The organism is Colwellia chukchiensis (genome assembly GCF_002104455.1).
In the GTDB taxonomy this organism is placed as follows: domain Bacteria; phylum Pseudomonadota; class Gammaproteobacteria; order Enterobacterales; family Alteromonadaceae; genus Cognaticolwellia; species Cognaticolwellia chukchiensis.
On the sequence record NZ_NBOC01000023.1, the window covers coordinates 1 to 47,828 of the forward strand.

At 41.2% G+C, this 47,828-nt stretch carries 37 protein-coding genes and 1 pseudogene; 13 read left to right on the plus strand and 25 right to left on the minus strand.

Going from position 1 to position 47,828, the window contains the following annotated elements; all coding sequences use genetic code 11:
• Positions 1 to 101: 101 nt before the first annotated feature.
• The 12 genes from B6K83_RS16800 to cadR all read right to left on the minus strand — a co-directional run bounded on the left by B6K83_RS16800 (position 102) and on the right by cadR (position 13,595).
• Complete coding sequence (locus B6K83_RS16800; protein ID WP_269844024.1) at positions 102 to 821, minus strand: heparan-alpha-glucosaminide N-acetyltransferase; 720 nt, start codon at positions 819 to 821, stop codon at positions 102 to 104.
• On the minus strand, positions 812 to 1,687 hold the full coding sequence (locus B6K83_RS16805) for a copper resistance protein B (protein WP_008128029.1): 876 nt from the start codon (positions 1,685 to 1,687) through the stop codon (positions 812 to 814). The genes B6K83_RS16800 and B6K83_RS16805 overlap by 10 nt, the downstream gene beginning before the upstream one ends.
• Positions 1,684 to 3,558: a copper resistance system multicopper oxidase gene (locus B6K83_RS16810; RefSeq protein ID WP_085286026.1), complete on the minus strand. Its 1,875-nt coding sequence runs from the start codon at positions 3,556 to 3,558 to the stop codon at positions 1,684 to 1,686. The genes B6K83_RS16805 and B6K83_RS16810 overlap by 4 nt, the downstream gene beginning before the upstream one ends.
• Positions 3,559 to 3,585: 27 nt before the next feature.
• On the minus strand, positions 3,586 to 4,056 hold the full coding sequence (locus B6K83_RS16815) for a YybH family protein (RefSeq protein WP_085286027.1): 471 nt from the start codon (positions 4,054 to 4,056) through the stop codon (positions 3,586 to 3,588).
• Positions 4,057 to 4,071: 15 nt separating this feature from the next.
• Positions 4,072 to 4,959: a copper resistance D family protein gene (locus B6K83_RS16820; RefSeq protein ID WP_036934206.1), complete on the minus strand. Its 888-nt coding sequence runs from the start codon at positions 4,957 to 4,959 to the stop codon at positions 4,072 to 4,074.
• A gap of 20 nt (positions 4,960 to 4,979) precedes the next feature.
• Entirely contained in the window at positions 4,980 to 5,327 is a 348-nt protein-coding gene (locus tag B6K83_RS16825) for a copper resistance CopC family protein (RefSeq protein ID WP_085286028.1), read from the minus strand.
• A gap of 54 nt (positions 5,328 to 5,381) precedes the next feature.
• Positions 5,382 to 8,546, minus strand: coding sequence for an efflux RND transporter permease subunit (locus tag B6K83_RS16830; RefSeq protein WP_085286029.1), 3,165 nt, complete (start codon positions 8,544 to 8,546; stop codon positions 5,382 to 5,384).
• Positions 8,547 to 8,561: 15 nt separating this feature from the next.
• Positions 8,562 to 10,319 carry an efflux RND transporter periplasmic adaptor subunit gene (locus B6K83_RS16835; protein WP_085286030.1) on the minus strand — a complete coding sequence of 586 codons (1,758 nt, stop codon included), beginning with the start codon at positions 10,317 to 10,319 and terminating at the stop codon, positions 8,562 to 8,564.
• Complete coding sequence (locus B6K83_RS16840) at positions 10,319 to 11,746, minus strand: TolC family protein (RefSeq protein WP_085286031.1); 1,428 nt, start codon at positions 11,744 to 11,746, stop codon at positions 10,319 to 10,321. Before B6K83_RS16840 ends, B6K83_RS16835 begins: the two co-directional genes overlap by 1 nt.
• Positions 11,746 to 12,243: a DUF411 domain-containing protein gene (locus tag B6K83_RS16845; protein WP_085286032.1), complete on the minus strand. Its 498-nt coding sequence runs from the start codon at positions 12,241 to 12,243 to the stop codon at positions 11,746 to 11,748. The genes B6K83_RS16840 and B6K83_RS16845 overlap by 1 nt, the downstream gene beginning before the upstream one ends.
• Before the next feature lie 107 nt (positions 12,244 to 12,350).
• Positions 12,351 to 12,704: a hypothetical protein gene (locus B6K83_RS16850; protein ID WP_074988940.1), complete on the minus strand. Its 354-nt coding sequence runs from the start codon at positions 12,702 to 12,704 to the stop codon at positions 12,351 to 12,353.
• Positions 12,705 to 13,205: 501 nt separating this feature from the next.
• A complete protein-coding gene (gene cadR / locus B6K83_RS16855; protein WP_085286033.1) occupies positions 13,206 to 13,595 on the minus strand; it encodes a Cd(II)/Pb(II)-responsive transcriptional regulator in 390 nt (129 codons plus the stop codon).
• A 79-nt stretch (positions 13,596 to 13,674) separates the two neighbouring features.
• On the opposite strand from cadR, the gene B6K83_RS16860 reads away from it, so the two are divergent.
• The 7 genes from B6K83_RS16860 (at position 13,675) to B6K83_RS16890 (ending at position 22,318) form a co-directional block, all read left to right on the plus strand.
• Complete coding sequence (locus B6K83_RS16860; protein ID WP_085286034.1) at positions 13,675 to 14,334, plus strand: cation transporter; 660 nt, start codon at positions 13,675 to 13,677, stop codon at positions 14,332 to 14,334.
• Positions 14,335 to 14,344: 10 nt separating this feature from the next.
• Positions 14,345 to 15,070, plus strand: a complete 726-nt coding sequence (locus tag B6K83_RS16865) for a transglutaminase-like domain-containing protein (protein WP_085286035.1) — start codon at positions 14,345 to 14,347, stop codon at positions 15,068 to 15,070.
• Positions 15,063 to 15,953 (plus strand): cation diffusion facilitator family transporter, encoded by an 891-nt coding sequence (locus tag B6K83_RS16870; protein ID WP_085286036.1) that lies wholly within the window; start codon positions 15,063 to 15,065, stop codon positions 15,951 to 15,953. Before B6K83_RS16865 ends, B6K83_RS16870 begins: the two co-directional genes overlap by 8 nt.
• Positions 15,954 to 16,005: 52 nt before the next feature.
• Complete coding sequence (locus B6K83_RS16875) at positions 16,006 to 16,365, plus strand: hypothetical protein (RefSeq protein ID WP_233144082.1); 360 nt, start codon at positions 16,006 to 16,008, stop codon at positions 16,363 to 16,365.
• Between the two features lie 82 nt (positions 16,366 to 16,447).
• Positions 16,448 to 17,665, plus strand: a complete 1,218-nt coding sequence (locus tag B6K83_RS16880) for a TolC family protein (protein WP_085286038.1) — start codon at positions 16,448 to 16,450, stop codon at positions 17,663 to 17,665.
• Positions 17,666 to 17,720: 55 nt separating this feature from the next.
• A complete protein-coding gene (locus B6K83_RS16885) occupies positions 17,721 to 19,106 on the plus strand; it encodes an efflux RND transporter periplasmic adaptor subunit (RefSeq protein WP_233144083.1) in 1,386 nt (461 codons plus the stop codon).
• Positions 19,107 to 19,117: 11 nt separating this feature from the next.
• Positions 19,118 to 22,318 (plus strand): efflux RND transporter permease subunit, encoded by a 3,201-nt coding sequence (locus B6K83_RS16890; RefSeq protein ID WP_085286039.1) that lies wholly within the window; start codon positions 19,118 to 19,120, stop codon positions 22,316 to 22,318.
• A gap of 157 nt (positions 22,319 to 22,475) precedes the next feature.
• On the opposite strand, the gene B6K83_RS16895 is transcribed toward B6K83_RS16890, so the two are convergent.
• The 7 genes and pseudogenes from B6K83_RS16895 to B6K83_RS16925 form a co-directional block, all read right to left on the minus strand.
• On the minus strand, positions 22,476 to 22,823 hold the full coding sequence (locus tag B6K83_RS16895) for a hypothetical protein (RefSeq protein ID WP_085286040.1): 348 nt from the start codon (positions 22,821 to 22,823) through the stop codon (positions 22,476 to 22,478).
• A 14-nt stretch (positions 22,824 to 22,837) separates the two neighbouring features.
• Positions 22,838 to 23,155, minus strand: coding sequence for a hypothetical protein (locus B6K83_RS16900; RefSeq protein ID WP_085286041.1), 318 nt, complete (start codon positions 23,153 to 23,155; stop codon positions 22,838 to 22,840).
• A complete protein-coding gene (locus B6K83_RS16905) occupies positions 23,152 to 24,189 on the minus strand; it encodes a hypothetical protein (protein WP_085286042.1) in 1,038 nt (345 codons plus the stop codon). The genes B6K83_RS16900 and B6K83_RS16905 overlap by 4 nt, the downstream gene beginning before the upstream one ends.
• A 206-nt stretch (positions 24,190 to 24,395) precedes the next feature.
• Positions 24,396 to 24,758 carry a hypothetical protein gene (locus B6K83_RS16910; RefSeq protein WP_076920056.1) on the minus strand — a complete coding sequence of 121 codons (363 nt, stop codon included), beginning with the start codon at positions 24,756 to 24,758 and terminating at the stop codon, positions 24,396 to 24,398.
• Positions 24,759 to 24,952: 194 nt separating this feature from the next.
• Positions 24,953 to 26,335, minus strand: a complete 1,383-nt coding sequence (locus B6K83_RS16915) for a PhoH family protein (RefSeq protein ID WP_085286043.1) — start codon at positions 26,333 to 26,335, stop codon at positions 24,953 to 24,955.
• Positions 26,336 to 26,593: 258 nt separating this feature from the next.
• Positions 26,594 to 27,457 (minus strand): annotated as a pseudogene (locus tag B6K83_RS16920) (PIN domain-containing protein); the annotation flags it as partial.
• Positions 27,458 to 27,682: 225 nt separating this feature from the next.
• Positions 27,683 to 28,528, minus strand: coding sequence for a substrate-binding periplasmic protein (locus B6K83_RS16925; protein WP_085286045.1), 846 nt, complete (start codon positions 28,526 to 28,528; stop codon positions 27,683 to 27,685).
• Positions 28,529 to 28,733: 205 nt separating this feature from the next.
• Here B6K83_RS16925 and rapA point away from each other — a divergent pair, with 205 nt between their 5' ends.
• From rapA to B6K83_RS16940, 3 genes are all read left to right on the plus strand, one after another.
• Positions 28,734 to 31,646 carry an RNA polymerase-associated protein RapA gene (rapA, locus tag B6K83_RS16930; protein WP_085286046.1) on the plus strand — a complete coding sequence of 971 codons (2,913 nt, stop codon included), beginning with the start codon at positions 28,734 to 28,736 and terminating at the stop codon, positions 31,644 to 31,646.
• Between the two features lie 104 nt (positions 31,647 to 31,750).
• Positions 31,751 to 32,434: a pseudouridine synthase gene (locus B6K83_RS16935; RefSeq protein WP_085286047.1), complete on the plus strand. Its 684-nt coding sequence runs from the start codon at positions 31,751 to 31,753 to the stop codon at positions 32,432 to 32,434.
• 130 nt (positions 32,435 to 32,564) lie between these two features.
• Positions 32,565 to 33,527 carry a DUF3530 family protein gene (locus B6K83_RS16940; RefSeq protein WP_085286048.1) on the plus strand — a complete coding sequence of 321 codons (963 nt, stop codon included), beginning with the start codon at positions 32,565 to 32,567 and terminating at the stop codon, positions 33,525 to 33,527.
• Between the two features lie 10 nt (positions 33,528 to 33,537).
• Here the strand turns inward: B6K83_RS16940 and B6K83_RS16945 are convergent, their stop codons facing one another.
• From B6K83_RS16945 to B6K83_RS16960, 4 genes are all read right to left on the minus strand, one after another.
• Entirely contained in the window at positions 33,538 to 34,563 is a 1,026-nt protein-coding gene (locus tag B6K83_RS16945; protein WP_085286058.1) for a YCF48-related protein, read from the minus strand.
• A gap of 70 nt (positions 34,564 to 34,633) precedes the next feature.
• Positions 34,634 to 37,789: an efflux RND transporter permease subunit gene (locus B6K83_RS16950; RefSeq protein ID WP_085286049.1), complete on the minus strand. Its 3,156-nt coding sequence runs from the start codon at positions 37,787 to 37,789 to the stop codon at positions 34,634 to 34,636.
• Positions 37,786 to 39,057, minus strand: a complete 1,272-nt coding sequence (locus B6K83_RS16955) for an efflux RND transporter periplasmic adaptor subunit (RefSeq protein ID WP_085286050.1) — start codon at positions 39,055 to 39,057, stop codon at positions 37,786 to 37,788. The genes B6K83_RS16950 and B6K83_RS16955 overlap by 4 nt, the downstream gene beginning before the upstream one ends.
• Before the next feature lie 179 nt (positions 39,058 to 39,236).
• Positions 39,237 to 39,617 (minus strand): YacL family protein, encoded by a 381-nt coding sequence (locus tag B6K83_RS16960; RefSeq protein ID WP_085286051.1) that lies wholly within the window; start codon positions 39,615 to 39,617, stop codon positions 39,237 to 39,239.
• Positions 39,618 to 39,973: 356 nt separating this feature from the next.
• Here B6K83_RS16960 and B6K83_RS16965 point away from each other — a divergent pair, with 356 nt between their 5' ends.
• On the plus strand, positions 39,974 to 40,759 hold the full coding sequence (locus B6K83_RS16965; protein ID WP_085286052.1) for a hypothetical protein: 786 nt from the start codon (positions 39,974 to 39,976) through the stop codon (positions 40,757 to 40,759).
• A 194-nt stretch (positions 40,760 to 40,953) separates the two neighbouring features.
• On the opposite strand, the gene acnB is transcribed toward B6K83_RS16965, so the two are convergent.
• Positions 40,954 to 43,545, minus strand: a complete 2,592-nt coding sequence (gene acnB, locus B6K83_RS16970) for a bifunctional aconitate hydratase 2/2-methylisocitrate dehydratase (protein WP_085286053.1) — start codon at positions 43,543 to 43,545, stop codon at positions 40,954 to 40,956.
• A gap of 520 nt (positions 43,546 to 44,065) precedes the next feature.
• On the opposite strand from acnB, the gene B6K83_RS16975 reads away from it, so the two are divergent.
• Complete coding sequence (locus B6K83_RS16975; RefSeq protein ID WP_085286054.1) at positions 44,066 to 46,861, plus strand: bifunctional aconitate hydratase 2/2-methylisocitrate dehydratase; 2,796 nt, start codon at positions 44,066 to 44,068, stop codon at positions 46,859 to 46,861.
• A 112-nt stretch (positions 46,862 to 46,973) separates the two neighbouring features.
• Here B6K83_RS16975 and B6K83_RS16980 read toward each other — a convergent pair whose 3' ends face one another.
• Positions 46,974 to 47,315 (minus strand): hypothetical protein, encoded by a 342-nt coding sequence (locus B6K83_RS16980; RefSeq protein WP_085286055.1) that lies wholly within the window; start codon positions 47,313 to 47,315, stop codon positions 46,974 to 46,976.
• A gap of 417 nt (positions 47,316 to 47,732) precedes the next feature.
• Here B6K83_RS16980 and B6K83_RS18235 point away from each other — a divergent pair.
• The coding region (locus B6K83_RS18235) for a transposase (protein WP_143327785.1) at positions 47,733 to 47,828 on the plus strand (96 nt) is incomplete at its 3' end.

The following is a 47,828-nucleotide window of genomic DNA, read 5'->3' on the forward strand; positions in this document are numbered from 1 at the left end:
AATGGTTTAACTCCTTTCGACTATGTTGCTTATTGTCTTGAACAACTCAGTGATCAAAATGTTGATGTTGAAGCTCTGCTACCTTGGAATGTAAAGCTTAGCTAGGTGCTGATCACCGGACGCTTACAATTGATCCATTCGATAGCGCTAAAGCCAGCAAAAAGCAAAGGTTGGTGAAGTAAATAAATCAGTAAAGAGTGTTGACTAAGCAATGTCAAATAAGGGTTTATCGCATGTTGATTGGCGGGAGCCAGACGAAAGATTCGGAAATTTGCAGCCCAGATACCGAGCAAGGGCAAAGCCAACCAAGGAAAAAGAGTAACCAAGTCACTAGGATGTTTTGAAATATATTGTTCAATATAGCTAAAAGGCCAATTCCACGGTATTTCTATCGCTATGTATGCGCTAAAAATAAATAAAGATAGCAGCAAAGCAAGTTTAGGTTTCCCCACCAACCAAACTAATAGAAGTGTTGCAACTGCTATGAAGTGTAAAATACCAAAGTAAATCCAATGTTCTGGCAAGGTAAATAGTGAGGATAAAGTCACTAGTAACGCAGCACTAGATATCTTAACCGTTCGCCAAGCTAATTTCTTCGCTGATATACCACCTTGATAGGAATAAACCAGACTGGCACCAACAGAAAACAAGAACAAACTTACAATTATTGCTCTTAGCTCTTTCCAGAAAAAGCCGTTAGGTATGTCTGTTCTAATATAACCAAAATAGTTTAAATCCCAGACAAAATGAAAAGCTACCATCAATATAATTGCGGTAGCTCTCATTAAATCAATGTAGTTATTTCTTCGTATTAAAACCAAAATCTTAAACCGGCAACAAACTCAGTATCGTTGCTGCTCTGCTCGTTTAGCTTGGCGTAATCTGCTGTGCTACCAAATTTATTAGTCCACTCTACACCTACATAAGGTGCAAATTGGCGAGTAAATTCATAACGAACCCTAACGCCAATAGCAGTACTAGATAGCCCACTGCCTAGCTCATTTTGTTCATCGTCTTTACCATAAAATGTTATTTCAGCACGAGGCTGTATAATGAGCCTTTGTGTTAAAAGCAGCTCATATTCAGCTTCTGCTGTAAATGCTGTATTGCCGCTCTCACCTACATACGCTGTCATATCAAGCTCAAACCAATAAGGTGCTAAGCCTTGAATACCAAACGCTAACCATTGACGGTTTTTGCCTTCTTTATAATAATCGTAGCGAATACCGACTTGCGTATCCCAATAAGCCGAAATTGCATGACCCCATAAAATATCAGTTTGATTTTCTTCAAGCTTGCCATAACTAACATCGCCCTCGGTTTTTATCACTAATCGATTAAAGGTGGTGCCGTACCAAGCTTGTAAATCGAAAACAGCAGCATCGGCTTGTTCGTTATACTCAAGGCGATCACCTAAAATAGCGTAAAACTTATACTCATCTGCAAGGGTTAAGCGCTCGCCATCTGCTAAAGCATATGGCCCTTGCGTTAAGGTTGTGCCATTAGCATAAGCGTGTGGATCGCGAGCATTTTTAGGGGCATCGCCGCCTTGCGGCTGCATTTTATCGCCCGCCATATCGCCAGACATGTCGCCCATTTCAGTTTGAGCAAACACATTCAGGCTCAATAACGGTGCGCTAATTAATAGTGCACTAGTAAGTACTGTTGATAAGGTTAAATTTCTCATGATACAACCACCTCTCTAAACATACCTGCATCCATATGAAACAGTAAATGACAATGCCAAGCCCAACGACCAAGATCATGTGGCGTAGTTAAAAAGCTAATTCTTTGGGCGGGCTGTACCATTATGGTATGGCGGCGAACTAACACATCGCCTTGATCGTTCTCCAAGTCGCTCCACATACCATGTAAATGCATAGGGTGTGTCATCATGGTATCGTTTTGTAAAATAACTCGTACCCGCTGATTATGCTTCATATGCACAGGGGTACTTTTACCAAACTCTAAGCCATCAAAAGACCAGCTGTAGCGTTCCATGTTGCCGGTTAAATGCAGCTCAATTTCGGCTTCGGGTGCTTGGTGGTCAACTATGCCATCAAGAGAGCGTAAATCTGCAAGTGTTAAAACTCGACGGCCGTTATTGCGCAGCCCAATACCAGGATCGTCTAAGTTTGTGCGTGGCGTATCAACGCGCATATCAATTGAGGCGCCATATTCTGTTTTAGCGTGGCGAACTTTCTGACTTGGAACAGCCAGTGGGTTTTTACCCATATTATGCTTACTATGGTCCATTGCCATTGCACCGTGGTCCATTGTGCTATGATCCATTGCCATTGCACCGTGGTCCATTGTGCTATGATCCATTGCCCCCTGATCCATACTGGTTTTGTCCATGCTAGCGTGGCCCATAGCGCTGTGATCCATTCCAGGCATAGCAGAGTGATCCATATTGCCCATCATATCCCGCATTGCTAACCACTCAACTGGGTCAAGTGCAGGCACTGGCGCATCAATATTAGCAGCGACAGACAAAGTCCCTTTGGCATAACCTGAGCGGTCCATGCTTTGTGCAAAAATTGTGTATGCGTCATTTTTAGGCTCGACAAGCACATCGTAGGTTTCACCTGGACCAAAGCGAAACTCATCTACGGTAACGGGTTCAACATTTTGTCCATCTGCTTGTACCACAGTTAATTTTAACTCTGGGATACGTACATCAAAAAAGGTGTTACTTGAGCCATTAATAAATCTTAAACGTACTTTTTCGCCCGCTTTAAACAGCCCACGCCAATTAGCCATTGGCGCAGTACCATTCATTAAATAGGTCATTGCCGAAGCCGATAAATCAGCTAAATCGGTTGGACTCATTCGCATCTGGTTCCACATTTCACGTCGTTGAAGTGCATTAGCAACGCCGCTTGTTGCTATGTCATCAAAAAACTCAGGTACAGTGGGCTGATTAAAGTTAAACACATCCCCCTGAATTTTTAATTTACGGAATAACTCCATAGGATCATCATCAGTCCAATCAGACAATAGGATGACATGCTCATTGTCAGCACTAATAATATCCTTTTCTCTTGGCTCAATAATTAACGCCCCATACATACCGGTCATTTCTTGAAAGCCACTGTGTGAGTGATACCAATAAGTACCGCTTTGTTGTAACTTAAATTTATAAACAAAGGTTTCGCCAGGCATAATGCCTTTAAAGCTAATGCCCGGTACACCATCCATTTGATACGGAAGAATGATCCCATGCCAATGAATTGAACTCGGCACTGATAATTTATTAGTTACCCTGATAGTAACGTCATCACCTTCTCTGAGGCGCAAGGTAGGAGCTGGTATTGAGCCATTGATTGTTGTAGCCATTCTTACAACACCTGTGAAGTTTACGGGTGACTCATCTATCACTAAATCTATTACTTCTCCACTTAGTTCGGGCGCAGTACCTGTTGAAGTTCCAGCAATCAAAGATGAAGCTGCATGAAGAACACTTGGAAAAGCAGCTAATACACCGCCAGCAATTACACCTTGTACAAAGCGTCTACGTGGCGTAGAAACTTGATGTAATGGATTTTTAATTCTCATTTTGTACTCCGTTATTTAACCAATAAATTAATGTGACCAATGAATGTGCTTAATCTTCCATTCACCATTTTGTTTTTCCAGCACCATCGTTTCCATGCCTTGATAATCGCGCTCTTTACCTTTGTAAGTACCTTTAGTATGACTGCGCGAAGCAGATATAGCGGTATTTCCAAGAATCGTTACTTGATGTTCAAGTGTGTCGCTCTTCATCGCTGCTAAATACTTCATATCCGACAACATATGATGATGAGCATATTCATCAGCGCTCCTTTCAACGCGGCCTCCCTCGAAAATGGTGACATCATCCGCTAACTGCGCTCTAGCCTGTTTTTGATTGCCAGTTTCAAGTGCTTGATGAAATGCCAAAACAACTTTTGCGGCAGGGGTATCTATACCTTTAAACAAACCTTTGTCTTTGTTCTTATCACCATGAGCGTTTGCTGCGAAACTAAACGTCATTAATAAAACGAGTAATATATTTATTGTTTTCATTTTCATTCTCTCTTTTAGGTTTTAATTTGCAGGGCCAACAACACTAGTAAGCCCAGCCGTTACAGATAAAATGGCAAAAGCTACTACCATTTCTATCGAGATAGATTTAGATAAAGCCTCTCTGCCTTGACTATTTTTAAGTTGTGGAACGAGTATTAGTTTATGTTTAGCAGCAAGTGCCAAAATAGACACTACAAGGGCCAATTTAAACAACAGTGTTTGTCCGTAACTTGAGCTTATTAGTGCATCAAGACTTCCGACCAATTGAATCACGAGCCAGAGGCCTGCTACCAACAATAGGCTCACTGTAAAACTTGCTTGTTTGCCAAAGCTTTCCATCAGCAAATGAAGTTCTGCATAACTTAGCTGATGGCAAGCCTGTTTTAGTGGCAATAACGCCCCAAACCACCATGCCATAACGAGCACATGCAAAATAAGCAAGCCTTTTTCAATTGTGCCTAACTCAGAAATATGACCCAGTAACGTGAATGAGTATGCAAGGATTAATAAACTCAACATTAAAGCGCTTTGTTTTAAGTACGAGTTCACAGCGAGTTTGAACCTTAAAGCTAAAGCGATTATTGCGGTAACTAGCCCAAGCGCTCGAAGCAAAGCTCCAGTGCCGACAGAGGAGTCCCACATAATAGCCAACATATCAGCGTCTATCGCCCCCTGAATTCCCTCTTCTGCCATTGCACCAGTACTGGCAAAGAACCAAGTAATATTAGCGATCAAAGCCATAACTATATAAGTTCTTGTCCACGTTAAATTCGCTATTACAGCATTAGTATGAGATTCATTATTCTCAAATATTTGCCTGAAAAATGTATAACCAGCAATACAGGCAAAGCCGACGTAAAATACAATTTTAGACAGTACAATGACTGTATTCCAGATATACATTTCCATATCAATCACACCGCCTTATTTTAGTGAACCATAAAGCCGAAGCTATGTTTCATTTTATGACCATCGTTACCTAAGAAGGTCACATCAACGATATAGTTTGTAGGAGCTAACTTAGGTAGTTTCCATGTAAATTTGCTAGTAGCGGCTTTAGAAGGCTCGAATCCAAATTTAAACTCTTCGCCTTGTTTATTGGTCAACGAAACTTTTATAACCCGTACCTCTTTGGTGAACACCAAAGTTAACTCTTCTGGAGGGTTCATTAGCATTGCATTATCAGCAGGCACACTTTTTTCAAGATGCACATGCGCAAATACCGCACTACTAAAAACGACACTGATTACGGTTAAAAATTTAATTAATTTTTTCATATTTACCTCTATTTTAGTTTATTGAAATTGCTATTTATGGTTTTCTTAACTTCGCTAAGCATTACTTTTTAGCTCCGCCTTAGAAAGCTCCTTGTTAAAGGCATTTACTTCAGGCTTTTTAACGATTGAATAAATGGCTGGAAGCACAATTAGTGTTAACAAAACAGCACTTGTCATTCCGCCTACCATAGGTGCTGCAATACGACTCATTACCTCAGAGCCTGTACCTGTACCATATAAAATAGGCATTAAACCGATAATGATTGTGGCAACCGTCATCATAACAGGGCGCACTCGTAAGCCTGCACCGTGCAATAATGCATCTTGGTAAGCATCATCTGAAATAAGTTCTGCTCGCTCCTCGGCTTTTTCCTTCAGTTCAGCGAGTGCTTGATTGAGATAAACCAGCATTATCACACCTATCTCAACAGCAACACCAGCCAGCGCAATAAAGCCTACACCAACAGCTACAGAGAAGTTAAAGCCTTCTAAATACATCAGCCATAAGCCACCGATCATCGCCATTGGCAAGGTCACTATGATGATCGCAACCTCACTAAACGCTCTGAAATTCAAATAAAGCAAAATAACAATTATGGCGAGCGTCAATGGAACAACATAAGTTAGCTTGGCCTTCGCTCTTTCCATATATTCATATTGGCCAGCCCACGTAATTGAATATCCTGCTGGTAATATTAGGTTGTTGGCTAAGTGTTTTTTTGCACTTTCAACATAAGTACCAACATCAACGCCCTCTATATCAATGAATGTCCAGCCATTAATACGAGCATTTTCGCTTTTAATCCCCGGAGGACCTACTTCTACTTTTATTTCAGCTACGTCACCTAAAGCGATACGTTGCCCATTAGGAGTGACAACGGGTAATCGTGATAACTGTTCCGGAGAGTCTCGATAATCTTGTGGGTATCGCAAGTTGACAGGGTAACGCTCTTGCCCTTCAATAGTTTGAGTGACATTCATCCCTCCAATAGCAGTTGACACTACTTGCTGCACGTCATCGATATTTAATCCAAAACGGCTTGCCTTTTCACGCGAAATATCAACTTTAATATATCGTCCACCTGCAACTCGTTCAGAATAAACTGAAGCTGTCCCTGTCACCTCTGGTAACAATTGCTCTATTTGTTGCCCTATCTCTTGAATCGTATTTAAATCAGCTCCTGCTACTTTAATACCTACTGGCGTTTTAATACCTGTTGCCAACATATCAATACGAGTTTTGATTGGCATAACCCAAGCATTCGTCAAGCCCGGAAACTTAACCAACTTATCAAACTCAGCTTTTAGAGATTCTGTTGTAACTCCCTCACGCCACTCTTCTTGAGGCTTCAACTGAATGAAGGTCTCAATCATAGTTAAAGGCGCGGGATCAGTTGCAGTTTCAGCTCGTCCAACTTTACCGAAAACAGTTTCAACTTCTGGCACTGTTTTAATTAGCTTGTCTGTCTGCTGTAGAATTTCTCTTGCCTTACCAATAGAAATTCCCGGATAGGTGGTCGGCATATACATAAGATCGCCTTCGTCTAAAGGAGGTATAAATTCACTACCGATTTTATCGACAGGCCAAAAACCAACAATCGTCACTAATATTGCTGCTACTATTGTCGATTTAGGAAACTTCATAACTTGCTTTAAAACAGGCATGTAGATAGCAATTAGCAGTCTGTTTAAAGGGTTTTTCTTTTCTGAAACAATTTTTCCTCGAATAAAATACCCCATTAAAACAGGCACTAATGTTATCGCTAAGCCTGCTGATGCGGCCATTGCATATGTTTTTGTGTAAGCAAGAGGAGAGAACATTCTTCCTTCTTGCGCTTCCAAAATAAATACAGGCAAGAATGAGACTGTAATGATGAGCAAACTAAAAAATAGTGCAGGACCTACTTCACTTGCAGCTTTCGAGACTATTTGCCAACGATTTTCATCTGTTAGTGGTGTTTTCTCCATATGCTTATGCATATTTTCAATCATCACGATCGCACCATCTGTCATCGCGCCAATAGCAATAGCAATGCCACCTAATGACATAATGTTGGCATTAATTCCTTGCATATGCATGATGATAAATGACGCTAAGATGCCAATAGGTAAAGTAACAACTGCTACAATCGATGAGCGCAAATGAAATAGAAATGCAACACATACAATTGCAACGACCGCAAGCTCTTCGAGTAATTTACCCCAAAGATTTTCTACCGCCTCTCCAATTAGGCCAGAACGGTCATAAACCGTGACTATTTCAACTCCTTCAGGCAGCCCTTTTTTTAACTCTTCTAATTTAGCTTTAACACCATCAATTGTTTTTTGTGCGTTTTCGCCAAAGCGCATAACAACAACACCACCAACGACTTCTCCTTCACCATTTAGTTCAGCGATGCCTCGCCTCATTTGTGGACCTAGGTTGACTTCCGCCACATCGCCAATGGTAAGCGGGGTTCCTTGTGCGTTAACACCAAGAGGGATCAACTCTATGTCGGAAATACTTTTGATATAGCCAGTTGCGGTAACCATGTACTCTGCTTCCGCCATTTCAACAACTGAGGCACCTGTTTCTTGGTTACCACGTTTAAGTGCCATTTGAATGTGACTAAGTGGTATACCGTAGGCTCTTAATTTATCGGGATCGACTTGTATTTGATATTGTTTAACCATGCCACCTACAGCAGCAACCTCAGAAACTCCGGGTACAGTTTGCAATTCATATTTTAAGAACCAATCTTGAATACTACGCAATTGGCTAATATCCAAGCTGCCCGTTTTGTCTACAAGGGAATATAAATAAACCCAGCCAACGCCTGTGGCGTCAGGTCCTAGTTGTGGACGTGCGGTAGCGGGTAGCGAAGGGGCTACTTGACTTAAATACTCAAGTACTCTGCTCCTTGCCCAATATAAATCGGTGTCTTCATCAAAGATGACATAAACAAAGGAGTCTCCAAAAAATGAATATCCCCGAACAGTAACAGCCCCCGGAACTGACAGCATTGCTGTTGTTAAAGGGTAAGTAACTTGATCTTGCACTACTTGTGGTGCCTGACCGGGATAATTCGTCTTAATTATCACTTGAACATCAGAAAGATCTGGTAATGCATCAACTGGTGTATTTTTAATTGAGAATAACCCACCACCAATCAAAATTAAGGTAGCTAAGATGACGAAAAAGCGATTACCTATCGACCACCTAATAATTGATTCAATCATTATTTATCTCCTAACTTAATGATTTGAATGGTCAACAGCACTTTTTGGTTCATGCTTATGTTGCTCATCTGATTCAAGAGAGATTTCAGTGATAACCAAATTATCTTTCACCTCGAAAGTGAAAATGACGTTATCACCAACGTTGAAATCAACTATTTCTATTTTGTCCGCGACGATAAAATCCATCGTCGCAGCAGGTCTATCCCATTTACCTATTGGGCCTCGGCTAATATTTAGAATCCGTGTATCAATATCAATCGTATTGATTAGACCTGATACTGTTGCAAAAGATACTTCTTCACTCATATCAGCAGACTCACTCATGATATGAACTCCAGTAATTTCATATCCACCATCTTCGGTTTTACTCACCTCAAAATGTAAAGATTGACCAGACTTTAAAGAGTCAATATCGACTTTTTCAGCCACAGTAAAATCCATAACCATCTCAGGCCAATCCCAAGCTTCAGCGGGGCCGTGACTGATATTAACCATGCGGTGCCCAGCCATAACACTATTAACATCACCTTGCATCCAAACAGAGTTCGGTACTTCATCATGAGTCATTCGTTTAAAGTCAGAGCTTTTACTTGATTCAGAATCAATCAAGAATTGAGCTGATGTCACCACAACATCATCGTCATTTAAGCCGTCTAATATTTCGATGCTGTCGATATCAACCCGGCCAATAGTCACTTCAATAGATTTAAATTGCCCATCACCTAACGCAAGTACTACTCTGTCTTGTTTACCTGTTCTAATAACGGCTTCTTTAGGCACGAGTATGGTGCTATCAGCTTGATTAGCGTGAATAGAGACTTGTGCAAACATGTTTGGTTTTAATTGATAGTCTGGGTTGTCAAACTTCAGTCTCACTCTGAGTGTGCGTGTTTTACTGTTCAATGTTGGATAGACATAATCAACGACACCTGCCCAGTCCTCACCGGGTAAATAGTCAAGTGTCATTGATACAGGAAGTCCCTCTTTAATTAAGGCTGCGTCACGTTCAAACACTTCTGCTTCAACCCAAACTTGATCTAGCTGACCAATGCTTAATAAGGTGTTTCCCGGCTTTACATAAAAACCTTCTCTAACCTTCAAACCATCAACAACACCTGCCTGAGGGGAGTAGAAGGTGATGGTTTGCTGAACCTTTCGTGTCTTTTCAAGTTTTTGAATAAAGTCTGCTGAAAGCTGTAACGCTTTAAGCCGATCTTTGGCCGCCGCAATTAAAGAACTATTATCGCGCTTTATAGCTATTAATAGTTCTTCTTGCGCGTTAACTAACTGAGGAGAATAAAGCGTGTAAAGAGGTTGCCCTTTCTCTACAGGATTACCTGTTGCTTTGACGTAGAGCTTTTCAATCCAACCATCAACACGTGGGTGGATGTGAATTAGCTTATCTTCATCATATTGAACGTAACCTACGGTTGATATTTCAGTATGCATATTTTTAAGCTCAACAGGAGCAGTGCGAACCCCAAGATTATTCACTACATGAGGCGCGATTTTTACGGCTCCGGGGCCAAAGTCATCACCAGATGATTCTTCTTCATACACAGGAATTAAATCCATACCCATAGGCGACTTACCGGGCTTGTCACGGCGGTAATTAGAATCCATCGGTGCAACCCAATACAGCGGTTTTTTCTCTCCTGATGTAGCTTCATTGCCATTACCGCTTGAACCTGTACCTTGATATAAACTTAATGCTCCAGCACCTATTGCTGCCCCAATGATGATGGCAATAATTGTTTTTGTATTCGTTGACATTATTTTTCTCCAAATTGCTGATTGGATAAGTGCTGATTCATTCTGTGCGAAGTGTGCATTGGCTTATGCTCAGCATTTGAGTTAGTTTGAGAGTACGAAAAGAAATAGTTGATGCGAGCAACTGTTTTAAGTGCGTCAACATCAATTTTTAAGGCTGATATTCTGGCATTCAATTCTGCGATTCTTGCTCGAACAACTTCGGCAAAATCACCATCATCATTGGTGTAGGCCGTCAATGATGCTTCCGCTTGGTCATGAGTTTGTTTGAGAAGTTGTTTTTGATAGATAGACTGCCTGTCAGATAAACGTTTAAGCTGTCTAAGCTCCTTTTCCACCGCACTGATCATTTGTTTTGTTAGCAATAATTTCTCGGTTTTTACAGCTTCTGAATCAGCAATAGAAGCTGCAACTTGCTTATCTTGCCTATTCTCTGTGAACAACGGCAAATCAAACGTTACCCCAACAGAAAATAGGTCAGCTCGACTATCACCAGACGGCATATTGTCACGATAGGCATAGCTCGCATTAACCCCCCATTGCGGCTCATATTGCTGTTTAGCCAATTCAACACCTTTTTCTGAAGCTTTGCGTTTCACATCAATTGCAAGTATTGCTGGATGATTAGCAAGTTCCTGAGCCAATAGATTTCTTGAGTAATTAGATGCTTTTAGGACTGTTGGATTATTCAATCGAATCGAAGGCAATTCTTTTGAGACGCTAAACTCTAGTGGTTGCGCGTCAAAGTTGAATGATTCATTCAATCGGTCAGCATCGTAAATATGAAGCCACTCATTAAGGCGAGCGATTGTCGTTTCTAGTTTCTGCTTTTGCGAAGTTAATCTGTCATCTAACTGTACGATTTCCAATTGAGCACGAATAACATCTTGCTGTCTGGTTTTACCAACAACGTTTGAGTAGCTAGCTTTAGCCACTTCCGCCATCTGCTCAAAAAGCGCCCAATCCGCTTCAATCAATTTAATGGTTTGTTGGGCTAAGTAGGCATCTAACCAAAGCTGTGACACTTGGCTTTTCAACTTCGCTTTACGATTCTCGCGTAGCAGTGGAAATTTCGTAGACTCGATTTTTAACTGGTCTTGTTTGATCTCTAGACTATCTCCTCTCGGAAACATTTGAGAAACACCAACCTTTAGCTGAGTCATTCCTTCCTGATCTAAATCCCAAGTATCTGTTGGTAAATTCATTATCCCTAGCGATACTTTCGGGTCAGGCAAAGTACCTGAAGCGATACTTCTATTTTCAACCGCACTTTGTTTCAATCGGCTACCATGAAGCCAAGGATCATTTTGCTGAGCTAAAGTGATAGCTTGTTCGAGTGACACCACTTTCTCAGCTTGAGCTGAGAATACGGATAATCCGAGTATTAGTGCAGTTGAAAGTGAAGTAAGGTTTGAAGCGTTCAATTTCATTAGAATTGCTCCTCGTATTTCTTAATTTTTGCGTACACTTTGCTCGTTCCATCTTTAAATAGAATTAACACGTTGTATGGCATAAAGCGGTCACCGACTTCCATACCGGGAGAGCCAACTGGCATTGCTGGAACTGAAAGCCCAATCGCATTCGGGTGCTCTTCTGATAAGAACTGCTGAATAAACTTAGCGGGTACATGACCTTCAAAGGCAAATCCATTTCTACTCACTGCCGTGTGGCATGAACGGTAATTAGGTTTGATACCATGCTTAGTTTTGATGTTGTCGATGTTTAGGAAATCTTTGGAATGCGCAACGATCCCTTTGTCTTCAATATGAGTTATCCATTTTTTACAACACCCACAAGTTGGGGTTTTATAAACGATTAACTCCAAAGGTGTTACGTCGTTATTGTGTGCATGCTTATGTTCATTAGCGTTTGCAAACGCAGGTGAAAGCAGCATTACAACTGCTATTTTTAAATACTTATTGATCATTTTTGCCCCCAGACGTCGCTGGAAAATAGCTATAGCGCTACGACGCTATATTGACTAACAGAAAAATTAATTACATGTGTGCGAAATTTGGACGCACTAATCCTGTATTAGGCAAAAATTGGTGGACGATAAAGGGAAGTGGAAATTGAATGAGGTTGTTTAGATTGCATAGCAGCTACAGATTCACTCAATATTTGAATATCTGTCGAGTCAACACTGGAATTTAGGACTGTCGTAGATGAGCAAGCATTTGCAGGACAAATACATTCAACGTCACAACAATCTTCTGATTGACCATTACTGCTTTTATTCATATCACCATGATCCATGTTCATGTTCATGTGTGATTCATGAGAACCTGATGACATTTCGCAAGGCATAGCAGAATACGCAAATGCTTGCCCTACAAAGGCAAACAGCATAAGCGTTATCACTAAGACTTTTGAAAATGCTTTAGACATAAAATTCTCATAAAAATATACATGTCTATGCTAATACAAATTTTCGAATAAGTAAATTGATGTCATGTAAACATTTATGAATATTTGACTATCGTCAATTTTTCAAAGGGGAACATGTAACATTAATAATCTCGTTTGACTGTTAGTATAGTAGTCAAAAGTAGTAGTCAAAAGTTAAACCGTTGCACATGATTGGAACATCTATAAGTCCAACTAGTTTATCTTGTAATGCATATACATCCCCGTCAAAGGTATGATATACAGCGAAGGAGTATGCTCGCTTATTGATAAATAATACGTCCTTAATGACATAAATTTAATGTCCCGTAAACTCAAAATGGTCGCATTAGGTGCTCACGATACAAACGATAAATCGCTATTGCTAGTTGAAAAGGAGTTTGCAGGGGAACTAAAATCTGTTCGTGTGGGTAAGAAAATAACTATTAATTAGTCTGTATCAATAATCAAGGTGAGTTAAAAAAGAGTCTTTTATACATCACTTTAGCTATCTAATGACTTAATTATCCCACACCCTTCAATGGTATTATCAGAATTACACGTACTAGCCATTTGTTGTAATTCGTTTTTTAAGGCTTTTAATTCTTTCATGCGTTTATTTACCAAAGCTAATTGTTGCGCAATCAGCGCATTTACACTTGAGCAACTTTCTTCTGGTTTATTTTTTAGGTCGATAAGACGTTTAATATCAATAAGAGAGATATCGAGACTGCGACAATGTTTTACGAATTCTAATTGCTTCAAAACGGTAACGTCATACAATCTGAAGTTACCTTCTGTACGCTCTGGTTCAGAAAGTAATCCTTCTTTTTCATAGTATCTAATAGTTTGTATAGAACAGCCGGATGTTTTCGATAATTCACCTATTTTCATAATATTTTCTTTTTAAACTTGACCCTATAGTTACTATAGGTTTTACACTTGAATTATACAAGTATGGCGGAGTTAAAAAATGAGCGGTTGTGGCTGTGAAGTAGAATTAAAAGATGACCAACAAAAAACAGTGCTTTATTGGCTTTTAGCTATAAATGCCACAATGTTTGTATTTGAAATTGGTTTAGGTTGGTTATCTGAATCAACCGCATTAATTGCTGATTCGTTAGATATGCTAGCTGATGCTATCGTCTATGCCATTGCCTTATATGCCGTGGGGAAGTCAATCGAACATAAAGCTAATGCAGCATTAGTAAGTGGTTATTTCCAATTGGGGTTAGGAGTTCTAATTCTTCTCGATATAGCTAGACGACTAGTTGGAGAAAGTGAGCCTCATTCTTGGTTTATGATTGGAGTTGGTTCTGTGGCTTTAATCGCTAATGTCATTTGTTTGATGCTTATACGAAAGCACAATAATGATGAAGTGCATATGAGGGCTAGCTGGATATTTTCAACTAATGATGTGATCGCAAACCTTGGTGTCGTATTCGCTGGCATACTTGTCATGGTGCTAGAACAGCGCTGGCCTGATATTGTTATTGGTAGCATCATTTCAATGTTAATTCTTCGAGTTGCTTACATGATATTAACGGATGCCAAACGAGAATTAGTATCGGCTCAATATACATCTGAAGTATCAGATAAAAATAAACAATCAACCTGCTGTAATTCAAAGTAAGGAAGCCTTTATGAATCAAGAATATCTAGAAAAAACCGAGATAGTTAACTTTGAACACCCCATTATCCAATCATTAATAACAGATCGAAAATGGCATGAGCTTGATGACTACAACAAGATTGGCACCGCTTATCAGTTTGTAAAAGACGAAATACTATTTGGCTATAACGAAAGCGACGATATTTCCGCAAGTGAAGTTTTATCTGACGGATACGGGCAATGTAACACTAAGGGCAACCTTTTAATGGCCTTATTACGTGGATTAGGAATTCAGTGCCGATTTCACGGGTTTACAATAGATCAGCAATTACAAAAAGGAGCTATTCCTACCTATGTCTTTTGGTTAGCGCCCAAATACATTATTCACAGTTGGGTTGAAGTTTACTTTGAAGGACGTTGGATCAATTTAGAGGGCTTTATTTTAGATAATCAATATCTCACTTCAATACAGCAAAAGTTTAATCAAATAAAAGACAATTTCTGTGGTTATGGTGTTGCAACAAAATGTTTTTCATCACCAGATACAGATTGGCGCGGAACCGACACATATATTCAAAAAGAAGGGATTCACGACGATTTCGGACTTTATAATTCCCCTGATGAGTTTTACCTTGAAAAAGGCACTAACTTGTCTGGAGTCAAACGCTGGATGTATCAAAAAGTGATCCGCCACCTAATAAATTTCAATGTCACTAATCTAAGAAAAAATAAAGCGCTGGAGGTACAAAATGCATAGTCATAGTCATCAACATGGAACAGACGACAGGATTGGTTGGGCATTTTTTCTCAATGTTACCTTTACGATCATCGAATTTATTGGTGGTTGGCTCACCAACAGTACCGCTATTATGGCTGATGCGGTGCATGACTTAGGAGATAGTTTATCGATTGGCTTTGCATGGATATTAAGTCGTTTTTCAAACAAAGCAGCGCCAGATAAATACAGCTATGGTTACCGCCGACTTACACTGTTCGGGGCATTGGTAAATGGCGTTGTATTAGTAATTGGCTCAATTTGGGTGTTGTTTGAAGCAATTCCAAGGCTAACCAACCCTGAAATGCCTGTAGTTGAAGGAATGTTAGGGCTTGCGATACTCGGTGTTGCCGTAAATGGGTATGCCGTATTCAAATTAAAAGCTGGGGAAACTTTAAATGAAAAAGTACTAACTTGGCACTTACTGGAAGATGTTCTGGGTTGGGTCGCCGTTCTAATTGTTTCAATTGTGTTGTTATTTGTAGAACTGCCAATACTAGACCCACTGCTATCAATTGGTTTTACATTATTTATTTTATTTAATGTTTTCAGAAATCTAAAATCTACACTTGTTTTGTTTCTTCAAGCCGCTCCAGATGAAGAAACTCAACAGAATATCAAACAAACTTTAATTAAATTACCTGAAGTTAATGGGGTTCATCACATGCACTTTTGGTCGTTAGACGGAGAAAGTCATGTACTAACAGCTCATTTGGAGTTATCTAAAAACTCAAGTGTGAATGAACTCGTGGCATTAAAACAAACTATCGCAATTGAACTTTCAGAATATCATTTGTCTCATACAACCATTGAGTTTGAGTTTCCCAAAGAAACTTGCAGAGATGAGCATGAAAAAGAAACATAGAGCTAGTCTCAACTGTCGCTTCTTGTTATAGTTTTATCTCACAATTTTATGGGTGTCTATTTTGAATTTCACTGTTGCTTTAAGGATAATATTAGTTCTTTCGATTGTTCTACAATCGATAAGCTCTATTGCGTCTGCAACTTCTGAGAATCATCAAATCGATGTAGAGCACCTGCAAACTCAACATGACCATAAAGATGATCGCGATATTTTAAATGAAAACGCTGATGATGAACCTCATGATATCAAGGATTGTCATCATTGTGGTCATTGTAGCGGCAACCACTTATCTTGGATATTAATTAGCAATTCAAATAGTGCAACAAAGTTATATAACAACAACCTAATACCTTATCAATTCGGTCAAACAAAAGAATTTTTAGACGCTATATTACGCCCTCCTATTTCTTAAATTTCTAAATTTATATCCGTCCATTTATCGATTAAAAATCGGTAAATGAGAGATGATTAACACTTAAAATTTAAGAAGTCTTATGTATAAATATATAAAAAATACAGGCACTTGCCTGTCATTCTGCCTGCTTGTAAGTATTTCATATGCCGCTTACAGCAAGCAAAAAAGTGAGTCGTGGTTAGACACACAAATAAATAAAGATCCCGAAATAATTGAAGCAAGAGAGTTGTTAATCGCAAGCAATCATCATGCAAAAAGCTTAACTCAGGCAATATATAACCCTGAGCTTGACGCAAGTTTTGAGAAAGAAGGTGATTTTAATAACTATTCAATCGGTTTGAGTCAGACCATTGATTTTTGGGATAAACGCTCTGCCAATACGTCAATTGGCGAGATAACTCTTTATGCCAGCCAGCAGCACTTATTGAATTTAATCGATTCAAAAAAGGCCGATGCGTTAATTGCTTTGACAAATTGGCAATCAGCGAAAGATACTGCACAGCTATTTACGGAGAGAGAAAGTCAACTGCAAACCTTACTTAGTATTGTGGAAGACAAACAAAAGGCGGGAATACTTGAGCCTCTAGATGCTGAGCTGGTTTACTTAAACTTGTCTCAAGTTTTTAGTGAAATAGCTGAATATCAAATAGAGCTAAAAAATGCTGAGGTTAAAGTTAAAGAGCTGCTGCCTGATTGGACACCAGAGTTAGCCAGTAAAATCTCTATTGATTTCGATGTTGAAAACTATTCATACAAAGCTGAATGGATTGAACAACACCCCCAAGTACAATTGGCTAAAGCAAAATGGAAAGAGCAACAAGCTAAAGCACAACTAACAACCATAGAGAATAAAGCTAATCCCACCATAGGGATTAGCGCAGGAAAAAATAGTGACGATAATATCGTTGGCTTAACATTCTCTATGCCTTTGAATATCAGAAATAACTATTCCGATGCTACTAAAGCGGCATATTCAGAAGCCGTTGCTGCGGAAGCTTATTTCCAATCCATTTATCGAAAACGCTCTTTTGAAGCTCAGGCCAACTATGAATCCCTCATGATCAGTAAAAAATACTATCAGCGATGGCAAAACCTTATGCAAAACCGAATTGATAATAGCGCGAGGTTGCTAAACGCTCGTTGGGAGGCTGGAGACATCAATACTTCAGACTATCTAATAGCGTTGAGCCAAAGAGCTGATGGATTGCACTCAGGCATTCAACTAGAAAAACAATTTAGACTCTCTGAAATAGCCTTCATTTGGAGCATGGGTCAATTATCTAAGTTTAAGATTTAATTAGTCAAAAACTGCCATTAAAAATCTTAACCTTTAAAAGAATATAGGTAAAAAAATGAATACATTATTTAGCAAAAAAATATTAGCAATAGTAATTAGCGGACTTTTGTTAGGGGGAACGTTAAGCGGCGAATTGTACGCTCAACAATTGGATACTAATACCCCTGAAAAGATACAGTCAAAAGAAAAACAAAACGAACATAACCACGAACACTCGGAAAGTGAAGGAAAACATTCTAAGAAAGGCTCCGATCATGACGAACACTCTAAACCCCCAACAACTCTCAAAGATGAGCATAACCATGATAGTGAAAGTCATACTGAAGAAGACCATCAGGAAAATGAAGGCAACCATTCTGAAAAAGGCACAGAACATGACGAACATGGTCACGACCATGAGAGCGAAAATATAGAAACCGAAGAGGAACATGAAGAAGGTATTACTCTAAGCCCTCAAAAAATGTCGCTTGCCAATATACAAGTTCAAAGCATTAGACCGGACTATCAATTCAGTACTATCTATGCCCCCGGAGAGGTGAAAGCAGATGGTTATAATAGTTATGTTGTTTCTCCTCGTACCGAGTCAGTGATAATTAGCAGACATGCTGCGCTCGGTGAACATGTTGAAAAGGGACAAAAGCTAGTAACCCTATTTAGTGAAGCAATGGCTCAAGCTCAAGCTGATTACTTGATTGCGTCAACTGAATGGCAGCGAGTAAAGAAATTAGGTAACAAAACAGTAAGTGAAAGTCGTTTACTTCAGGCTCAAACCACATTTAACGCCACATACGGAAAACTTATCGCACTAGGGTTAACTGAAAAAGCGATAAAAGATATATCAAATAAAGACATCACTACTTTCGGTCAATACTCGCTAATAGCTCAACGAGAAGGGGTGGTTTTACAAGATGATTTCATCCAAGGCCAACGAACCGATGCTGGTGATACTATCATGCTTTTAGCTGATGAAAATCAACTATGGGTTGAAGCTAAAGTCTCACCTAATAAAAAGCTCAATCTATCGATCAATTCTCCGGCAATAGTCAAATTAGAAGGTGAGGATTACAAGGCAAAAGTTATTCAGGAAGCCCACACGATTGATCCCATCACTAGAACTCGAATCATTCGCCTAGGTGTTAATAATGCCGATGACAACCTCCATTCAGGCATGTTTGTTAAAGTATATTTTCAATTTGCTACTCAGCATAAAGTGATGGCTGTTCCAGAAGAAGCTTTAATTAGAAGTGCGGACGGAGACTGGACCGTATTTGTTGAGGATCATCCCGGTGAATTCAAAGCGAAAGAGGTTGAGTTAGGTCGTGCACTAGGTAATTTCAGAGAAATTTTTGGTTTAGAAAGTGGTACTCGTGTGGTAACTCAAGGAGCGTTTTTTGTTGCTTCTGAAATAGCTAAAGGCGGATTTGATCCGCATAACCATTAGGGAGAGCCGCTATGTTTAATAAAATTATAGATTGGTCTGTCAATAACAGGCTTCTTATACTGATTGCCTTATTTGCCACTATTGTTGGCGCAATAATGGTGATCCCCAAACTGAACTTAGATGCTTTCCCAGATGTAACCAATGTTCAAGTCGCTGTTAACACGGAAGCGCCGGGGCTTGCAGCAGAAGAAGTGGAACAACTCATTACTTATCCGATTGAGGCGGTCATGTATGCGTTACCCGATGTTGAACAAGTACGTTCAATTTCCAAAACAGGGTTGTCTGGCGTTACTGTCGTCTTTAAAGAAGGGACTGATATCTATTTTGCTCGGCAGCTCGTCTTTGAACGGCTTCAAGCAGCAAAAGAGTTGATACCTGACGGTGTAGGTACACCTGAAATGGGACCAAATACGTCTGGGCTAGGACAAGTATTTCAATACTTGCTCGTGTCAGATAAAGACGCAGGATATGACTCAATGGCATTAAGAAGTTTAAATGATTGGATAATTAAATTGCTCATTATGCCAGTCGATGGTGTCACCGACGTCTTATCTTTCGGCGGAAACGTTAGACAGTATCAAGTTAACGTAGATCCATCTAAGCTCCTTGCATATAAATTATCACAAGAAGATATCGTTAAGTCGCTTGATAGTAACAATGCCAACGTTGGCGGTTGGTATATGAATCGAGGGCAAGAGCAACTTGTCATCCGAGGAACAGGCTGGTTCGAAAGTGGTGAAGCAGGCATTAGCAACATTAAGCAAGTACCTGTAAAAACCGTTGATGGTACAGTCGTGACAGTTTCCGATATCGCCAAAGTCGAATTAGGCAATGAGATTCGACAAGGTGCGGTCACTATGACCCGAAAAACAGCAGATGGAAAGGTTGAAAACTTGGGTGAAGTCGTATCAGGCATTGTGCTAAAACGTATGGGTTCAAATACAAAAGCAACCATTGATGGTATTAACGCAAGAATCCCTTTGATCAATCAGGCGTTACCTAACGGTGTTCGCTTCGAACCCTTCTATGATCAAGCTGATTTAATCGAAAAAGCAGTCAGTACCGTAGTAAATGCACTCTCACTTGCCTTTATCTTTATTTGTATCGTACTAGCACTTTTCTTAATGAATTTAAGAGCGACTTTTCTTGTCCTTATTTCGATCCCTATTTCAATAGGCATTGCGCTGATGATAATGGCTTGGTGGGGTATATCGGCAAACCTTATGTCGCTAGGTGGCATTGCGGTAGCAATTGGTATGCTGGTCGATGGCTCGGTTGTGATGGTTGAAAACATGTTTAAACATTTAAACCGACCAGACGCTACTCATAAACAAAATGTGCAAGAACGCGTACCAAGTTCTGATATTGATCCACATGCTGTAGAGCAAGACGATCATGGAATTAAATTACGACTAAAACAAGCAGGGAAAGAAGTTGCAAGACCTGTCTTTTTTGCTGCATCTGTCATTTTGGTAGTGTTCTTACCTTTGTTTAGCTTTGAAGGCGTAGAAGCCAAACTCTTCCAACCGATGGCTGTTAGTATCATTTTGGCTATTATTTCGGCCATTGTAGTTGCTTTATTTATCGTTCCTGCACTTGCTACTTATATGTTCAAAAAAGGAGTGAAGGAGAGAGAAAGCTTTGTACTTAAACCATTAAATAACCTTTATAGAAAAGGGCTTAAGTTCGCACTTAAACACACCAAATTAATTGTATCAGCATCCTTAATAATGGTTGTGTCTGCATTTTCAATCGTGCCTTATATTGGCACAGAGTTCGTTCCAGAACTGGAAGAAGGTACAATTAACTTAAGGGTTACACTCGCTCCTTCTTCAAGCTTGGATACAGCATTAAGTGTCGCACCTATCTTGGAGGATAAATTGATGGCATTTCCTGAAGTAACCTATGCGCTTAGCCGAATAGGACGAGCCGAAATCGGAGGTGATCCTGAGCCTGTTAATAATATTGAAATTTATATAGGTTTAAAGCCAGTCGCCGAATGGACCACTGCCTCGAATCGCTATGAACTGCAAAATAAAATGGAACGTTCTTTAGAAGAGTTTCCGGGTCTTTTACTCAACTTTTCTCAACCTATTGCGACACGAGTTGACGAACTATTATCTGGTGTAAAAGCACAATTAGCGATAAAACTTTTTGGCCCAAATCTAGACATATTGGCAGCTAAAGGACAGGAAATTGAATTGGCAATCAAAGACGTTGAAGGCGCTAGAGATGTCGCTCTTGAACAAATCGCTGGTGAAGCTCAGTTAGTTGTAAAGCCTAACAGACAAGAGCTTTCTCGCTTTGGCCTTTCTGTCAGTGATGTTATGGAAATTGTGCGAGATGGCATTGGTGGTATTGAAGCAGGACAAATCATCAACGGTAATGAGCGTTATGATATATATGTGCGTATAGAAAAAGAATATCGTAGTAATAAAGAAGCTATTTCTGATATTCGCATTCAGTCTCCAACAGGGGCTTGGGTTCGTCTTGGTGATGTAGCAACTGTCTCCTTTGAATCTGGCCCACCACAAGTGAGAAGAGACGACGTGCAAAGGCGTGTTGTTATCCAAGCCAACGTGCAAAATAGAGACATGGGTAGTGTTGTTACCGACATTAGAAAAGTCATCGCAGAAAAGGTTGATTTGCCTGCTGGTTACTCTGTTGCAATAGGTGGTCAATTTGAAAGTCAGCAACGTGCTCAAAATCGATTAGCTATTGTTGTACCTCTATCACTGGCCCTGATTGCATTGTTACTCTATTTTGCTTTTGGCTCTGTTGGACAAGCAATGCTGATATTAGTAAATGTTCCTTTAGCGGTGATCGGCGGAATATTCTCTTTGTATCTATCTGGTCAGTACTTATCTGTGCCAAGCTCAGTAGGCTTTATTACCCTATTTGGTGTCGCTGTGCTAAACGGTGTAGTAATGGTTGAGAGTATAAACCAACGAATTAGGGATGGCTTGGATGTTGCCCAAGCAGTATTTGAAGGAGCAACTTCGCGTTTAAGACCTGTTCTTATGACAGCAATAACATCTGCATTAGGTTTAATACCGATGTTAATGTCAAATGGTGTAGGAGCTGAAATACAACGACCACTGGCAAGTGTTATAGTTGGTGGTTTGATAACAGCAACATTACTCACATTGTTTGTTTTGCCTGTTTTATATCGCTGGTTCTCCAAAAAGAAAATTGAGGAGTTATCCCGCTAATTCAATTTTCATCAATTGTGAAGCTTCCGAATCAAGGAATATGAATTGGAAGCTTCACTTTATTGCTATCACTAAAAAGCTAGCTATTACGTAAAATTACTAATCTGATCGAATATTGAATTTGTTGAAGTCATTCTAGACTCCTTATTTTCGTTATTTAATGAATTTTATTTCGAGACTTTAGTTGTTCCCTCATTTCTAAAACTCGATCTGCTGAATAAGCTCCTGCTCTCATAACAACCAGTTCAACAAACGAAATATCAATTAACTTATGGTCAGCATCAATCACATAATAACTCCCATTATGTGTGGTTATTTCTAATTTATCCTCGACATCAGATTTGCTAACAATCTTTGAAGTCACGATTTGCTCAAATGGCCTAAACCTGAATGTTTCATCGTCAATAACAACTCCTGATAAAAACTCGCCGAGAAATTGTTTTTCAAATTCTTTATAGTCATAGACAGATACTATGCAGGCATCTTTCAAATAGGTTTTATCCATTTGTTAACTCCCAATTAATAGCCAGTTGGGAGAATTTCCCGAAGTTCTAAAAGTTCCTGAGGAGAGTACATACACTCATGCATTAAATTGAACTCAAATACACTTACATCGAACTCTTTTGGGTCAGCATCTAAGGTATAAAAATCAGCGCCAAAGGTTCTATATTCGAGACCATTGAATTCCATAATTTTTGTAGTGAACAAAGCCTCACCTTTTTTACCGCTTTCATTATCCTCTGCAAAGGTAGCGTAAAGCACCTGTTCAACTGTTTCCTCTGTAATAGGTTGAATTGAGATAAGTGTGGCGTTAGTTAGTTTTACTCTAGGTCTCATGCTTGTGCTTCCTCCCTGTCTTCTGTGCAAAACGGGCGGAAAAAGCTTAGATATTTAACCCCATCGACTTCTAGTAAATTCTTGTCAGCATCAAAATGTGACAGAACACTAGATTGATACAATGAAATGTATTTTTCATAATCGATAGTGTTAAAAAAATTGGTATCAACACGTCGAGCATTAAAAACAAGAGTCTGCTGATCAATACGAACAATGAACTTCTGATCGCCATCTAGATTTTTGACTCGTAGACATAAATCAGGTTTGTACCAATCAGATGTAAAGGAAGGAATCAGTGGGAAGCCATATACCAAATAGCGCATACCTTCGATTTTGAAAGTTGATGGATTGAACTGAGCCTTATTTACTTTGCCGCTGTTGAATAGTTCGAGTGTCAACATCAGCCAATGTTCATGTTTCGAAAAGCTATTTCCGCCGGATATACAGCCTTCGAATTCACCATCATGGTTTACATGATTGATGTACATGTATTTTTTAATGTTATCCAAGGAAAGCTTTTCAAACGGAAACTTTGAAGCGATGAGCCTGAAATAACAACCATGAACTTTTAAATCTGCATATTGAACTATCAACGGATCATCAAAGGCATCAAAGTATGGTCGCCACTCTAAGCGGAAGTCAGCTCCTGTATTTACAATAAACTTGGAATCTTCAGGTAACCCTAATACTTGGTATATCACTGAAACTAACTCTAAAGTTTCGATATCTACCAGCATCAAGCTTTCAATTTCAGATGCCATTGAGGTGATTTCCTGATGAAGTGATTCAATGATTTCCGAATCATCGTATTCATTGATCATCAAGTATTTAAATGATTCGTGTTCTAGAATTGAATTAAGATTGTGGGTATCAAAAGCTTCATGCAGACGCTCATGCGCTTGTGTAAAGTGAGCACAGCTATAGACACCTCTACTCCAAAGTCCTTGTGCATATAAATCTGGTAACTCAAAAAGTAATGCGAAGTCTTTAGCTTGTTTATTTAACTTATTTTTTAATTGATATAGCGAGATCATTTAGTTCTCCAAACAACTTCTCAATAAACAATGGCCTACCAACACATTGCTTTATTTATTGTTCAAATAACCAAACTTTTCGGATGCTCCGCTTCACTGTTCACATTCTTCAGCCGAAAAACATGCGTAGGCGTAGGCTGTCCGTTCAGCCTTCATCTTATAATATCGCCAAAAAACAAAATGACAACTTACGTATTTGTACAACTTTAGGTAGATATTTTGAGTTTGAACTCTGAAAAGCTAAGCCCAAATAGGGATACGACCATTTCTTCATTTATATTGGAGCCGGGAAATTTTTTTTCAAAATTTCCAATAATGCTATCTAAGTGGCTAGCTAATATTTTTACTAAAAATATTTCCGAGTTTGGTGAGAGCGCAGACAGTGCTATCAATGGGTTGTCAAAAGATTCAGCTTTTATTTTTACTAGTAAATCACTGTAACTGTCACAGCCGTAAAGACAAATAGCTGCCCCTTCTTGCGCCTGTCCAAGGGGAATAGTTAATAATTTAGATAATCGTTTTGCCTGCCTTTTTATATTTACTAGCAGGTCTTCTTTATTAAAAGACATCAATACACCAAAAAACGGCAACGCTAGGCCACGCACCTATGTCACTCAGTTTTTATGTGAATATTTAATCTTTTAGTTCAGAGTAAATCCATTTCGTCCTATTTTCGTGGGAACGGGCTTCTCTGAAAAGCCACTGCAAAAAGCAGTGGCTATTGTCGCAATATTATAAGGAAATGTGAATTGTCGTTTGATGCCTACATGTTCTTTTCAGTGAATTCAGCCAAGCTACTACGCTCGACTTCATCAAAGATCAGCACTGATCCTTTTTCATAATGACGATACACATTAACAGCCGCACTTGCACCAGACGAAGCAGGTGTTACAAACTTATCATCAATCTGGGCAAGGTTACCAAGTACAATTGTACGACAATTTTTACCTCCCCTACTAAGCATCCCTTTAATTTGAGCGCGTGTCATATTTTGAGCTTCATCAATGATTAAAACAGCATCGTCTATTGAACGGCCTCGAAAGTAAGCCATACTAGTAAATTCTATATTGGCTTTTTCGATCACATGCTCAACTGTTGCATGAATATTTGTTTCATGATTATCATCTGAATGCATTGAAATTAATGCATCGGTAATGCCTGCCAGAAGAGGCATCGATTTTTCAGTTAAATCCCCCGGAAGAAATCCGGGATCGTCGTCCATGAAGTCTCTAGAGCGTACCACAACGATTTTTTTGTACTTTTTCAACTCCAATACTTGATGCAGCGCCGAAGCAACTGCCAAAAAAGTTTTTCCGGAGCCAGCAGGGCCAAGGATGATATTTAAGTCATAGTAAGGGTCTGTTAATTGGCTTAAAGCTACCGCTTGACGCTGATTTTTTGGCAATATGCCCCATACCTTTTCTTGCTTACGAGGCAATAACTTTGTGTATACCTCAGTATCAGTCACTTCTGAAATCCGGCCAATGTGTCCGGCTTCATCGTACCAATACATGTTTGGCTGAACTTCATCGTTGAACAAGCTGATTGGGAATGTATAAACCTCTCCTGAGACTTTGAAATCTTTATCTGATTCAATTCGATCAAAAAGATCACCCTCAAAAGCTTGTACGCCTGTATAAAGCAAATCTATATCTGCGATTTGATTATCAACGGATACATCTTCAGCCATAACACCAACAGTTCGAGCTTTTAATCGCATATTGATGTCGCGGCTAACGATGGTAACGTCTTTATCTAACTCTTTCTGAAGATGCAGTGCATAGTTAATTATTCTGTTATCAGCATCGCTACCAATCGTGTGCTTTAACTCTTTTGCCATGTCCAATTGAGTATCAATACCAATGAACAACTTGCCTCTTTTAGCTGTTTCAGTAGAAGGCAGTGGAATACCTGCTTCCATTTCTTCTGCACTGTGCCCGTTTATAATGTCTTCAAGCATACGGATACATACACGAGCATCCGCACTTACCGATTTATTAGTTCTCTCTTTTAAGTTATCTAATTCTTCTAGAACTGTTAGACAGATGTATACATCTTCACTGTAAGCGAGCAATGACTTTGGATCATGAACTAGTGCCGATGTATCTAACACTCTTGGATTTCTATTTTCACTTGGATTATTCATTTTAGTTCTCCTTTGAGAACGATTTTCATTAATTAGCATTTTAGATTTACCTTAGCTTTATTATTTTTGTTTGTGCCTTCTTGCAGGTTAAATCCGTTATTTATATTTATTGATTAATGGTTCTATTCTTTAAGTCACACTTAATGACATGTTAGAGAGATTAGATCTTAGCCTGTTATAAATGCTCAATTTCTTCAGTAAGAATAAGGTCTGTAGATAGGTCTGCACAAATATTGAAAAAAAGCTTGCAGTAATACCTGTTTTACCACAACCGGCAGGACCAGTGAGTATAACTAAATCAATACTCGGGTCTAATAGCGCGTCCATGGCCATACCTTGGTAGATATTTTTAGGATGAATACCCCAAGCTTGCTTTGCCATCAATCGTTCGCGACTTAAATCCGTGATAGCAAACTTTTCCTCATCCCAACCGGTTACTTTACCGGCAAAGTGCTCGCCTTCATCAATTAAATATTCATTCATATAGCGATTGGGTAGCACTTGGTGCTTGATATAGTGCGTGGTGTTGCGGCCTTGAGTTTCACTTTCACATTCTTGTACATGCTGCCAAAAGTCACCACTAAATTGATGATAGCCCTTAGTTAAAAATTGAATATCGTCAATGAGCTGATCGGTTCGGTAATCTTCAACATAAGCCAAACCTGCGCCTTTGGCTTTTAAGCGCATATTGATATCTTTGGTGACTAACACCACTTTGTTTTTGGGGTGTTTTCCTTGTAAATAGATGGCGCTATTAATAATGCGGTTGTCGTTTTCATTAAACGATAATTTTACTTTACTCTCGGCTAAGGCGTAATCATTGATGATGGCTAAACAACCACTCGGGTGTAACTCGTCATTTTGTGGCAGTTTAACCCCAGCAACTATTTGCTCTGGCGTGGCATTGGCTAGGGTGTCTTCTAGGGCTCGAATGGCGACTCGTGCATCTCGACTAACATCTTTTTGTCGATCTTTTATAGAGTCTAACTCTTCTAATACTGTCATAGGGATGACGACGTCGTGTTCTTTGAAAGAGAGAAAAGCGAAAGGTTCGTGTAATAAAATATTGGTGTCTAAAACATAAATTGTTTTTTCTGTTGCCATATTATCGTCCTTTACCAAGTGAAGGCTCTACAGCAATTTTCAAATTAGCTGCTAGAAGCCAAAAAAATTGATAACTACTTAGCGCACCAGATATTTTTATCCGTATCTATGATGCGATTATCAGTAAACTAAGCGATTTAACTCCTTTTTATAGCACCACCTTAACACCACTTTGACAGCTTATTACCTCGCAAGCAAGTATCTTTTCGGTCTATTATTGACCGTTATTTGAGCGGTCATCTGTTAATGTTTAGCCATTGATTTTTCTTTACTCGCCAGTAATCGCAAATAGGCTTGGTTGATGCTATCTAACACTTGGTTTTGCTTAATGCTCTGTAACCCTTGGTTAAACAAGCGAATCAGGTTATGCGCATCAGGATGGCTTTTCGCAACAATAAAATGTAGCGGCTCTTGTGCAACAGACATGGGTAACACCTTTAGCGATTGATATTGTTTATTTTGCAGTATGCTATTGTATTGGTTTACTAACACCACATCGGCCCAACCACTAAGCACCTTGTCTAAGCAATCGCGTGTGGTGGGTGCATGCGTGGTATTTTTGTCCGTAACTATGGCTAAAAAGTCCTGTGCTGAACTAAAGCCATAGGGCAAACAAAAGGTGTAAACTTTAAGATCTGAAACGGTTGTTGCCTTGACATTTTGCTGAGCGATTATTTTGATCGGTACATAATTTATAGGCTCAGAATAATAAAAGTCATTATGTCGCTGTTCAGTACTGATATAGGGAAAGGCACCATCAACATGATTCATTTCAGTGCTGGCCAGCACCCGAGACCAAGGTAACGGCTTGATGGTCAAGGTAATATTTAGCTGTTGAAATACCGCCTTTACAATCGCACTTGACCAGCCCCCGTTTGGCAACCTACTGTCAATAAAAGGCGAGTAGTGCGTACCAGTGGCCAATACCACCTGAGATAGTCTTGCTTTACTGTCAGCAGTGCTTAAAGCTTGCGCAGCCCCTGAATATATCATCAGAATCAATAGTAGCACTATCAAGATCTGGCGCCACAATTGCCACTGTTTTGACTGCTGATGATTTGCTATTACTTGGCTTGGGTACTCAATCATATAAAACGGCTTCCTTGCGTTGAAAATTATCGCAGCGCTTTTCTCTTTAACGAAAAAACGATAACCCGCCAAGGTGATGTTATTTTCACTAAAAAAATCAGCTTTTGCGGAATTATTTAATGATCACTTCTATGATTAACGATACTATAGCGCCCTTTTTTTGCCGTGTCATGATTACGCGAATTATTAAGTTGGAGTTTTTTCTATGTCATTTTACCCCGGACAACGCTGGATTAGTGATAGTGAGTCAGAACAAGGGTTAGGTACAGTAACCGCTGTTGAAGGTCGCTTTGTTACTATCGTATTTACCGCCACAGGGGATGCTAGACAATATGCCATAGATAATGCACCACTGACGCGAGTCACGTTTAATGCTGGCGATACCATCCCTAGCCATGAAGGCTGGACTTTAACGGTTGAGTCTGTTCAAGAAAGCAACCACTTACTTACTTATACTGGTACTCGCAACGATACTGGCGAAAGTTGTTCGTTAAAAGAAGTGATGATAGATCATTTCATCAAGTTTAATAAACCCCATGACCGCCTACTAAACGGACAAGTTGATCGGTTAGACTGGTTTCGACTACGCAAAGATTGTCTTCATCATCAGTACCAACAACAACAGTCAGAATTAATGGGGCTGTGTGGCGGTCGCGTTAGCTTAATACCGCATCAATTGTATATTGCTGAAGAAGTTGGCAGTCGCTTTGCGCCTCGTGTGCTACTGGCAGATGAAGTGGGGTTAGGTAAAACCATAGAGGCTGGCTTGATCATTCACCAGCAACTTGTCACTGGCCGTGCCGCGCGCGTATTAATTATTGTCCCTGAGTCACTAATGCACCAGTGGTTAGTAGAAATGCTCAGACGTTTTAATTTGCAATTTAGTATCTTTGATGAAAGTCGTTGTCAAGAAACCGCCCATGATAGTGACAGTATAAATCCATTTAGCACTGAGCAACTGGTGCTTGTGAACCTAGACTTTGTCACTAATAACCCGCGCTGGTATGAGGCTATGATCGATGAAGAATGGGATTTAATGGTGGTTGATGAAGCCCACCATTTAAGCTGGCAAAAAGACAATGCTAGCCTAGAGTACCAATGTATTGAGCAATTAGCTCAACACATTCCAGGTGTGTTACTACTCACGGCAACACCCGATCAACTAGGTCATGAGGGACACTTTGCTCGTTTGCGTTTACTCGACCCCGATCGCTTCTTTGATTACGACAAATTTACCGAAGAAGAACAGCACTATAGCGAAGTCGCAGATGCCGCAAATACTTTAGTAACTGACCAAGCGCTAAGCAAAGCGCAAATCACAACCATAGCTAATTTATTACAGGCAAGCAGCGACAGTGCTCATATTACGGCATTAAATCATCATGAACACAGCGAACAAGCAACCGCGCGCCAACATATTTTACAACAACTACTAGATCGCCACGGTACCGGTCGTATTTTATTTCGCAATAGTCGTAATACCATTAAAGGCTTTCCAGATCGTGAGTTACATGCCACGCCTTTACTCATGCCAGATGCCTATCAAGACACCATCAATGAGCTGTTACTTTCCAATACCGCTGAAGACTTAAGCACACAAGCACAAGCCAAGCTTATATTTACCCCTGAAGTTTTATATAGCTTAGATAGTCATGATGCATGGTATGACCTAGACCCAAGAGTTGACTACTTAATTGAGCTATTGCAATCATTAAAAAAAGCCAAAGTGTTAGTGATTTGTGCTCATGCACAAACCGCCATCGACTTAGAAACAGCGTTAAGAGTTAAAGCAGGCATGCGTGCCGCGGTTTTCCATGAAGGGCTCAGTATTTTTGAGCGTGATCGCGCCGCTGCTTACTTTGCGCAGGACGAAGACAGTGCACAAGTTTTATTGTGCTCAGAAATCGGCAGTGAAGGACGCAACTTTCAATTTGCCCATCATTTGGTGTTATTTGATTTACCACGCAACCCCGATCTACTTGAACAACGTATTGGCCGATTAGACCGAATTGGTCAAACGCAAACCATACGTATACATGTACCTTACTTTCAAGACTCAGCACAAAGCTTGTTGTTTAAGTGGTATAAACACGCCTTAAATGCCTTTGAGCACACCTGCATTACCGGCCATGCAGTGTTCCAAGCGTTTGGTGATAGCCTGTTGCAACTTGCGTTAACCGCGAACTGGGATTCTGCCGACGCAGAAAATTTATTGGCGCAAAGTCATGATAAACACCTGAGCATTAAGCAAGACTTAGAATCTGGTCGCGATAAGTTACTTGAACTGCATTCTTCTGGACAAGGCAAAGCGCAAGCTTTGGTAACAAAAATTGCCAAACTTGATCAACAAATTCATTTGCCACAATTTATGTTTCAATTGCTAGATGTGTTTGGTATTGCGCAAGATGATAAAGCCGACAATGCTATCGCCTTGCAACCGACAGAACATATGCTCAATAGCAATTTTCCGTGTTTACCTGAAGATGGCACGACCATTACCTTTAATCGTGAAACCGCCTTGGCAGTGGAAAACTACCAATTACTCACTTGGGATCACCCTATGGTGCGTGGCGCCATGGATTTAGTACTCTCGGATGACATAGGTAATGCCAGTATTGGTATCTTGAAAAATCCTGCGCTACCTGCGGGCACATTTTTTATAGAATGTATATTTACCTTAGCCGCTATCGCTCCGAGTAAGTTGCAATTAGGCCGCTACTTGCCGACAACGCCGGTGCGTATTTTAGTTGACAAAAATGGCAACGACTTAGCCGATAAAGTCAGTGAAGCAGTTTTAGATCAGCAATTAACACCCGTTAAAAAACAGGTAGCCTTGCAATTAGTCAAAGCGCTCAGATCACAGGTTGCGCCATTAGTCGCCAAAGCAGAGCAGCATGCTGAGCAACAAATTGCTAGCATACAGCAAAAAGCCCTGTCTGCTATGCAAGCTGCGATGGACGAAGAGTATCAACGCTTAACAGCGCTTAAGGCCATTAATCCCAGCGTCCGTCAGCAAGAAATTGACTTTATTTTAATGCAAAAAAATGCCTTGGCAGAATACATTGATAAAGCCCAACTAAATTTTGAAGCCGTGCGGTTAATTGTGGTTAGTAGCTAGGGCAGTGAGCATTCAATCCCCCTTAACCCTATACTCTTGCGCTCAGTGTTATCACTATCGTGCTAGCAACTGCGCCAAGAGTTATTGAAGCAAAGGACAAAAATATGGGTGCTAATCCAGACTTTATCTATCAGCCACCATTACAGCCTTATCTTGATATTGTTTATCAAGACGCTGATTTGGTCGTACTGAACAAGCCCAGTGGTTTGCTAACTGTGCCCGGTCGATTACCAGAGCATCAAGACTGCTTACAAAATAGGGTCTTAAAAGTATTGCCAACTGCAACGGTTGTGCACCGCTTAGACATGGCAACCTCTGGCATTATTTTAATGGCGTTAAATAAGCCGGCACATGTCGCTATTAGCCAGCAATTTGAAAAACGCCAAACACAAAAACACTATATTGCGCGAGTATTTGGCAAAGTAACGCCATTAACTGGCAGCGTTGAACAGCCTTTGATATGTGACTGGCCAAATCGCCCCAAACAAAAAGTAGACCATGAGCATGGCAAACCCGCGTTGACTCACTACAAAGTTTTAAGTTATGACGAAAATATCGATGACTACTGCACCAGTTTGCTGGAGTTAACCCCAGTTACTGGCCGCTCGCATCAACTACGGGTGCATATGCTGGCACTCGGGCACCCAATACTTGGTGACCGACTATACGCTCACGCACAGGCACTGACCGCCAGTAGTCGTTTACAATTACACGCGCATACACTACAAATAAAGCATCCGGTATCGGGGCAAGCAATCATATTTTCTAGGCCTTGCCCTTTTGACTAAGGTCTATTGACCTTTCCGGGTTAACAGCCTCTAATGAGGGTTACTCATGAAAAAAGGGTTAAGGTCGATAACAACTTAACTGCTTTTAGCGTCATTGCACGTTGCGCCATTATCAAGAGAATAACTGTCTATGCCCGATAAAAACACGCCGATTTATATTTGCTATTTTTTTAGCTTACTGCTGCTCTTAATCCATAGCCCTAAAATATTGGCTAACGATAACCCATTGCAAAGTAGCAACGCCCAGCAACAAACTGGCGAAACCCCTGCCCCTAATGCAAATAAGCAACCTAGCGATACTAACAAACAAGCGGATGATCATAGTCACCAAGTGATCATTGAGCCACCACTAGACGCATTTAACTTACAGCAACAAGACATTGAGCACTTCTTAACATCAGAGGCAGTAACGCCTTTATTGGTGGGAGATGAAAAATATATCACCTTAATCAAAGAGCACACTACGGCGATTAACCAAGGTGTGATGGTACTAATTCCAGATTGGCAACAGGGTATTGTGTCGCCAAATGCCCTCACGCAATTGCAGCAAAACTTACCAGGTCTTGGTTGGACAACCATAACCTTACATCCACCTCATCAGCCGCAAAATTACCCGTCTCAGGCATTAACGGCAACGGAGCGCCAAGATGAAAACCGCGAAAAGCTCGCCAGTTACAGCAAAAAGCTAGCCGCGATAATGCACGCCGTTTTAAACAAAGCACAAAACTACCCTGGGGTCATTGTCATTGTTGCTGAAGGCAATCACAGCGCTATTTTGCTCGACATCTATCAACAAGGCATAGTGCAGCCGCCAGCGGCTATGGTGTTACTCAGTAGCTATATGCCAACCACGGCAGCGAGCGCTAAGCTAAGCCAGCACGTTGCTGCAGCTAACTACCCGTTATTAGATCTTTACTTACAACGTGATAACCGCTTAGTGTTAATGCAAGCCAAGCAACGCTTAGCTGCAGCGAAAAGAAGCATGAAAGTTGACTACCGACAAAAGCAAATCAACAATCAAATTACCGCTTATTATCCGAAAAGTGGCTTAAGCAAAGAAATTCTCAGTTGGCTCAGTAGCTTAGGTTGGTAAGCTAGGGGCTTTATTCATTAACATAAAGCGCCACTTTACCTTGTTCACCTGCCGCTAAAATCACGTGCTCACTACTGGCAAGTGTATAAAAGCCAGCTTGTGTTTTCGCGGCGCTGGCATCGTCAAACGCTTGCCAATGCTGGCCTTGATCAAAAGAGATATCACTCCCCGTTCTACCACTGATAATACAAACGCTGTTATTGCAGGCCATTGCGGTGCGCAATCCCCGTAGGCCGGCGTCAACTGGCTGCCACTGTTGTTGCGCATAAACCGCGATATTTTGATATTGCTGCGCTCTTTGTTGGTAGTCGCCGCCAAGCACAAACACCTGTTGGCGTTGATTCAAAGCAAGCGCATAACCGCCGGCAGTGGCCGTTGCTCGAAATAATGGCACGGCTTGTCGGCGCCAACTTTCCCCCCAATCATTGCTGTAATAAACCGAGGCCGCAAAGCCACCGGTAGTTAACCAAGCTTGACCATTAGCGCCAGTGATCAGCGTGTTACCGCTAGCCGCAAACGCTGCCTCATTGTCAGCTATTGTTGGCAGTTTATCTAATGCTATTCTCCGCCAGGTTTTGCCACCATCTTGAGTTTTTTTAATCACATAATAGCCATCTACTGGGTCGCCCAATAACAGCCCGGTATTTTTATCCCAAAACGCTATGGCATTAAAAAAACCCGACTTTGCCGCATTTAAGAGTAAGCGCTGCCAAGTTTTGCCAGCATCTAGGGTTTGATACAAAACCGATTGCGGGCCTGTACCTGCGCCCATGACAATGGCATGGTTGTGATCAAATAGCGCTATATCACGAAAGTCTGTCGTGATTTCAGCGCTTACTGATCTATCGTGCCATGTTTTACCCGCATCTTGACTAACAAACACGGTATTATTACTGCCTGTTACCCAAAGTGAATTTTGATAAACAGCACTACCCCGCAATGACGCTTTGTTATTAAGATCTATCCGTTGCCAAGTGCCAGACTGGGCATGCACCGCTTGACTCAACACAAGCACCAGCAATATGAATGCATTCATTAAAGCCCAACCAGGCGCGGCTATATTTTTTAACACAACGTTTCTATTCAACACCGTTTATTCTCGTTATTTAATGAGGTTTGGCGTCGCCGGCTAACTTGCCTGAGTGACGCAGTAAATTGGCGATATCTTCTTTGATCAAATACAGCGCAGGGATCAAAAACAGTGTGATCACTGTGGCAAAAACAATACCAAATCCCAAGGAAATCGCCATAGGAATAATAAACTGCGCTTGTAAGCTTTGCTCAAAATAGAGGGGAAAAATACCAAAAAAGGTCGTTAACGAGGTCAATAATATCGCCCGAAACCTTTGGCAACCGGCAGCACTGACGACATCGAACATACTGCGCCCTGAGCCTTTCGCTTTATTAATAAAGTCCACCATGATCAAGCTATCGTTTACCACGACTCCCGTTAGCGCAATAAAGCCAAACATCGACATCATATTAATGGTATGCCCTAACAACCAATGGCCAATAATGGCGCCAATAATGCCAAATGGAATTACTGACATGATCACTAGAGGTTGGCTATATGATTTAGTGGGAATGGCGATTAAACCATAAATTAAAAACAATGCACCTATGGCAGCATAGCCAAGCTGAGCCAGAAAATCAGCTTGCTCCTTACTAGCCCCTTCAACCCCATAGTTAACACTGGGGTAATCGGCTAATATTTCAGGAATGTGCGTTTGATTCATTTCGCTGACCACTTTACGCGATTCAACTTTTTCACTATCTATATCAGCGGAAATGGTGATCGAGCGCTGCTTATTAATGCGGGTGATGGTAGAAAATCCTTGTCCTATGGCAATATCAGCCACTTGATAAAATGGCACTTGCTCACCACTTGGGGTTCTAATCCACATGTTTTCTAGGTCTGAAACCGATAAACGGCTTGCTTCAGGATAACGTACCATCACTTTTAATTCATCACGACCACGCTGAATGCGCTGCGCTTCATCGCCATAAAACGCTTGTCTGACTTGTTTAGCTAAAGCCGCTAAAGTTAAGCCTAGCACTTCGGCTTCGGGCTTAATACTTAACTTGATTTCTTGACTGCCACGACTAAATGAATGCCTGACATCATAAACGCCATCATAACGATTCAATTGTGCTTGAATGTCTTCTGCCGCGGCTTCTAGCTCGTGATCATTTTGCCCTGTCAGCTGAAACTCTATTGCCGCACCACCGCCAGCATTTGTTCCCGCAAAAAAGCGTAACTCTTTCACGCCGGGTATTTCGCCTATTTCATCTCGCCATAGCTTTTCAATTTGATAGGCATCAAGCTCACGTTGCTCTGGTTTCACTAACTCTAAAATAATGGTTGCTTTGCTATTACCATTAGTAAAAACCATTTTGTGCTTAACAAAGCTTAGCCCTTGATAAGGATTGTTTTTTGCGACATTCTTAACCGCTTGCTCAACCTGGGCTATGGCTTTATTACGCTGCTGCGCGGCACTGCCATCAACCATGGTAATACTACCTTGAATAAAGTCACTGGGAATATTCGGAAACACTTCTAGCTTCACAAAGGCACCGGCAATTAAACTTACCGACAAGATTAATAGTGCCACAAAAATCGCCATCGTGTTATAACGTGCACGTAACGCCTTTTCCACCAAGGGCTTGTAGACAGTTAGAATAAAATTATCTAGCCCTGCTTTAAAACGCATTTGAAAGCGCTCTAAAAAGTTTGCCTTGGCGATATCTAAGGGCACATATTTCATGTGAGCTAAATGGGCGGGTAATATCCATTTCGACTCAATTAAAGAAAACACTAAGCAGAAACTTACCACTATGGATATTGAGCGGAAAAATGCCGCGAAAGTCGCATCGATAAACAATAAAGGTGTAAACGCGGCTATGGTGGTTAAAACGCCAAAGGTTGCTGGCATGGCCACTCGTAACGTGCCACGAATAACGCTTTCGCGCGAGTGACCGCTTTTTTCCACTTCTGCATAAGCACTTTCGCCTATCACTATGGCATCATCGACTACAATACCTAGCACCATAATAAAGGCAAACAAACTCAGCATATTAATTGATACCGACCATTCCCCAAGCAAGGGCATCATTAATAAAGCACCAAAAAAGCTGATAGGAATACCCAACATCACCCAAAACGCAATTTTGATCCGTAAAAACAAGGCTAAAATGATAAAAACTAAAAACGCCCCTAGCATCATATTACTGATCATCATATCTAAACGTTCGGCAAGGTAATAAGAGCTATCACCCCATACCGTTAATTTTGCGCCACTGGGTAGCTGCTGATTTTTTGCTTCGACATATGCTCGCACTTGCGCTGCAATCGCAAGATCATTTTGATCACCGGTAGATTGCACCATAATGCTAGAGGTATTCTCATCATCAAAAGTGGCAAAGTCTTCACGCTCAACAAAACCATCTTTAATTTCAGCTATATCTGACAGCACCAGCCGTGTGCCGTCTGGCGCTGTGCGTAGTGCTAAATCACTAAATTCTTTGCCGGTATAGGCTTGGCCTTGGGTACGCAATAAAATATCACCGGCGCGGGTTTTAATTGTGCCACCTGGCATATCAATAGAGGCGCTGCGTACCGCTTGTGTAATTTCATCAAAACTTAATTGGTATTGCAGTAGCTTATCTTCACTCACTTCAATGGCAATTTCATAATCTCGACTACCGACAATTTCAGCGCTATTAACATTGGGTAGCGCCATGATCTCATCACGAATATTTTGCGCCATCACTTGCCGAGCGCCACGCGCCATAGGGCCACTAACCGAAAGCCACATCACTTGACCTTTAAATTCTTGTTTGGTGATGATAGGTTTTTCGGCTTGCTCTGGAAACGTGGTAATGGCATCGACCTGCATTTGCACTTCATCAAGCTTCTCAGACATTGAATAACCAGACTGCAGCTCAATTGTGACTATACCAACCCCTTCCCGCGCGGTTGAGGTAATGCGCTTAATGCCTTCAATATCTTCTAGTGACTCTTCAACTTTGAGAATTACCGCTTGTTCCACTTCTTCTGGCGCGGCACCTAAGTGCGGTACTAGCACTTGAATGCTATTAGGATTAAATTCAGGAAACATTTTTTTATTAATGCCCTGATAGGAAAAAAAGCCCGCCACTAAGATGAACAACATCAGTAGATTGGCTGCGACACTGTTATGGGTAAACCAAGCAATAATGCCGGTAAATTTTTCTGTTGGTTGAGGCGTTAACGCGTCACTCATAGTGCATTACCCTGTGCATTTTCTGCCGCTAGAGAGTTTGGCTCATCCTGCGTTTGGTTGTCTACCAGCTCTCCCACAACCCGCAACGCCATGCCATCGACGGGTGTTTGTAGTTGTGTTGTCACTAACCTCAGCCCTGGCGCAAATTGGTCATAACTGTAAACATGCTCGGCATCATGTCGTAAAATATTGATTTTTTGTATTTTTAATCGGTTATTTTCATCAATCAAGTACAGCTGATTAGCACCATGCAAGGCTTCACGAGGGAGCGTAACAATATCGGTTACCTCTTTACCGGTAATTTTGGCTTTCACAAAAGTACCTATGCGTAATTCTTGCGATTTATTTGCTGAAAAAATACCATACGGATCGTTAATTTCTGCCACCACATAGTGCACTCGGCTGCGGCTGTCCACTTCCCCTTCATAACGGCTCAAGCTTGCAGGCCAGTGATATTCTTTGCCGCCAATATGGTAATAAATATCGATATTTGATAACGCGGCAGGGGGTTGATTGATTTTTGGTAAGGTTAAAAACTCAACATCGCGCTGCTTGATCGGCAACCTCACCTCGGCATAATCAACCGCAAATAACGTGGCTAGCACAGAGCCGGCATTAACATATTGACCAATGTCGACTTGTTGCGCTTTAATTATCGCGTCATAAGGCGCTGTGATATGCGTTCGCGCCAATTTAACCTTGGCGTCAAGCACATCAGCCTTCGCGGCATTAACATCGGCTTGTGCTTTTTGTAGTTGCGGTACGCGTATTGCCAATATAGGCGCCTCAGATAACGCTCTACCCGTTAAACGCCACTCGTCTTCTGCTTGTTTTTTTCGTGCTTGCTCTTCAACTAACAGCGCTTTTGCCGCCTCTAAACGTGCTTGTGCCTGCAACAGCGCAACTTGATAACGACTGTCATTAATTTGCAACAACACCTCGCCTTTACTAAAGAAGCCACCCACTTGAAATTTTTCATTTACTGTATCGATTTGCCCTGCAACCTCTGAAACTATCTGGGTTTGTGTGCGTGGTACAAGATTACCTTGGCTGGCAATAGTAAAGCTTAGATTGGCTCGAGCGATCTCTTGCACTTCCACTAAAGGAGGCTTAATAATGACCGGCTTTTTCGCGGGTTTAGGTGATAAAACTGCAAAAATAATCAAGCCGATAACCGCAGCAACTATAATGGCAATAGGGGTTAAAACATAACGTAGTGGGATCATACGTCTTGAGGATTTATTATTATTCTCTACAACAGCACTCATGATTGACTCTCGAGTAATCGCTAATGAATTGTCTTTAGCTATGACAAATTTTAATGCATTAAGAGTAACTTAGCGTTTGAAGTTAGCCAAGCACTAACTTAGTTACAGCGTTTAGCTGGCACTAGTGATCAGCAAAGATATCAAAAAATGTCAGCCATATTACTTTTGGCTATCGTCGGCTAATGCTTATTAACAAACTTAGCCCATGATAAGAGTAACTCTCGAAAGTCTTCGCGACCACAAGTTGAGGAGTCTTGCTGATCAAAGTCAATATCATCTTCTAGCAATGCCTCAGGCAGCACTTCAACGCCGTTCATGCTGGCGTTGGTTTGCACCGTCACGTCACCGCGATTAAAAATAACACTATACTCGCTGCCGGTGATCATAATTTCTGATTGTTTTTCTTGTTCTATATCAGCCAATGCCGTCAGTAACTGAGCTAGCTTTTCAGCATTTGTGCCCACTTCAACCTCTAACCAAGGACCAATAACCTCATGCTCAAGTGAAAACTTTGCACTTGCCACACCGGTTATGGGGTCATCTATAAATTGATATTCCATAGCTACCTCTTAAAGCGCACACTGCTTGGTGCTAATATTGGGCCTGAAAAGTGATTATATTACGGCCGATTGCGTTAATCATTACTGCAAATCTATGCAATGAATTTAAGCACGTCAGAGCTGTTGCTCATCTGTCACCCTGCCCTTTTATTGTAGCAAAATCTCGCGCTTTAACACTTACCTATATCAAGTTTACTTTATCTTTTTTACCCCTTGATACAGACATATTGCGCGCATTTTTTCTCGAACAATCACCATGTTGTTGTGTATTTAGGCTTAAATTTTTGATCATAAACACTAATACAATATCGGCGATAAAAATACGCGAGTATATATAGGTTGTAGCCTAGAGTTGAATGGAACTTAAGCGAAAATTTGGCATCTATAGCCCATACCATTACCTAGTTATTACTGATGATATTGTGCCAAACGGACGTTACACTGCGGTTATTTTATCTTTGCTTTTGCATGCGCTAATGCTAGCGTTTATCTTACTTACAAAGACGAACAAACAGTCAAGCAGCCATGATAGCCCCAAAAAAGTTGCCATTAATAGCTACCTGTATCATGCCCCTAAACGCGCCGCTGAAAAAGCAAATACTTTTGACATGCAAGCAACACAAAATGCATCACCGCCAGCGCCGACTGAAGCCATAAAGCAAAGTCACGCACTTAGCGCTAAAGCTGCAGAGATTATCGTACCAACACTTGATATTGAAAAGCAGCCGGTCAGCAAAGCGCAGGCCATCTCTAAGCCCACCACTGAGGTTAACAAACTCAGTGCTTTTAGCCAGTTGCAGACTTTGCGCCAAACCCTGAAGCAAAATTCAGCCACTAAGCTTAGCCAACCGCCGAAAAACACACTATCGCCATCAATATTTAACCCGCATCCAACGCGGGTTCCGCACTCGGTGCCACTAAAAGATGCCATTAAAGCGCGTGAACAAAGCACGAAAAAACTCGGCGCAGGTATCGTGATGAGCAAAGGCGATAATGGTGTCTGCTCGATAACACAGGATTTAAGCGCTTTTGGGTTAACTGAGGGCTCATCAACGCAGTACTTTAATTGTGGTGAAAGTAAGTTTGAGAAAAATTTTCGACGTCATATGCAAAACGTTAACGCTAAGCTGACGGAGCAATGAAAGGGAAGCTTTGATGTTAGAGCTTTAAGTTGGCAGGCAAAAGAAAAGTGCCATGTGCAAGTGATAGGCTGATAGTTAAGCACAGCCGCCAGCAACGCCCAAATCTGACTTGTTGGGGGTTACTGACGGCCGACATCGTCGAGGTTACCGCTGGATAAATAACGCTGTTAATTATCCAGCTGATAAGCCGACGTTTAGGCTTCTACTTGTAAAATCACATTGTCGGCTTTTTTGGTATAACTTTCCATTTGATGAAAGTTCAAGTAACGGTAAGTATCGGCAGCAGTAGCGTTAATTTCTGAGGCATACTGCATATACTCGTCAACTGTTGGAATTCTCCCTAAGATAGCGCCAACACCGGCCAACTCTGCTGATGTTAAAAATACATTAGCCCCATTGCCTAAACGGTTAGGGAAGTTACGCGTTGACGTTGACAATACCGTCGATTTCTCTTCAACTCGTGCTTGGTTACCCATACATAATGAACAGCCTGGTGTTTCCATGCGGGCACCGGCTTTGCCATATATGCTGTAATAGCCTTCTGCCGTGAGTTGATCTCTATCCATTTTAGTCGGTGGTGCCACCCATAAACGCGTCGGTAAGGTTTTACCAAATTTTTCAATTAACTTACCCGCAGCGCGAAAATGACCTATGTTAGTCATACACGAGCCGATAAAAACTTCATCGATTTGGGTATTGGCAACATCAGACAAGAGTTTGGCATCATCAGGGTCGTTAGGACAACAAACAATCGGCTCGGTTATTTCCGCTAAGTCGATTTCTAGAATATGCGCGTACTCTGCATCTTTGTCGGCTGACATTAACGACGGGTTCGCTAACCATGCTTCCATGGCTTTAATACGACGCGTAATAGTGCGAACATCACCGTAACCTTCACTGATCATCCATTTAAGCATGACAATGTTAGAGTTTAAGTACTCAGCCACCGACTCTTCTTCAAGTTTAATGGTACAACCTGCGGCAGAACGTTCCGCTGAGGCGTCTGATAATTCAAAGGCTTGCTCAACGGTTAAGCCTTTAAGGCCTTCAATTTCAAGCACTCGACCGGAAAATTCATTAATTTTGCCTGCTTTTTCAACTGTTAATAAGCCATTTTTAATACCATAGTAAGGAATAGCATGTACTAGGTCACGCAATGTGATGCCAGGTTGCATTTCCCCTTTAAAGCGTATCAATACCGACTCGGGCATATCCAATGGCATCACACCGGTGGCCGCCGCAAAAGCAACCAAGCCTGAGCCCGCAGGGAAAGAGATGCCTAACGGGAAGCGCGTGTGAGAGTCACCACCGGTACCTACGGTATCTGGCAATAACATACGGTTTAACCACGAATGAATAACACCATCACCTGGGCGTAATGACACCCCGCCACGATTCATCATAAAGTCAGGTAAGGTATGATGTGTCACAACGTCAACAGGCTTAGGGTATGCCGAGGTATGACAGAATGATTGCATAGTTAAATCTGCTGAAAATCCTAAACAGGCTAAATCTTTCAGCTCGTCACGGGTCATAGGTCCTGTGGTATCTTGCGAGCCCACTGTGGTCATTTTAGGCTCGCAGTATTGACCAGCACGAACTCCGTCAACACCACAGGCCTTACCAACCATTTTTTGCGCTAATGTAAAGCCTTTAGTCGATGCTTCTGGCGCAATTGGCGAAGCAAATAGGTCAGTTGCACCTAAACCTAATGCTTCACGGGCACGACCGGTTAAACCACGACCTATGATCAATGGAATACGACCGCCGGCTCTTACTTCATCCAATAACACTGGGCTTAATTCGAACTCTGCAATCACTTCTCCTGCAGAATTTTTGACCACGCCTTGGTAAGGGTAAATGTCGATAACATCACCCATGTGCATTTTTTGTACGTCTAACTCTATGGGTAAAGCGCCTGAGTCTTCCATAGTGTTATAAAAAATGGGGGCAATTTTACCGCCTAAACAAACACCACCACTGCGCTTATTAGGAATATAAGGAATGTCATCGCCCATAAACCATAGAACTGAGTTCGTTGCAGATTTACGAGAAGAGCCGGTACCAACAACATCTCCCACATAAGCTAACGGAATGCCATCGGCTTGGAGTGCTTCAATTTGCTTTATTGGCCCAACCACACCATCTTCGTCTGGGGTGATACCATCACGCTCAATTTTTAACATCGCTTTTGCGTGCAAAGGAATATCAGGGCGCGACCAAGCATCGGGGGCTGGTGACAAGTCATCGGTGTTAGTTTCACCTGTCACTTTAAATACTTTTACGGTAATTTTATCGGCAACTTTTTCTCTTGAAGTAAACCACTCGGCATCAGCCCAAGATTGCATAACTTGCTTTGCTGCAACATTACCTGCTTCGGCTTTTTCTTGCACATCATGAAAGGCATCAAACATCAATAAAGTGTGCGATAAACCTTGTGCAGCAGTATCCGCTAAGCTGTCATGATCTAGTAGGTCGATCATAGGCTGAATATTGTAGCCGCCGAGCATGGTACCGAGTAATTTTGTCGCATGCTCAGGCGTCAAAATAGGTGAGTTAGCTTCACCTTTGGCAATAGCCGCTAAAAAACCCGCTTTCACATAGGCGGCATCATCAACACCCGCTGGAATACGGTTAGTTAATAAGTCAATTAAAAACGCTTCTTCACCGGCAGGCGGGGCTTTTACTAACTCTACCAAAGCAGCGGTTTGTTCGGCATCTAATGGTTTAGGCACAATGCCTTCTGCAGCGCGTTCTTCGACATGTTTACGATATTCTTGAAGCATGGGTTCACCTCTGTGACAAGCGATAGCTAACCTTAATTTTTTCATTTAGCTAACTAGATTAGCGGCAATTAAGTTTGTTAAGTATCTGAGATTAAATAATTTAAAGTTTTTGATTAAGCGTCTGAGATTAAGAAATTTCGGCACAGATTATACGTTAATAAGTCGATTAATTGAACTATCACGATAATCACCATAGTTATCCCTACTATCAATGTAATTGATACTGTTTAAAGATCAACAACATAGTGTAGCAGTCGCTCGTTTAGACAAGGCAGTAACTTACAACCAACACTGAGCAAAAAAGAGAATGATAACCACGGAGGAGTTTTACGAATACGCCAGGCTAAACTGCCACCTGATAATAAATATAACTGAGGTTTCTAACCGGTATAGGCACAGTGAATAGTATTTATGTTAGCAATTGATTCATAGTCATTAAAAATTCAGGTAAAATACCCGACAAATTTATCCTAGCTAATGATCATTTATTAGCATCTTGTAGCTAAAAAGAGAGAATCAAATGAGCCTGTATTTAGAATATATAGCAGAAATTGAAAATCGAAAAAATGAGCTAGGTTTAGCGCCTAAGCCAATTGATAGCGCCGAGCTATTAGCTGAAATCATTGAACAAATTAAAGATCTAGAGAACCCTTATCGTCAAGATTCTCTGCACTTTTTTATTTACAATACCTTACCAGGCACCACCAGTGCTGCCGGCGAAAAGGCTAAATTCCTCAAAGCAATCATATTAGGTGAAAGCCAAGTAGCTGAAATTACGCCTGATTTCGCCTTTGAATTATTATCTCACATGAAAGGTGGCCCTTCGATTGAAGTGCTACTTGATTTAGCCTTATCAGATGACACTAGCGTTGCCAATACCGCAGCAGAAGTATTAAAAACGCAAGTATTTTTATACGACGCCGACACCGCGCGCCTTGAAGCGGCTTTTAAAGCCGGCAATGCCATCGCCAAAGCAATTCTTGAAAGTTACGCTAACGCTGAATTTTTTACTAAACTACCCGATATTGAAGAAAAAATTGAAGTGGTTACCTACATCGCCGGCGAAGGCGATATTTCTACCGATTTACTATCACCGGGTAACCAAGCGCACTCGCGTGCTGACCGTGAATTACACGGCAAATGCATGATATCACCAGAAGCTCAGCAAGAAATTCAAGCACTACAAGCGAAACATCCGCACGCAAAAGTCATGCTGATCGCTGAAAAAGGTACCATGGGCGTTGGCTCTTCTCGTATGTCAGGTGTTAACAACGTCGCGCTTTGGGCCGGTAAACAAGCCAGCCCTTATGTACCTTTCATTAACATTGCCCCTGTTGTTGCTGGCACTAACGGTATTTCACCTATCTTCTTAACGACAGTAGATGTTACTGGCGGCATCGGTCTTGATCTTAAAAACTGGGTTAAAAAAGTCGATGCCAACGGCAATACTGTCTTGGATGACAATGGCGATCCAGTGCTAGAAGAAGCCTACTCAGTGGCCACCGGCACCGTATTAACCATCGACACTAAAGCGAAGAAGCTTTACAACGGCGATAAAGAATTGGTTGATATTGCGTCCGCGTTTACACCACAAAAAGTTGAATTTATGAAAGCCGGTGGCTCTTACGCGGTAGTATTTGGTAAGAAGTTACAAACTTTTGCCGCAGAAACACTTGGCGTGCCATTAAAGCCAGTATATGCCGCTTCGAAAGAAATTTCTCATGCTGGCCAAGGCTTAACGGCGGTTGAAAAGATCTTCAACAATAATGCAGTTGGTGTTGCGTCAGAAACCCCTTTACATGCCGGCTCTGATGTACGGGTTCGCGTTAATATCGTCGGTTCGCAAGACACCACAGGCCCGATGACCTGTCAAGAACTTGAAGCCATGGCGGCATCTACCATATCACCCACCGTTGACGGCGCTTATCAATCAGGCTGTCACACAGCATCGGTATGGGACAGTAAAGCCAAAGCAAATATTCCTAAGCTAATGAGCTTTATGAATAAATTTGGCCTGATCACAGCGCGTGATCCCAAAGGCGAATACCCTGCCATGACGGACGTTATTCATAAAGTACTTAATGATATTACCGTGGATGATCGCGCTATTATTATTGGTGGTGACTCACACACGCGGATGTCTAAAGGGGTAGCCTTTGGCGCTGACTCAGGTACTGTCGCCTTAGCATTGGCCACAGGTGAAGCTGCCATGCCAATCCCTGAGTCTGTTAAAGTTACCTTTAAAGGCAAGATGCACAGCCACATGGATTTTCGTGACGTAGTCCATGCTACCCAAGCTCAAATGCTGAAACAGTTTGGTGGCGAGAACGTATTCCAAGGCCGTATCATTGAAGTACATATTGGTACCTTATTAGCAGACCAAGCCTTTACCTTTACCGACTGGTCTGCAGAAATGAAAGCCAAAGCGTCAATCTGTATTTCAAATGACGAAACCTTAATCAAGTCGATTGAGTTAGCGAAAAGCCGTATCCAAATCATGATCAACAAGGGTATGGACAACCAAGCAGGTACACTTAAGCACCTGATCAACTTAGCTGATAAGCGCATTGACGAGGTTAAATCAGGCACTAACCCTGCCCTGGCTCCAGATGACGCCGCTAACTATTACGCAGAAGTGGTGGTTGACTTAGATGTGATTGACCAGCCTATGATTGCTGACCCTGACGTTAACAACGAAGATGCTTCAAAGCGTTACACCCATGATGTGATTCGTCCTGTCTCATACTACAAAGACAAGCCGGTTGACTTAGGCTTTGTTGGCTCTTGTATGGTACACAAAGGCGACATGCAAATTATTGCGCAAATGTTACGTAACATTGAACAGCAAAACGGTAGCGTATCATTTAAGGTGCCATTAGTGGTTGCGCCACCTACTTACAACATAGTTGATGAGTTAAAGGCAGAAGGTGATTGGGATATTCTGAAAAAATACTCAGGTTTTGAATTTGACGATGCTAACCCGAAAAGCGAAGCTCGTACTAAGTACGAAAACATCATGTACTTAGAACGCCCTGGCTGTAACTTATGTATGGGTAACCAAGAAAAAGCCGAACCTGGTGATACCGTTATAGCCACCTCAACCCGTTTATTCCAAGGCCGTGTGGTTGCCGATACCGCGGAGAAAAAAGGTGAATCTTTACTTGGCTCAACACCGTTAGTGGTACTTTCAACCATCTTGGGTCGTTTCCCAACCATGGATGAATACAAAAACGCTGTAGACGGCATTGATTTAACAAAATTCACTCCACCAACCGAAGCGATGACCACAGAGTACATACCAATTAGCTTGGTATAAACGCTTCCCCTAGCGGCAAAGACTCTTTGTCATAGCTAGGCGGAAACAAAACTACGAAAAAGGGCAACTTAAACTAAGTTGCCCTTTTTTAATGTCGCTTTAATGCTGTTTATCATTGCGGACATTCAATATTGGCCGATAAAGACGGCATGATCATATTGGGAAATGACAACTTATCATCAAAGCGCTCAACCCCTGCTAGCACCTCGATTTTAAAACCATAACTTTGACAAATGCGCAGCGATTGACGCATCAAAAACGTCGCTAGCTTACTAAACTCAGTATCTTGCTTGGCAATAACTTGTAGATGATGTTTACCGTCCTCTAACGCGGTTTGTTTAAACTGCACCCGATGATCAAAGTCCCACTGCGAGGCACCGTTTTTTGTTGGCGTATTGCTTGCGCATGCGCTAATCAGGGTTGCTAACAATAAGCATGTTATTTTCTTTATCATCTTAATTCCTTTAATTTCAATTTTAGATATCCAACACTAGGGTCTATTGTTCTTTCAAGATTACTTTTACAGCGACTTGTTGGGTATTTAGGCAAGGCAGAGCATGTGACGTGTAGCTAACTACACGAACGGGTGATCACGCCGTATAAATTGCAAACAAGTGCCGCCCTTAGCTTCATTTAAAACGAATCTACCCTTTGTTGCTCGCTTGTTAAATAGCATAACGATTATTCAAAGCGCGCGCCGCGTTTAATTCCGTTTTAAATTGAATAAACTTTAATCCTGAAAGTTCATCAGACCCTAAGTATAACCTGCTATAAAACTGATCACTATCGCCGGATTAACAGCACATGATCTGATTAAATAGAACCGCACACTTTTATGATGGATAATTAATCCATTAATAAAGGTGTGAAAATGACGCAAAGAAGAAAACCAAGAAATTATACAGATGAGTTCAGAGAAGAAGCAGTAAAACTGGTCACTGAACAAGGCTATACCGTAACAGAAGCT

Excerpts from the sequence above, each read along its gene's own strand:
- B6K83_RS16805 (WP_008128029.1), bottom strand. The coding sequence starts at position 1,687 with ATGAGAAATTTAACCTTATCAACAGTACTTACTAGTGCACTATTAATT.
- B6K83_RS16810 (WP_085286026.1), bottom strand. The coding sequence starts at position 3,558 with ATGAGAATTAAAAATCCATTACATCAAGTTTCTACGCCACGTAGACGC.
- B6K83_RS16815 (WP_085286027.1), bottom strand. The coding sequence starts at position 4,056 with ATGAAAATGAAAACAATAAATATATTACTCGTTTTATTAATGACGTTT.
- B6K83_RS16820 (WP_036934206.1), bottom strand. The coding sequence starts at position 4,959 with ATGGAAATGTATATCTGGAATACAGTCATTGTACTGTCTAAAATTGTA.
- B6K83_RS16825 (WP_085286028.1), bottom strand. The coding sequence starts at position 5,327 with ATGAAAAAATTAATTAAATTTTTAACCGTAATCAGTGTCGTTTTTAGT.
- B6K83_RS16830 (WP_085286029.1), bottom strand. The coding sequence starts at position 8,546 with ATGATTGAATCAATTATTAGGTGGTCGATAGGTAATCGCTTTTTCGTC.
- B6K83_RS16835 (WP_085286030.1), bottom strand. The coding sequence starts at position 10,319 with ATGTCAACGAATACAAAAACAATTATTGCCATCATCATTGGGGCAGCA.
- B6K83_RS16840 (WP_085286031.1), bottom strand. The coding sequence starts at position 11,746 with ATGAAATTGAACGCTTCAAACCTTACTTCACTTTCAACTGCACTAATA.
- B6K83_RS16845 (WP_085286032.1), bottom strand. The coding sequence starts at position 12,243 with ATGATCAATAAGTATTTAAAAATAGCAGTTGTAATGCTGCTTTCACCT.
- B6K83_RS16850 (WP_074988940.1), bottom strand. The coding sequence starts at position 12,704 with ATGTCTAAAGCATTTTCAAAAGTCTTAGTGATAACGCTTATGCTGTTT.
- cadR (WP_085286033.1), bottom strand. The coding sequence starts at position 13,595 with ATGAAAATAGGTGAATTATCGAAAACATCCGGCTGTTCTATACAAACT.
- B6K83_RS16860 (WP_085286034.1), top strand. The coding sequence starts at position 13,675 with ATGAGCGGTTGTGGCTGTGAAGTAGAATTAAAAGATGACCAACAAAAA.
- B6K83_RS16865 (WP_085286035.1), top strand. The coding sequence starts at position 14,345 with ATGAATCAAGAATATCTAGAAAAAACCGAGATAGTTAACTTTGAACAC.
- B6K83_RS16870 (WP_085286036.1), top strand. The coding sequence starts at position 15,063 with ATGCATAGTCATAGTCATCAACATGGAACAGACGACAGGATTGGTTGG.
- B6K83_RS16880 (WP_085286038.1), top strand. The coding sequence starts at position 16,448 with ATGTATAAATATATAAAAAATACAGGCACTTGCCTGTCATTCTGCCTG.
- B6K83_RS16885 (WP_233144083.1), top strand. The coding sequence starts at position 17,721 with ATGAATACATTATTTAGCAAAAAAATATTAGCAATAGTAATTAGCGGA.
- B6K83_RS16890 (WP_085286039.1), top strand. The coding sequence starts at position 19,118 with ATGTTTAATAAAATTATAGATTGGTCTGTCAATAACAGGCTTCTTATA.
- B6K83_RS16895 (WP_085286040.1), bottom strand. The coding sequence starts at position 22,823 with ATGGATAAAACCTATTTGAAAGATGCCTGCATAGTATCTGTCTATGAC.
- B6K83_RS16900 (WP_085286041.1), bottom strand. The coding sequence starts at position 23,155 with ATGAGACCTAGAGTAAAACTAACTAACGCCACACTTATCTCAATTCAA.
- B6K83_RS16905 (WP_085286042.1), bottom strand. The coding sequence starts at position 24,189 with ATGATCTCGCTATATCAATTAAAAAATAAGTTAAATAAACAAGCTAAA.
- B6K83_RS16910 (WP_076920056.1), bottom strand. The coding sequence starts at position 24,758 with ATGTCTTTTAATAAAGAAGACCTGCTAGTAAATATAAAAAGGCAGGCA.
- B6K83_RS16915 (WP_085286043.1), bottom strand. The coding sequence starts at position 26,335 with ATGAATAATCCAAGTGAAAATAGAAATCCAAGAGTGTTAGATACATCG.
- B6K83_RS16925 (WP_085286045.1), bottom strand. The coding sequence starts at position 28,528 with ATGATTGAGTACCCAAGCCAAGTAATAGCAAATCATCAGCAGTCAAAA.
- rapA (WP_085286046.1), top strand. The coding sequence starts at position 28,734 with ATGTCATTTTACCCCGGACAACGCTGGATTAGTGATAGTGAGTCAGAA.
- B6K83_RS16935 (WP_085286047.1), top strand. The coding sequence starts at position 31,751 with ATGGGTGCTAATCCAGACTTTATCTATCAGCCACCATTACAGCCTTAT.
- B6K83_RS16940 (WP_085286048.1), top strand. The coding sequence starts at position 32,565 with ATGCCCGATAAAAACACGCCGATTTATATTTGCTATTTTTTTAGCTTA.
- B6K83_RS16945 (WP_085286058.1), bottom strand. The coding sequence starts at position 34,563 with ATGAATGCATTCATATTGCTGGTGCTTGTGTTGAGTCAAGCGGTGCAT.
- B6K83_RS16950 (WP_085286049.1), bottom strand. The coding sequence starts at position 37,789 with ATGAGTGACGCGTTAACGCCTCAACCAACAGAAAAATTTACCGGCATT.
- B6K83_RS16955 (WP_085286050.1), bottom strand. The coding sequence starts at position 39,057 with ATGAGTGCTGTTGTAGAGAATAATAATAAATCCTCAAGACGTATGATC.
- B6K83_RS16960 (WP_085286051.1), bottom strand. The coding sequence starts at position 39,617 with ATGGAATATCAATTTATAGATGACCCCATAACCGGTGTGGCAAGTGCA.
- B6K83_RS16965 (WP_085286052.1), top strand. The coding sequence starts at position 39,974 with ATGGAACTTAAGCGAAAATTTGGCATCTATAGCCCATACCATTACCTA.
- acnB (WP_085286053.1), bottom strand. The coding sequence starts at position 43,545 with ATGCTTCAAGAATATCGTAAACATGTCGAAGAACGCGCTGCAGAAGGC.
- B6K83_RS16975 (WP_085286054.1), top strand. The coding sequence starts at position 44,066 with ATGAGCCTGTATTTAGAATATATAGCAGAAATTGAAAATCGAAAAAAT.
- B6K83_RS16980 (WP_085286055.1), bottom strand. The coding sequence starts at position 47,315 with ATGATAAAGAAAATAACATGCTTATTGTTAGCAACCCTGATTAGCGCA.